Annotated in this window: 42 protein-coding genes, 2 tRNA genes, 1 pseudogene and 1 CRISPR repeat array (1 of these 46 running past the window's edge); of the genes and pseudogenes, 29 read left to right on the forward strand and 16 right to left on the reverse strand. The window is 52.8% G+C overall.

Annotation, left to right across the window (positions count from 1 at the left end; all coding sequences use genetic code 11):
• On the reverse strand, positions 1-2,551 hold the 5' portion of the coding sequence (gene rgy / locus E3E51_RS11435; protein ID WP_167913226.1) for a reverse gyrase. The gene continues 1,130 nt to the left of window position 1, outside the view; only the first 2,551 of its 3,681 coding nucleotides appear in the window; its start codon is at positions 2,549-2,551; the stop codon falls past the left edge of the window.
• A gap of 51 nt (positions 2,552-2,602) precedes the next feature.
• Complete coding sequence (locus E3E51_RS11440) at positions 2,603-3,133, reverse strand: SWIM zinc finger family protein (protein ID WP_167913281.1); 531 nt, start codon at positions 3,131-3,133, stop codon at positions 2,603-2,605.
• 93 nt (positions 3,134-3,226) lie between these two features.
• Between E3E51_RS11440 and E3E51_RS11445 the strand changes: the two genes are divergently transcribed.
• Positions 3,227-3,460 (forward strand): hypothetical protein, encoded by a 234-nt coding sequence (locus E3E51_RS11445; RefSeq protein ID WP_167913282.1) that lies wholly within the window; start codon positions 3,227-3,229, stop codon positions 3,458-3,460.
• On the opposite strand, the gene E3E51_RS11450 is transcribed toward E3E51_RS11445, so the two are convergent.
• Positions 3,457-4,761: a DUF4139 domain-containing protein gene (locus E3E51_RS11450; RefSeq protein ID WP_167913227.1), complete on the reverse strand. Its 1,305-nt coding sequence runs from the start codon at positions 4,759-4,761 to the stop codon at positions 3,457-3,459. The two genes, E3E51_RS11445 and E3E51_RS11450, sit on opposite strands and share 4 nt — an antisense overlap.
• 154 nt (positions 4,762-4,915) lie before the next feature.
• Here E3E51_RS11450 and E3E51_RS11455 point away from each other — a divergent pair, with 154 nt between their 5' ends.
• From E3E51_RS11455 to E3E51_RS11505, 10 genes are all read left to right on the forward strand, one after another.
• The gene (locus E3E51_RS11455) at positions 4,916-5,614 is read left to right on the forward strand and encodes an acetate--CoA ligase family protein (protein WP_167913228.1); all 699 of its coding nucleotides are present in this window, start codon (positions 4,916-4,918) and stop codon (positions 5,612-5,614) included.
• A 277-nt stretch (positions 5,615-5,891) separates the two neighbouring features.
• Entirely contained in the window at positions 5,892-6,650 is a 759-nt protein-coding gene (gene cas6, locus E3E51_RS11460; RefSeq protein ID WP_167913229.1) for a CRISPR-associated endoribonuclease Cas6, read from the forward strand.
• On the forward strand, positions 6,610-8,895 hold the full coding sequence (gene cas3 / locus E3E51_RS11465) for a CRISPR-associated helicase Cas3' (protein WP_167913230.1): 2,286 nt from the start codon (positions 6,610-6,612) through the stop codon (positions 8,893-8,895). Before cas6 ends, cas3 begins: the two co-directional genes overlap by 41 nt.
• The gene (locus tag E3E51_RS11470; RefSeq protein ID WP_167913231.1) at positions 8,864-9,961 is read left to right on the forward strand and encodes a hypothetical protein; all 1,098 of its coding nucleotides are present in this window, start codon (positions 8,864-8,866) and stop codon (positions 9,959-9,961) included. The genes cas3 and E3E51_RS11470 overlap by 32 nt, the downstream gene beginning before the upstream one ends.
• Positions 9,945-10,274 (forward strand): hypothetical protein, encoded by a 330-nt coding sequence (locus E3E51_RS11475; protein ID WP_167913232.1) that lies wholly within the window; start codon positions 9,945-9,947, stop codon positions 10,272-10,274. Before E3E51_RS11470 ends, E3E51_RS11475 begins: the two co-directional genes overlap by 17 nt.
• The gene (locus tag E3E51_RS11480) at positions 10,267-11,352 is read left to right on the forward strand and encodes a DevR family CRISPR-associated autoregulator (RefSeq protein ID WP_167913233.1); all 1,086 of its coding nucleotides are present in this window, start codon (positions 10,267-10,269) and stop codon (positions 11,350-11,352) included. Before E3E51_RS11475 ends, E3E51_RS11480 begins: the two co-directional genes overlap by 8 nt.
• A 21-nt stretch (positions 11,353-11,373) precedes the next feature.
• Positions 11,374-12,567, forward strand: a complete 1,194-nt coding sequence (gene cas5 / locus E3E51_RS13185; protein ID WP_346765968.1) for a CRISPR-associated protein Cas5 — start codon at positions 11,374-11,376, stop codon at positions 12,565-12,567.
• A gap of 118 nt (positions 12,568-12,685) precedes the next feature.
• Positions 12,686-13,195: a CRISPR-associated protein Cas4 gene (cas4, locus tag E3E51_RS11495; protein WP_167913234.1), complete on the forward strand. Its 510-nt coding sequence runs from the start codon at positions 12,686-12,688 to the stop codon at positions 13,193-13,195.
• 9 nt (positions 13,196-13,204) lie between these two features.
• A complete protein-coding gene (gene cas1b, locus E3E51_RS11500; RefSeq protein ID WP_167913235.1) occupies positions 13,205-14,185 on the forward strand; it encodes a type I-B CRISPR-associated endonuclease Cas1b in 981 nt (326 codons plus the stop codon).
• Between the two features lie 4 nt (positions 14,186-14,189).
• Positions 14,190-14,921: a PD-(D/E)XK nuclease family protein gene (locus tag E3E51_RS11505; RefSeq protein WP_240924332.1), complete on the forward strand. Its 732-nt coding sequence runs from the start codon at positions 14,190-14,192 to the stop codon at positions 14,919-14,921.
• Here the strand turns inward: E3E51_RS11505 and cas2 are convergent.
• The 3 genes and pseudogenes from cas2 to E3E51_RS11515 all read right to left on the reverse strand — a co-directional run bounded on the left by cas2 (position 14,914) and on the right by E3E51_RS11515 (position 23,292).
• Positions 14,914-15,171 carry a CRISPR-associated endonuclease Cas2 gene (gene cas2, locus E3E51_RS11510; RefSeq protein WP_167913236.1) on the reverse strand — a complete coding sequence of 86 codons (258 nt, stop codon included), beginning with the start codon at positions 15,169-15,171 and terminating at the stop codon, positions 14,914-14,916. The genes E3E51_RS11505 and cas2 overlap by 8 nt on opposite strands.
• A 519-nt stretch (positions 15,172-15,690) precedes the next feature.
• Positions 15,691-21,620: a CRISPR direct-repeat array (repeat unit 30 nt; unit sequence GTTGCAATAAGACTCTAGGAGAATTGAAAG).
• A 56-nt stretch (positions 21,621-21,676) separates the two neighbouring features.
• Positions 21,677-22,483: pseudogene (locus E3E51_RS13190) on the reverse strand (hypothetical protein); the annotation flags it as partial.
• A gap of 128 nt (positions 22,484-22,611) precedes the next feature.
• On the reverse strand, positions 22,612-23,292 hold the full coding sequence (locus E3E51_RS11515) for a thioredoxin family protein (protein ID WP_167913237.1): 681 nt from the start codon (positions 23,290-23,292) through the stop codon (positions 22,612-22,614).
• A 131-nt stretch (positions 23,293-23,423) separates the two neighbouring features.
• Between E3E51_RS11515 and E3E51_RS11520 the strand changes: the two genes are divergently transcribed.
• From E3E51_RS11520 to E3E51_RS11530, 3 genes are read left to right on the forward strand one after another with little or no spacing between them, the layout of a single operon-like run.
• On the forward strand, positions 23,424-24,146 hold the full coding sequence (locus E3E51_RS11520; protein WP_167913238.1) for a transcriptional regulator: 723 nt from the start codon (positions 23,424-23,426) through the stop codon (positions 24,144-24,146).
• Positions 24,118-24,321: a 4Fe-4S binding protein gene (locus tag E3E51_RS11525; protein WP_167913239.1), complete on the forward strand. Its 204-nt coding sequence runs from the start codon at positions 24,118-24,120 to the stop codon at positions 24,319-24,321. The genes E3E51_RS11520 and E3E51_RS11525 overlap by 29 nt, the downstream gene beginning before the upstream one ends.
• 5 nt (positions 24,322-24,326) lie before the next feature.
• Positions 24,327-25,508, forward strand: a complete 1,182-nt coding sequence (locus E3E51_RS11530) for an NAD(P)/FAD-dependent oxidoreductase (protein ID WP_167913284.1) — start codon at positions 24,327-24,329, stop codon at positions 25,506-25,508.
• Here E3E51_RS11530 and E3E51_RS11535 read toward each other — a convergent pair.
• Together E3E51_RS11535 and topA are read right to left on the reverse strand one after the other, a co-directional pair.
• The gene (locus E3E51_RS11535; RefSeq protein ID WP_167913240.1) at positions 25,492-26,292 is read right to left on the reverse strand and encodes a hypothetical protein; all 801 of its coding nucleotides are present in this window, start codon (positions 26,290-26,292) and stop codon (positions 25,492-25,494) included. The two genes, E3E51_RS11530 and E3E51_RS11535, sit on opposite strands and share 17 nt — an antisense overlap.
• A gap of 30 nt (positions 26,293-26,322) precedes the next feature.
• Positions 26,323-30,006 (reverse strand): DNA topoisomerase I, encoded by a 3,684-nt coding sequence (gene topA, locus E3E51_RS11540; protein WP_167913241.1) that lies wholly within the window; start codon positions 30,004-30,006, stop codon positions 26,323-26,325.
• Between the two features lie 151 nt (positions 30,007-30,157).
• On the opposite strand from topA, the gene E3E51_RS11545 reads away from it, so the two are divergent.
• Positions 30,158-30,235, forward strand: a tRNA-Pro gene (locus E3E51_RS11545).
• A gap of 345 nt (positions 30,236-30,580) precedes the next feature.
• Here E3E51_RS11545 and E3E51_RS11550 read toward each other — a convergent pair.
• A tRNA-Arg gene (locus tag E3E51_RS11550) sits at positions 30,581-30,656 on the reverse strand.
• A 45-nt stretch (positions 30,657-30,701) separates the two neighbouring features.
• On the opposite strand from E3E51_RS11550, the gene dcd reads away from it, so the two are divergent.
• The 7 genes from dcd to E3E51_RS11585 all read left to right on the forward strand — a co-directional run bounded on the left by dcd (position 30,702) and on the right by E3E51_RS11585 (position 36,928).
• Positions 30,702-31,172, forward strand: coding sequence for a dCTP deaminase (gene dcd, locus E3E51_RS11555; protein WP_167913242.1), 471 nt, complete (start codon positions 30,702-30,704; stop codon positions 31,170-31,172).
• A 339-nt stretch (positions 31,173-31,511) separates the two neighbouring features.
• Positions 31,512-31,715, forward strand: coding sequence for an archaeal histone HpkA (gene hpkA / locus E3E51_RS11560; RefSeq protein WP_167913243.1), 204 nt, complete (start codon positions 31,512-31,514; stop codon positions 31,713-31,715).
• Between the two features lie 69 nt (positions 31,716-31,784).
• A complete protein-coding gene (locus E3E51_RS11565) occupies positions 31,785-33,059 on the forward strand; it encodes a TIGR04013 family B12-binding domain/radical SAM domain-containing protein (RefSeq protein ID WP_167913244.1) in 1,275 nt (424 codons plus the stop codon).
• Positions 33,060-33,133: 74 nt separating this feature from the next.
• Positions 33,134-33,535 (forward strand): toprim domain-containing protein, encoded by a 402-nt coding sequence (locus E3E51_RS11570; RefSeq protein ID WP_167913245.1) that lies wholly within the window; start codon positions 33,134-33,136, stop codon positions 33,533-33,535.
• A complete protein-coding gene (dnaG, locus tag E3E51_RS11575) occupies positions 33,532-34,926 on the forward strand; it encodes a DNA primase DnaG (protein ID WP_167913246.1) in 1,395 nt (464 codons plus the stop codon). Before E3E51_RS11570 ends, dnaG begins: the two co-directional genes overlap by 4 nt.
• 62 nt (positions 34,927-34,988) lie before the next feature.
• Complete coding sequence (locus E3E51_RS11580) at positions 34,989-35,168, forward strand: hypothetical protein (protein ID WP_167913247.1); 180 nt, start codon at positions 34,989-34,991, stop codon at positions 35,166-35,168.
• A gap of 41 nt (positions 35,169-35,209) precedes the next feature.
• The gene (locus E3E51_RS11585; RefSeq protein ID WP_167913285.1) at positions 35,210-36,928 is read left to right on the forward strand and encodes a glutamate--tRNA ligase; all 1,719 of its coding nucleotides are present in this window, start codon (positions 35,210-35,212) and stop codon (positions 36,926-36,928) included.
• Between the two features lie 57 nt (positions 36,929-36,985).
• On the opposite strand, the gene E3E51_RS11590 is transcribed toward E3E51_RS11585, so the two are convergent.
• The 3 genes from E3E51_RS11590 to E3E51_RS11600 all read right to left on the reverse strand — a co-directional run bounded on the left by E3E51_RS11590 (position 36,986) and on the right by E3E51_RS11600 (position 42,848).
• The gene (locus E3E51_RS11590) at positions 36,986-38,278 is read right to left on the reverse strand and encodes a sodium-dependent transporter (RefSeq protein WP_167913248.1); all 1,293 of its coding nucleotides are present in this window, start codon (positions 38,276-38,278) and stop codon (positions 36,986-36,988) included.
• Between the two features lie 75 nt (positions 38,279-38,353).
• The gene (malP, locus tag E3E51_RS11595) at positions 38,354-40,855 is read right to left on the reverse strand and encodes a maltodextrin phosphorylase (RefSeq protein WP_167913249.1); all 2,502 of its coding nucleotides are present in this window, start codon (positions 40,853-40,855) and stop codon (positions 38,354-38,356) included.
• A gap of 112 nt (positions 40,856-40,967) precedes the next feature.
• Positions 40,968-42,848 (reverse strand): phosphoenolpyruvate carboxykinase (GTP), encoded by a 1,881-nt coding sequence (locus E3E51_RS11600; RefSeq protein ID WP_346765969.1) that lies wholly within the window; start codon positions 42,846-42,848, stop codon positions 40,968-40,970.
• A gap of 223 nt (positions 42,849-43,071) precedes the next feature.
• On the opposite strand from E3E51_RS11600, the gene E3E51_RS11605 reads away from it, so the two are divergent.
• The 6 genes from E3E51_RS11605 (at position 43,072) to E3E51_RS11630 (ending at position 48,765) form a co-directional block, all read left to right on the forward strand.
• Positions 43,072-44,157 carry an NDP-sugar synthase gene (locus tag E3E51_RS11605; RefSeq protein WP_167913286.1) on the forward strand — a complete coding sequence of 362 codons (1,086 nt, stop codon included), beginning with the start codon at positions 43,072-43,074 and terminating at the stop codon, positions 44,155-44,157.
• A 10-nt stretch (positions 44,158-44,167) separates the two neighbouring features.
• Positions 44,168-44,875, forward strand: coding sequence for a phospho-sugar mutase (locus E3E51_RS11610; RefSeq protein WP_167913287.1), 708 nt, complete (start codon positions 44,168-44,170; stop codon positions 44,873-44,875).
• 101 nt (positions 44,876-44,976) lie between these two features.
• The gene (gene tmk / locus E3E51_RS11615; protein ID WP_167913251.1) at positions 44,977-45,600 is read left to right on the forward strand and encodes a dTMP kinase; all 624 of its coding nucleotides are present in this window, start codon (positions 44,977-44,979) and stop codon (positions 45,598-45,600) included.
• A 215-nt stretch (positions 45,601-45,815) separates the two neighbouring features.
• The gene (locus E3E51_RS11620; RefSeq protein WP_167913252.1) at positions 45,816-46,607 is read left to right on the forward strand and encodes a class I SAM-dependent methyltransferase; all 792 of its coding nucleotides are present in this window, start codon (positions 45,816-45,818) and stop codon (positions 46,605-46,607) included.
• A 41-nt stretch (positions 46,608-46,648) separates the two neighbouring features.
• Complete coding sequence (locus E3E51_RS11625; RefSeq protein ID WP_167913253.1) at positions 46,649-47,539, forward strand: ABC transporter ATP-binding protein; 891 nt, start codon at positions 46,649-46,651, stop codon at positions 47,537-47,539.
• On the forward strand, positions 47,536-48,765 hold the full coding sequence (locus E3E51_RS11630) for an ABC transporter permease (RefSeq protein WP_167913254.1): 1,230 nt from the start codon (positions 47,536-47,538) through the stop codon (positions 48,763-48,765). The genes E3E51_RS11625 and E3E51_RS11630 overlap by 4 nt, the downstream gene beginning before the upstream one ends.
• Positions 48,766-48,779: 14 nt before the next feature.
• On the opposite strand, the gene E3E51_RS11635 is transcribed toward E3E51_RS11630, so the two are convergent.
• The 3 genes from E3E51_RS11635 to E3E51_RS11645 all read right to left on the reverse strand — a co-directional run bounded on the left by E3E51_RS11635 (position 48,780) and on the right by E3E51_RS11645 (position 52,413).
• Positions 48,780-49,649, reverse strand: coding sequence for an alpha/beta hydrolase (locus E3E51_RS11635; RefSeq protein WP_167913255.1), 870 nt, complete (start codon positions 49,647-49,649; stop codon positions 48,780-48,782).
• A 3-nt stretch (positions 49,650-49,652) separates the two neighbouring features.
• Positions 49,653-50,957, reverse strand: coding sequence for an MFS transporter (locus tag E3E51_RS11640; protein WP_167913256.1), 1,305 nt, complete (start codon positions 50,955-50,957; stop codon positions 49,653-49,655).
• Between the two features lie 130 nt (positions 50,958-51,087).
• A complete protein-coding gene (locus E3E51_RS11645) occupies positions 51,088-52,413 on the reverse strand; it encodes an SLC45 family MFS transporter (protein WP_167913288.1) in 1,326 nt (441 codons plus the stop codon).
• Positions 52,414-52,500: 87 nt separating this feature from the next.
• Between E3E51_RS11645 and E3E51_RS11650 the strand changes: the two genes are divergently transcribed.
• Positions 52,501-52,734 (forward strand): glycerophosphodiester phosphodiesterase family protein, encoded by a 234-nt coding sequence (locus tag E3E51_RS11650; protein WP_167913257.1) that lies wholly within the window; start codon positions 52,501-52,503, stop codon positions 52,732-52,734.
• Here E3E51_RS11650 and E3E51_RS11655 read toward each other — a convergent pair.
• Positions 52,731-53,825 (reverse strand): RNA-guided endonuclease TnpB family protein (locus E3E51_RS11655; protein ID WP_167913258.1); only part of this gene is annotated, 1,095 nt, incomplete at its 5' end. The two genes, E3E51_RS11650 and E3E51_RS11655, sit on opposite strands and share 4 nt — an antisense overlap.

Consider the following 53,825-nt stretch of genomic DNA (forward strand, 5'->3'; position numbering starts at 1 on the left):
CAAAGACGCGCTGGAGTTCCTGGCTCAACTCAAAGCCGATCCATCTGTCCTCTATGCGTCTGACGAGCTGGGCGTTAACGCGGCCCTCGTTGACGTCCCTGGCTTCCTCAATGGCGCGCATTATAGCCGGTCTCGTGACCTCGTGGAACTCTATGCGCTTGATGTTCGGCGTGTACGGACTCAGGACGTTCATGATGTCCCAGGCTATCTTCTCACCCTCCGTATCGGGGTCCGTCGCTATGAGTATCTCATCGACCTCCTGGGCGAGCTCGCGCATCGCCTTGACGTTCTGAAGGGCGTCGCGGACGTTGGTCGAGCCGCAGCGCGGACAAATTCCTTTCTCCTCCCAGTCCACGAACTGATGGCCGCAGTCGCGGCAGCGCTTGATGGTGTCGTAGACGGGGATGAACTTCAGCATGCCGTCTTTTTCATCAACAAGAACGCCGTGGTAGCCCTCGTTCGTCACGAGGTCGAACATGTGCCCTCCGCTTGCCAGAATGGTCAGCATCATGTTTCCTATGCTCACCTCGTAGGCGACCAGGTCACCTATCCTCGTCTTGCTCGGCTGGCCGAAGAAGTTGGCTATCGTCCTGGCCTTGTTCGGGCTCTCCACTATCATGAGGGCGGATTTGACGAGGTCCTTGACCTTGGCGCTTATCTTACCCTCCATAACGAGGCGGACCTTCTCCCTGTCCTCGTCTATCTGCCTCAGAACCTCGTCGAGGTCCAGCTCCTCGAAGGGCACCATCTTGAACTCGGTGAAGCGCCAGCGCATCTGCCTGAGGAGGCCGTTGAAGACCTTCTCGTTGTCAACTATGAGCACGCTCAGTCCCTTGGTGATTCCACCGGCAAACAGCCTGCTCGTCCTTCCGGTGGCCTGGATGTACGTTCTAACGTCGGGAATCTCGATATACCACTTGCCACCTTCCTCCTTCAGGCTGATGAATGGGTCTTCGGCAAGCTTTTTGAGAACCTCCTCGTCCTTGAGAACCTTCCTCAGGAACTCAACCAGCTCGCGGAAAACACCGAGGACGTGGTTGTGGAACTCGTTCTCTATCGGCAGTCCCTCGGCCAAAGCTTCCTCTATCTTAAGGAGCTCGAACTGGGGGATGTTCCTTATCAGCCTCCTGAGCCTCGCGTGCATCTTTTCGGCCTGCTTCCTGTCTTCGTCGCTCAGGAAGTCCATGACCTCGCTGAGGAGGCCGAGGGCGCGGTAGATGGTCGGTCTTTCGAGGTCTATTGAAAAGCGGAACTTGGGAACGCCGGTGAATATCGCGTAGCGGATGAGGTGGGGCATGTCGAGACCGCGGACGAGGGAGCCGTAGTAGGTTGCCGAGCCTATGAGGTAGTCGGCCTCGCCGTTCTCGAAGCGTTCGATGGCCTTCCTGTTCTTGGAGCTGACGAGTTCGATTCTGAAGCCGCGTTCGCGGAGATAATGCGCCAGCTCCTCGGCGTAGGCAAGCCCCTGGTCGATAGGCGTGAATATTATCCCGCCCGCTCCGAGCCGGTTGAGGAGCTCCTCCACGTGCTCCTTGATGTCCCTGCTCGGTTTTATATAGCTGTCAACGACGTTTCTGAGGGCACTCCTTCCGCTTCCAACCTCGAAGCCGAGCAGCTCACGGTAGAGCTTTATCCTGTCGCCCCTCGCAGAACCTGTGGCGGAGGCGATTATCATTATCCCTACGCCGTTTTTGGCCTTGAATTCTTCGATTTCACGCTGGAGCTCTGAGATTTGGGCGTTCAGCTCCTTGAGCCTCTCCTCCCTGTCCTTGGCGCGTCCGTTCAGGTATTTGGACATCTGCTTCTTCAGACGGATTATCTCCCAGGCCTTTTCGATTACCTCGTCGTTGAAGCCGAGGAGTAGAAGGGAGCGGTCTATGTTCTTGCTGGCCTTTAGGAACGCATCGACATCGTCGACGAAGATGAAGTCAAAGCGCCTGCCCTTCAGAACATCATCAAACTTTCTGGCGAGCCACTGGGCGCTGGTGACGAGGATGTCGTAGTCCCCATTCTGAATCTTGGCCAGCATCTCCTCCCTTTCCTTCTTCCGGAGGTTGCCGTGGTAGTATGCGAGGTTTATCTCGGCGCCGGCCCTCTCAGCTATCGCCTGGAGCTTTTTGGCGGTTTGAATCACCAGCGGGGTGGTGGGCACGACTATGTAGCTCTTCTTTCCCCTCGTGGCATGCCAGATCGCCATGAACGCACCGAAGGTGCTTTTTCCCATCCCCGTGGGGGCTATGATTGAGAAGCTCCTGCCCTTCAGGAGTCTCTTAACCCAGGTTCTCTGCGCGCTCCAGAAGGTGAAGCCGGTGGCTTTTTCAAAGAAGGCCTCGATTTCCCTAAGGCCCTTTTCGAGGCCGTAAATCCTCTCCCACTCTTTGAGGGTTCCCCTTAGCTGGAGTGCGTTTCTAACTGCGGTTACGAGATCAAAATAAGAGTCAGCCCGGGCGGTTTCATCGAGGCACTCATCGCAGGGATTCTTGAGGTACAGCCTTTCATCGGAGATTTTACCGAGGCAGTTCGGGCACATCTCGCGATAGATCGCCTTCATTTTCTCACCCTCTAAGTTCCTATTTGGTGCTAGGGGGATTTATAAGGGTTTTTAGATGGCCGCCTCAAGCTCCCTCAGTTCATCCTCAAGCTTCGCCGAAAGCTCGTAGTCGCTGAAGACGTGCTTGTACTCCGCGAGGATTTCCTCAAGGACGTGGAGTGCCTCCATCTTGCGGGTCATCCTGACGAGCTTTAACGCTCTCCTGAAGAGTTTGGCAACCTCGCTCCCGCTCTCGTCCGTGCTGAGTGAAAACCTCAGCTCCTTGAGGGTAACGTCGAGCGCCAGCTCCGGAACCTCAGCCAGGAACTCCATAGCTACCGCCTCAGGAAAGAGCTCGGTATGTTTATCGAAGCTCTCGAAGTAGAAGCCGGCATCGTAGGCTTTCACGACCGCCGCCACGTGCTTGCAGTCCCCTCCAAGGGGACACGTGCAGCGGTTCTCGCCCGTTGAGATGTCAAGCTCGACGTAGTATGGATACGTACCCAGAACCTTGGAGAAGAGTCTGTTTCCACGTTTGACTACCCAGAGAACCTTTCCGGCCTTGTAATAGCGCTCCCCCTTCTTGAGGGTTTTCTCGTCCATGGCACTCACTTTAGGGGCTTTGGTTGGGTTCGCTTTAAGCCTTTCGACCGCAACCGTTTTATTTCCCCACGAGTACTATATCCGGTGGTGACCATGGATGTTTTTGAGCTCGCGAGGCGCTATCACGATGAGCTCGGCATAAAGGAGCCGAGCATGGCCACTATGGCGGCGGAATTCTTCGACGACCTCGGCCTTAAAATGGCGGAGTTCCTTCAAAGCGAGGGCTACGCGGTGCTGAGCACAAAGTTCATAGACTACGACAAGAGCCTCGTTCTCGACGTATCAAAAGGAGAAAAGAGGTTTGAGGTAACGCTCCGCAAGAGCTAATAGCGGTTCTCGTAGTCAAAGACTATCTCCTTCTTTTCTCCAGGGTTAACCGTAACCCTGAACTCGACGTAGTTCCCGGTCTCGTCAATGGGCTCCATGCTTGAGCTCAGAACCTTGCCCCACTTGTAGTGCCTGACTATGACGGTCTTGGCGTCCTTTCCAAAGTTCTCAAGGGTGATCTTGACCTTGTAGTATGCGTAGTGGTCGTCGTGCTTCTCCTCAAGAACTACCGTGCTGCCCTTGAGGTCGTAATCCTTCCCGATGCCTATCCTGAGTGTATCCCCTTCGGGCGTGTGCTCTATGGCCCTCTCACCGATGAGGAGGGCCCCGTCGTCGGTTTCCCGGTATATCTCAGCTATCCCCGCCGGAAGAACCTTCTCGGTCTTGAATGATATCGACTCGTAGACCGCCCCCTCCCTGCTGTACGGCCAGCTCTCGTAGAGGTACTCCCTCTCGAAGGGGACTTCGAAGTTGATGTATGGGTACATCATCGTGCTGGCAGGGTTGATGTCGGCCACACCGAGCTTGTAGAGGTAGAACGCCTCTATCTTCTCCGGCTGGCCCACGTTGACCTGATCGGTTCCCTTCTCAGCCAGGGCATAGAGAACCCTCGGCTGGGGGACGTTCTGATACAGCTGAACGTCGCCCGCAACCAGGAGAACCTTCGCGTCCTTGAACTCCTGGGCGGTCGGGTTGTTGAGGACGATGTAGCCGTAGAGCTTCGCGTTATCGCCGATGTAGAGCTTGTACCTGCTCTCCCAGCTCATGTTGGAGACGCGGTAGACGATGCTCACGTTGTACTTTCCGGCTTCTTCCGCCCGAAGAACCGCGTAGGCGGTCGCCTTCCCCTCAAGGTTCTTGGCCTTGAAGTAGGCCACCTCGTTCGGGTTTATGAGGTAGTAGCCGTCGCCCTCGATGGCTATCTTTCCGTTCTTGAAGCCGAGGAACTTGCCAGTAACGGTGTCGCCGCTCCTCAGCTTGACCTCGACCTCGCTTCCGACGTTGGCGCTGTAAACGTCCCCGCTCTGGCCCCTGCTGAATACTCCGAGAACCTGAACGCCCTCGTCGAGCGGCCTAATCGTTACCTCGGCTATGTTCAGGCCTGCCAGCTCCTCAAGGGGAACCTCGTTCATGCCCTCTTTGAGCTCAAGCTCCAGCGTTTTCTCAACAACGCCTATCCTGGCAGAGTTGTACAGCACGACGGTCGTTTCGGCGGCCGAAGCCTTGCCGCCCTGGAAGGAAAAAACCGCCAGAACCATCACCAAAATTCCTCCGATACCCGCAATAATCTTCCGATTCATTCCAATCACCACTAATACCTTGAACTCTGGGGTATTTATAACCCGGACATCGCTTCAAACCGAGCCGAAACGAAAGAAACGATAGGTTGACGAATGGAAACCCTTTTAACTGCCCGGTCGGATTGAGAACTGTCAAGCTGATGAGGTGATTGGTATGGACAGGATTGAGAAGGCTAGGGCAATCATCGAGAAGGCCAAGGCCGAAAACAGGCCGCTCGTCGAGCCTGAGGCGAAGGAGATACTCAAGCTCTACGGCGTCCCCGTTCCGGACTTCAAGGTCGCCACCAACGAGGAGGAGGCCGTTCAGTTCGCCAGGGAGATCGGCTACCCGGTCGTCATGAAGATCGTTTCTCCGCAGATCATCCACAAGAGCGACGCCGGCGGTGTTAAGGTCAACATCAAGAGCGACGAGGAGGCCAGGCGGGCCTTTAAGACCATCATGGAGAACGCCAAGAACTACAAGCCGGACGCCGACCTCTGGGGCGTCATCGTTTACAGGATGCTCCCGCTTGGCAAGGAGGTCATCGTCGGTATGATCCGCGACCCGCAGTTCGGTCCGGCCATCATGTTTGGCCTCGGTGGAATCTTCGTCGAGATCCTCAAGGACGTCAGCTTCCGCGTCGCCCCGATAACCAAGGACGAGGCCCTCGACATGATCAAGGAGATCAAGGCCTACCCGATCCTCGCCGGAGCCCGCGGTGAGAAGCCGGTGGACATCGAGGCCCTCGCCGAGATAATCACCAAGGTCGGCGAGCTCGCCCTTGAGCTTCCGGAGATCAAGGAGCTCGACATCAACCCGATCTTCGCCTACGAGGACTCAGCCGTTGCCGTCGACGCCAGGATGCTTCTCTGAGGGCTTTTGGCCCTTTTCTCTCCTATTCTGAGTTTGCGGGTATCTCAAGATATAGTGTGGTTATCGCAGTTGGGTTTGTACATTTTGACATGCTATAGGTGCATGGAGGGCTGAGTTGTGTAGTCCTCGTAGTAATAAGTTACTACCGCATCGTCATTGAGTAGAACATAATGCTCATTTCATTTCATACTTTGGTGCATAGAAAGCCTTATAAGGTCTGAGAACGTACTCTTTTTGCCATGTTGTGCCATACACCATCCCGCATGGAGGCATGGGTATGAGGTTTGCAATAAGACTCCAGCCGGAGAATGAACCGTTCCAGGTTCCCTTCAATCACCAGCACAAGCTGCAGGGTTTGATTTATCGAAGGATTCAGCGCGTCAACCCCCACCTGAGCCTCCGCCTTCATTCGCCGAAGATGCCCAAGCTCTTCACGTTTTCCCTGTTCATGGCCGAGAGGAGGGAATTGGAAAAGGGAAAGCCCTACTTCTTCGGCCATGGTAGGGCGTACTTCTACTTCTCAACTGCCTCTCCGGAGATAGCCGAGGCCTTCATCGGCGGCCTGCTCCAAAAGCCCGAGGTCGAGCTCTGGGGCGAGAGGTTCGTGGTGGAGGAGGTCAAGGCTCTGGCGGAGCCCGAGAAACTGAGCGGAAGGAAGTTCGTGACGCTTTCGCCGATAGCCGTGACGACGAAGAGGGTTCAGTTCGGCAGGCCGAGGAGCTACGACCTGAGTCCGACCGAACCGGAGTTCTACGAGCTGATACTGGAGAACCTTCGGGAGAAGTACCTCGCGATATACGCCGAGAGGCCGCCGGAAGATTTCGATATGAAGGTGCTCAACGCCAAGCCCAAGCGCTTCGAGGTAAAGCCCGGCATTTTCCAGGTGGCGTGGCACCTTGTCTTCCGGGCAAAGGGCGACGAGGGGCTCCTGAGGGCGGGCTACATGGCCGGCTTCGGGGAGAAGAACTCGATCGGGTTTGGGATGGTGAAGGTTGATGGGAGCAAGAGAGGACTTTCGAAAGGCAACAGGATTTAATCCCTACACCTTTCAACGGGAGGCAATGGAGAGTTTAATTGAAGGGAGCTCCCTCATAGTTCGTGCTCCAACCGGCTCGGGAAAAAGTGAAATGGTTCTTATTCCATTTATCTTTAAGATTAATGAAAATTTACCCTCCCAAATGATTTATTCACTCCCCAACAGAACGCTCGTGGAGAGTATAGGGGGAAGAGCGAGGCGATACGCTTCCTATAAGAAGCTTCGGGTGGCAGTTCATCATGGCAAAAGGCCTGAGAGTTCACTCTTCGAGGAAGACTTGATTGTAGCAACCATTGATCAAACAGCTGGAGCTTACCTAAGCGTTCCCCTGAGCATGCCGAAAAGATGGGGAAACATATTTCTAGGGACAGCAGGTTCTGCGATGCTTGTTTTTGATGAGGTTCATACCCTTCACCCTGAGAAGGGACTTCTAACTTCAGTCGCCATGAGCATTGAGAGTGCGAAGTTAGGTATTCCATTTGTTATGATGTCAGCAACCCTACCCAGAAACTTTATGGAGCGAGTGAAAGCTTTAGCCAAGAAAAAGGGTGGGAAAGTTGAGATAATAGATGTAGAAGATGAAAAGGAAATAAAAGCAAGGGCAAGAAGAAAAGTTGAACTCAATACGGAGCCTCTGTTTAATGAAACCTGCCTCACAGCAAAGGAAATAGAAAGACAAGCGGAAGACGTTGATAATCTCATTGTCGTCGTCAATACGGTCGGGAAAGCCCAGCAACTTTATCGGGAATTGAAGGCCAACGCTGACAGGCCGGTAATTTTAATCCACTCTCGCTTCCTAGAGGAAGATAGATCCCAGAAAGAGGCAAAAGTCAGGGAAATCTTTGGGAAGGGAAGCTCTGCTAATGAAGCTATACTGATATCAACACAGGTTATTGAAGTAGGAATGGATATATCTTCAGAGAAACTCCTAACTGAGGTCTCTCCTATTGATTCTCTCATCCAGAGAGCTGGAAGAGTTGCTAGATGGGGAGATAAAGGCGAGATTATAGTATATAACGTCGAGAAAAAAGCGGGAAATCCCTATGCCCCTTACTCTAAGGAACTCGTTGAATCCACTATCGATGCTCTAAAGGGTGTTGAACTACTTGATTGGCAGACAGAGATAGAACTTGTTGAGAGAGTTCTCTCAAAACCGTTTGAGGGCTATCTGGATCCATACAAATTTTATGAGCGACTGGGAGGCCTTGCAAGGGCAGTTTATGACGGTAAAAGATCCTATGTTGAAGAGAATGTTAGAGAGGCGTATTCAGTTGATGTTGCAATCTACGACGACGTAAGTAATCTGAATCCTGACGATGCCTGGAAGCTCAAGCGCCTTCGGGTTGATTTCAGAGTTCTTAAAGGTAAATTCGACCAAATTATGGAAGTTGGAGAGGGAATCTACAGGGTGGAAGAGAGCTTTATCATTGATGAATACGAAAGTAGATACACCTTTGTTCCTGTCTCAGATAAGAACGAGATAATGCCGTTTGAGTTCTATATAATAACGGGCATTAGCTATTCATCGGAGCTGGGACTGCTCTTTGATTGTGACGGGGACATCAAGAGGTTTGAGTTTGAGGAAAGAGACAAAGTAATCAATGTGGTTGGAGAAGGCAGAATGAGAAAGGAAAGCTGGGTAGAACATTCGAGAAAAGCTCTCGATGTCCTGAGAGTGTATATGCTTCCACGCTACGACTATCCAATTAGAGCATTTGCCAAATATTTTGGTGTTTCTAAGAAAGAGCTGATTAGTTGGGTAGAACTGAGCGTCGCTTTGCACGACCTTGGAAAGTTGAACATCTACTGGCAGAAAAAAGCGGGCTGGAGACTCGGGGAAGAGCCAATAGCCCACGGATTTGAGAAGAAAGGCAAGTTGCCACCGCATGCAACCGTCTCGGCTAAGGCGCTTGAAAGATACTTGGGAGAACACTTTGAAGATCGTGGACTTGCTAAGGTTTTCTACCTTGCTATAGCCCATCACCACTCTCCTTGGTCTTCAAAGTTCCAGAAGTTCAAATTAATTCCCAATGTGGTGGATTACATTTTGCAAGTTTATCCCCTGGACGATATTGAGACCTCTCTTATTAACGGCCATCCAGCTGGCTCTTTAGGATTCAACTACCTGAATGTTGCTGATGAGAATGAGTATTACCGGCTTTATGGGTTAGTTTCAAAGCTCCTTCGCATTTCTGATAGACTGGCTACAGGTGGTGAATCGTATGAATCGATATTTAGTCCCTAAAACTGGATGGCAATTCCTTGACTTAGCGAAAGCCTATGGACTTGGCATAGTAGTTCGTACCCTGTCCAAAGAAGCCGTTATTGCTGATACAGGAAGCTATTACGAAATACGAAGTAGGAATGAACTAGATTTTTCAAAGCTTTCAAAAATTGAGGGCTACTTAGGTAAAGACATTGAGGAATGGGCCAATGTTCTGGGTACTCTGAAAAGTAAAGATCGAGAGGGCATCAGAAAGGATATGGAAGAATTTCTCACAGATGAAGATAGAATAAAGCGGATTTTTGAGCATAAACTTGACGGAGGAACAGTTTTGATTGATAATCTCACAGGGAAATCCGTTACACTACCCCAATCTCTCGAACTTGGGGCGAGTAAAGGCATTAGGGTGGAAATTCCAAAAGCTATCAGAGAAAAAAGAGGGGAAATAGTTCCGGCTTCATTACGCGAGAGTCAAGTAAAGATACCTGCTGAGGAGCTCTATCTCGCTGTGTTGGGGGCAATAAATATCTCTGTCTGGAAAGGCTCAAAGGAGTATGTGGTGGCTGTTTATCCCCTTCCACTGGACACCAGAGTTGAGGACATTTATGCAATAAAACACAGGCTGAAGGAATCTGTCAAAGGCTTCCATAGAGCAGGCTATTTCTCTACAGTTGCGAGAATTGCAGTTAGGCTCGTAAAAGAAGAAAAAGAGCTAATGCGTGGCGGTTCTTTTCTACCCAAAATCGGAGGAATCCTCTATGGTGTCATGATGAGGACCGGGAATCAACCTAAGCCCTTTACCTCTGGTCTATTTCCGTTGGATTTTCTCCACTCCCTTGTTGAGACGCTCGAAGGTGAGGAGGCCATTGACAAGTGGACTGAGATTCTTGATAGAACTTCCTACATCAAGGGCTACGAAGACATTGCCATGGCGTTATCTAAGTTCATAGCTGAACCAACTTTGGAGAACTACTACTCCTACATCCGGCTTCACTTAAGAAACGAGTTGAGGTCAAACTCAATAAAATTCGGTTCTTATGACGCGGATTCCCTTTTGGAGGTGTTGAAGAATGTCGAAGTTAGCTGAGCTGTTTGAGAACGAAGCAGTCAAGGACTTTGGAGTAGCACTTAGAAAAGCCCTGAGAATCGGGGAAGACTACTCCTCTCTAGTCGAACTAGAATATGCCGAAACCAAAGAGCAGTTCGCAGAAGTGATAAAGCGCTTCCTCAGGAGGTATGAAACTCTGGCAAAGAAAGGTTACAAAGGCAAGCAACTGAAAAGACCGAAGGAAGAGAGCCTTGTTGAACTAATAAGGCTGGTGGATGAACACGGCGTCAAGCTTGTTCGTTCTGCACTCATAAGCTATGCCCTTGTTAAAGGAGGTGAGGAGAATGAGTGAAGAAAAGACAAAGGTTTTTGAGATTGCCATACTCGGTAGGGCCCTTTGGGAGCTCCACAGCCTCAATAACGAAGGGAACGTTGGAAACGTCGTTGAGCCAAGAAGCGTCAAGATAATAGACCCAAACACTAGGAAGGCAGTAACTACCGACGGCATCTCAGGAGAAATGCTCAAGCACATACACGCCGAGATGATGTGGATACTAGATACCAAAAATAATCTGTGTGACGCTTGCAAAATACAACACCCGGAGAGGTTTAACTATGTCATAAAAACTAACTCGACGGTTAAGAGTAGCATCAATAGACCAGAAGATGCAATATCACAGGCCCTAAACACCTGTGATATATGTGATATCCACGGATTCATGATTACTGAGAAAGTTACAGTATCTAGGAAGTCTACCGTTGAATTTGGCTGGGCCTTGGGAATTCCTGAAGTATACAGAGATATACATCTTCATGCTAGGCACTCTACACAGACGCAAGCAATAGAAGAAGTTCTGGAGCCAGGACAATGGGGCGAACACAAATGTTCGGTTAAAGGATGTGACACTGACCCAGATGAGGGTAGACTACTTAAGATAAACGGAAAATGGTACTGTGAAGCCCATGCTCCTACTGCTCAGATGATATATCACCGACCAACAAGAACTGGAGAATATGCAATAGTTACAGTGTTCCAGCCATGGAGAATATGTCTTAATGAGGCAAAACAGGATGTCTACAGTTATGAATGTGAGGATAGCAAAAGGATAAAAAGATACGAACTTGCCTTGAGAGCATACCAGCTTATGTTCTTAAGACCCCAAGGAGCTATGACAACAACACGGTTACCTCACACGGTTGATTTTAAGGGCGTAATAGTGTACTCCACCGAGCCTATTCCTGTGCCAGTGATTTCCCCACTTAAAAAGAACTACAAGGAGGAGATTACATCAATAGCACAGAGTTTCAAAAGCGGTGATAATGAACCGATTAAGGTCGTTGAATTTAATAGCCTTTCAGAGTTCGTTAAAAAGCTCAGTAGCCTACTAAGTAAGTCAGAGCCCTATACAATGAACTTCAACACTAAATGAAAGAATGGGAGGGATGTCTCCGTGACTAAGTGGCTCAAGCTGGTCGTTCATTTCCCTTCTTTTTATTCGTATAGGATACCGGAATATTCCTCACAGTATGCATTAGCGCTACCTATAATAGCCCCCTCTACAATAAAGCTGGCAATAGTCTCAACGGCAATAAGGATAAGCGGGAAAGTTGAAACTGGCAAACGGATTTTTGACTACATTAAAAATGCCAAGGTTGGTGTTAAACCGCCCGAAAAAATTGTAATCAATAGCGTTTTTATTAAAAGACTGAAGAAGAAGGATGGAATAGCCATTGGTGCCGAGGGAATTGGAAAAACGATTATTTTAGAGTCGAAAGCGAATAAAAGACTTATTATTAAGACAGATTCAGAGGTTCCTGTGTTTAAAATTGGAGGGAAATCAACAATAGGATATTACATCCCTGGAGAATTGGAAGTTAACATTAAAGACCAGACCATTAAAGTTTCTGAGTTAATCATTTGGGACAAGGACCTAAAGATCGTAAAAGCCGGTTCCGATGGATTTAGACCATTAAAGCTAACAAAAAACGAAGCAGAGGGATTGTCAAAAGATGAAAAAGAGAGAAAGAAAAGAGAACTTAAGGGACTAAAGACGAAACTTGAAGGTATGTATAAAGAAAAGCTGCAAACGTTCCTCTTTATGAATAAAGAAAAGTTCAAAGGGCGAGTACTATACCGTTCAGAAGAATTTACCCTCTATACCCTTTCTGGGAACTCACAAAGGTTCACAATAATAGAACCGAAGGACAAGAGAGAATTTATCTTTCAAAGTGCATCTACGTTGGCTTCCGGATTCCAAGAGAGCTTTGGCGTCAGAGAATACATACACTTCTCCGGAGACGTAGAGGTTTACATGGAACTGTCAGATGATGCTCCGAGAGACGTAACGCACTACGCAAAGCACATAAGATACCTTGGCACGAGTGATTCATTGGCATACGTGAAAAGCGTTGAACTCGTTGAGGAGCCCCCTCAAGAGGTGATATTCCCAGTTGCAATTTCTGAGATACTACCAGGTTCATACATCTACCCTGTGAAGGACTTTTCACCCAAAGCTACCTTTGAGCAGATCAACCCATATTCCTCAAAAAATCCTGGAAAGCCATATGAGACCAAATACTATCCCATAAGACTCTCCAGAAGGCCAGTAGAGGGTAGTAATTGGAAAGTCATTTTCATTTCTTAAATAATTTTACATGTCTGTTGGGGTGTTAAGGCAACTAAAAATGAGATTGTAATCAGTGTTACAGGTTTGTTTGTTACAAATAGATCTGTAATAAGCCGATCGCTCTGGAGGTTCGGGCATGAGTGAGTATCCCCTCGACGACCTCCTCATCACCGGCACGGAAATCAACTACCTCTTCATCTGCCCGACAAAGCTGTGGTACTTTACCAAAGGTATAACCATGGAGCAGGAGAGCGAGTGGGTTGACCTCGGCAGGTTCCTCCACGAGCAGCGCTATGCCAGCGAGGAGAAGGAAGTTCAAGTCGGGAGCATAAAGATTGACTTCATTCGGCGGGGCGATACCATAGAGGTCCACGAGGTCAAGCTCGGGAAAAGCATGGAGAAGGCCCACGAGATGCAGGCGCTCTACTACATCTACTACCTCAAAAAGCTCGGCATAAAGGCGAAGGCAATCCTGCATTATCCGAAGCTCAACGAGACGAAAGAAATAGCGCTCGACGGCAGGGAAGGTGAAATCGAGACGGCGATAAAGGAAGTCGAACGGATAAAATCACTACCCTTGCCACCAAGACCGGTCAAATCAAAGAAGTGCAAGAAGTGTGCCTACTACGAACTCTGCTGGGTTTGAGGTGGTGGTATGAGAAAGCGCTCCATAACCCTGCTCTCCGATGGAACGCTCTTCCGGAGGGAAAACACCCTCTACTTCGAGAACGAGAAAGGCAAAAAGCCCCTCGCCGTTGAGGGTGTCTACGACATCTACATCTACGGCCACGTGAACATAACCTCCCAGGCCCTCCATTTCTTGGCTCAGAGAGGAATAGCCGTGCACTTCTTCAACCACTACGGCTACTACGACGGGAGCTTTTACCCCAAGGAGAAGCTCCACTCCGGGGACCTCGTCATCAGGCAGGCCGAGCACTATCTCGACCGGGAGAAGCGCCTTGAGCTGGCGAGGCTCTTCGTTAAGGGAAGCGCCCTCAACATGGAGAAGAACCTGAGGCGCTGGAAGGTCGCCGATGGCTTCTCCAGTATGCTGGGGGAGCTGTTTGAGGAGCTTGAGGATGCCCGCAAAATAACAGAGGTCATGAACGTCGAGGCCCGGATAAGGCAGGAATACTACGCCCGCTGGGATGAACATCTTCCTGAGGGCTTCAAGATAGTCAAGCGCACTCGCAGACCGCCGGAGAACGAGATGAACGCCCTGATAAGCTTTCTGAATTCGAGACTCTACGCGACGATCGTGAGCGAGCTGTACAACACCCAGCTCGTCCCCACCGTCAGCTACCTCCACGAGCCGGGCGAAAGGCGCTTTTCACTAGCCCTCGACCTGAGCGAGATATTCAAACCGATTATAGCCGACAGGATAGCCAACAGGCTCGTGAAACAGGGGATTATCAAGAAGGAACACTTCAGGGAGGAGCTCAACGGGATTCTGCTCACGAAAGAAGGCATGAGAAAAGTGACGGAGACATACAACGCTGAGCTGCGGAAGAGCGTGAGGCATCCGGGCCTAAAAAAGAACGTCACAAAGCAGAGGCTGATAAGGCTTGAGGCATACAAACTCATGCGCCATTTCGTTGGAGTCGCCAGGTATGAGCCGCTGGTGGCGTGGTTCTGAGGTGATGTCCATGGGTGAGGTGGAGGAGTTCGCGAAGAGGCTTGAAAACTACCTGAGGTACGGCAACCCGAGGGGACCAAAGAGGAGCATGCCTATAACGCAGCTATCCTTTTGCCCGCTTAAACTTGCCCTGAGCCTGCGCTTTGACGTCCGCTATTTTGGAACCAAGAACGACGGCCAGATTTTGGGGACGGTGCTACACGCCGGACTGATGGACACGATAGTCAATTCCTGGGACTACCTGAAGGGCAATCTACAGGAGAAACCGCTCGTCGAGGTCCCGGTTCAGTACGAACTTGAGGACGGGTGGGTTCTGAGCGGGCGGGCCGACCTGGTCGTCGGAAAGCACGTCTTCGAGTTCAAGTTCCTTCACGAATACCCCTACGAGGGAATCCCCGAGGGCATCGAGGGGCCAGATGAAATACCCGATGACAGCGTGGTGATAGCGTACGTCGAACAGCTGAACGCGTACCTCCACATGCTTCCCAACGTTGAAGTCGGGCACCTATGGGTGTTCAACCGGAATAGCCTCGTGCCGTGGAAAAAGATACCTGTGAAGAAGGACGAAGAAATGTTCAAAGAGTTATTACAGCGCGCCAGAGACGTCATAAATCTCGTTGAGGACCTTGAGAATGGAGAAGTCCCAGAAAGGCCCGAGCCGAGGTTCGGCTGGGAGTGCAAGAACTGCATCTTCAGGCCGATATGTTCTGCAATCACAGAGAGGGCGCCTAGATGATGTCCTCCATCGGATTCTTCTCCGTTCCAAAGACGTCGCGGAGGGGCTGTGAGCGGAGGCGGTAGATTACAACGGAGTCCTCGTCCTCGTCTATTATTTCCTTCAGCCCTGCTTTAATGCGCTCGTACTCTGCCCTGGTAACCTCGCCCTCAAAGACGCTGTTCTGAACCCAGTGAAGGTGCTGGCGGAGGAACTTCTTGACCCTGTTCACTCTCTTTACGGCCACGTCGTAGACTATAACTACGTACATCCTCTCACCGGAGGAAATACTAAAAAGGGCTTTTAGGAGTTGCGATTGTGCAGTATCATATTCAAATGTCCAAAATACATCAAAACTCGGGATCTGAGGAGTATAATCAAAAATACATGCCGGTTAAGCCTCAGAAAGCCTTGAATAACATCAGGTTAGTATGTAACGTTTTGTTATTATCTCTTGTGGGGATATGACGAAATTTTTTCGGGATTCATGGAAAAGCCGCGAGTGCTCTCTAATACGTCCACATATTGATGAAATAAGATATCTGGCTAATTAACGCAGAAACACTTATACTCTAAGCTAATAGGCCTTCAAAAAAGCGCAGGAACTCATAAGAACATAGAAGGTCCAGCTCAAACAGGCCCGTGTTTTTCCATAATGGGGAAATGGAACCCCAACTAAACCTTGGATTAAAGACTTCGGAAGGCCGTCCAAAGCCCCCTCTAAAGAAAGGCTTATAAAAATAAACGCACCTTATTCTTTTATAGGGCAAAAGAAAGCAAAAACCGCCCTGTTGCAATAAGACTCTAGGAGAATTGAAAGGAAAAGTGATAATTGACAACGACTACAACGGGAAAACGTTGCAATAAGACTCTAGGAGAATTGAAAGGACAATTAGATCGACATAGTCATTAACCTCAATAGAAGTTGCAATAAGACTCTAGGAGAATTGAAAGTCAAACTCGAACGCATTCAGAATCTTCCCTGAAACCAGTTGCAATAAGACTCTAGGAGAATTGAAAGTAACGGTCCGTGTCAAGAATGATTCAGATAGTCCCTTCGTTGCAATAAGACTCTAGGAGAATTGAAAGTGGCAAGGGTGTAGAGGCTCTTGTGGTATGATAAGTGTTGCAATAAGACTCTAGGAGAATTGAAAGCCGGGTCCCTGGTTAGCTTGCGAGCCATCCTCAGGGTTGCAATAAGACTCTAGGAGAATTGAAAGACGAAGCCTCTGGAGGAGGTGAGGGATGACCCCTCAGCGTTGCAATAAGACTCTAGGAGAATTGAAAGAGGGCCGGCTCGTTAGGGTCGGCATCTATACTTTCCGCGTTGCAATAAGACTCTAGGAGAATTGAAAGAAGCATAGGAAGATAATCGTGAAGATGATAGAGGCCGTTGCAATAAGACTCTAGGAGAATTGAAAGGGAGAACAAACCGGGCTTGTATGACAGAGTTTCAACGTTGCAATAAGACTCTAGGAGAATTGAAAGGGGAGCGAGCTCGGCGACATAACGGAGCTGATAAAGGTTGCAATAAGACTCTAGGAGAATTGAAAGGAAGAGGTCGAGGTTCCTGTCCCGGTCGCACACCTGCCGTTGCAATAAGACTCTAGGAGAATTGAAAGATGACTTCCACGTGTCGTAGTCCTTTACGCCGGCCTGTTGCAATAAGACTCTAGGAGAATTGAAAGACTCCCAAAATGTTATTTTCCGACCCTTTTGGGTTTTGTTGCAATAAGACTCTAGGAGAATTGAAAGTCAACCTATTCAGCACAGGCTTTGTTTCCGGGAGGGAGTTGCAATAAGACTCTAGGAGAATTGAAAGCCTCGCTAACGAAGACTTTGCCAGAGAGTTCGGCAGGGTTGCAATAAGACTCTAGGAGAATTGAAAGCTCGGAGATCTTATTGTGTATGCAATATTTCCTCAACGTTGCAATAAGACTCTAGGAGAATTGAAAGTTTTCCGTGTTACTGACTGAAGGATTTTTTTGTCTACAGTTGCAATAAGACTCTAGGAGAATTGAAAGGCCTTGACAGTGCCCGGCGCCTGAACGTTCCAGTCGGTTGCAATAAGACTCTAGGAGAATTGAAAGATAACCCGCCAAATTTTGCCAGCGGGTGGCTGAATGAGTTGCAATAAGACTCTAGGAGAATTGAAAGGGTAACTGAACGGCTGGACCCAGGGCTGCCCCTGCTTGAGTTGCAATAAGACTCTAGGAGAATTGAAAGCTTATCGGTGAGCGTACGTATATCTGGTTCGGTAAAGTTGCAATAAGACTCTAGGAGAATTGAAAGCCGCCCGTGGCGGTGATAGCCGACGTCAGGGTCATCAAGTTGCAATAAGACTCTAGGAGAATTGAAAGCGTTTCTATGTAGTACGGTAGCTTCGTCCGGGTTCCCGTTGCAATAAGACTCTAGGAGAATTGAAAGCCCAGAGGACGCGGAAGATGCCGTCGCGGACGCCTGGGTTGCAATAAGACTCTAGGAGAATTGAAAGCTTCGAGAGAACCCGCTCAATCTGCTCCTGAATCGAGGTTGCAATAAGACTCTAGGAGAATTGAAAGCTCTGACATCATAGAAGTCAGAAAAGACGGCTCTCTCGGTTGCAATAAGACTCTAGGAGAATTGAAAGCTGTCGAGACAAAGCCCGCGTTGGTGTACTCCAAGATGGTTGCAATAAGACTCTAGGAGAATTGAAAGAATGGACTTCCAAGGCTCATTGAGACTATGATTTTCTCGTTGCAATAAGACTCTAGGAGAATTGAAAGCGGAAATATCGCTTGCACGGCTTTGGCATTAAGTTCGGGTTGCAATAAGACTCTAGGAGAATTGAAAGGCCGGCCGATATAAACCAGAGCATCAGCGTTGCTCCAGTTGCAATAAGACTCTAGGAGAATTGAAAGGAAGACTCGTGGAGTGATAACCCGCGAGCAACACCTGTTGCAATAAGACTCTAGGAGAATTGAAAGTGCTCTCACCCTCCCATCACGAACTTTGGAATGAGCTGGTTGCAATAAGACTCTAGGAGAATTGAAAGCTCTTCTGCTTCCCCTTCAGCAGATTCTTCATTTTCAGTTGCAATAAGACTCTAGGAGAATTGAAAGCTCGGTGCGGAAGACGGAAAAGAGTATTCACTTCTCGGGTTGCAATAAGACTCTAGGAGAATTGAAAGTGTCTTTGTCAGTTAGTTCGACGAGTGGTCTAATTCTAGTTGCAATAAGACTCTAGGAGAATTGAAAGAAGGTGGGGGGCTTTCCATTGACTTTAATCAAAGGATGTTGCAATAAGACTCTAGGAGAATTGAAAGTTTTTCACCCTCCAACGCTGTAGTCCACGATGATGCCTGTTGCAATAAGACTCTAGGAGAATTGAAAGTATTTCCTTTATATAGAATCTATATGGAAAATCGAAGGTTGCAATAAGACTCTAGGAGAATTGAAAGGGTGTCGTCGACGCCATCCAGGTTGGTGTCGAGCTTGGTTGCAATAAGACTCTAGGAGAATTGAAAGAGGATTGCCGCGACGCTGAAGCTCACAACGCCCTTGAGTTGCAATAAGACTCTAGGAGAATTGAAAGATCAAAAGACTACGAGGTGATGGAACATGGGGGATATGGTTGCAATAAGACTCTAGGAGAATTGAAAGCCGGAGAGGCCGCTCGACCTCCAGTTTAAGGACTGGCAGAGTTGCAATAAGACTCTAGGAGAATTGAAAGTGAGCGGGACGCCGGCCCCACCCTCGACCTCAAGCGGGTTGCAATAAGACTCTAGGAGAATTGAAAGTGATTATCACCTGCCCAAGAACGAGTCGCCCATTTATAGTTGCAATAAGACTCTAGGAGAATTGAAAGTGAGCGGGACGCCGGCCCCACCCTCGACCTCAAGCGGGTTGCAATAAGACTCTAGGAGAATTGAAAGTGATTATCACCTGCCCAAGAACGAGTCGCCCATTTATAGTTGCAATAAGACTCTAGGAGAATTGAAAGGGAGCGAGCTCGGCGACATAACGGAGCTGATAAAGTGTTGCAATAAGACTCTAGGAGAATTGAAAGCCCCTCCAACCGACGGAGCCAACGGCGTCCACAAGGTTGCAATAAGACTCTAGGAGAATTGAAAGTCATGTAAATCCACGCCGCAAACTTCTCCAACTGCTGGTTGCAATAAGACTCTAGGAGAATTGAAAGTTCTTCTCGTAGATGCGCTTCTCGTCAATGAGGTTCTCGTTGCAATAAGACTCTAGGAGAATTGAAAGTGAGGATGAGCAAGGCCACCACGACGTTCAAGGAGATTGTTGCAATAAGACTCTAGGAGAATTGAAAGGAAAGGTGCAGGGTTCAGCAGGCCATAGGTGCCGTTCAGTTGCAATAAGACTCTAGGAGAATTGAAAGCTCGATAAACCGCTCGGCTGAGACCTCCCAGAAAGGTGTTGCAATAAGACTCTAGGAGAATTGAAAGAAAATTGATGGGGGGCGCTCAGCGCCTCCAGTCGATGGGTTGCAATAAGACTCTAGGAGAATTGAAAGGGGAGCATGAGGCCCTCCGGCAGGTCAATGAGGAAGTTGCAATAAGACTCTAGGAGAATTGAAAGAAATCTTGGTAGCTTGGTCGCCCATAACAACCACCCAGTTGCAATAAGACTCTAGGAGAATTGAAAGGCTGAGGATGCTCGCTTGGGTCATCGCATATCACCAGGTTGCAATAAGACTCTAGGAGAATTGAAAGAAGGTCGGGTTGCCGAGGGCGTACTTGACGGCCTCGGTTGCAATAAGACTCTAGGAGAATTGAAAGGACTTTTTGTCAGGCGTCGCCTTCTGCAGGGTGTTGTTGTTGCAATAAGACTCTAGGAGAATTGAAAGCCTGATAATCGACCCGGCCATCACAAAGGACAACAGTTGCAATAAGACTCTAGGAGAATTGAAAGTGAGTTGCGGGCGAAGGTACTCGCTCCAGTCCTCTATGTTGCAATAAGACTCTAGGAGAATTGAAAGGCTTATCACGTAGTTCCAGTACTCATCTGGGTCCTTGGTTGCAATAAGACTCTAGGAGAATTGAAAGGAGCTCGTGGGGGGAGACCTCAATGCTTTTTTAGAGTTGCAATAAGACTCTAGGAGAATTGAAAGAAACTGAACGTCTTTCACGACACTCGGCGCCTCTACAGTTGCAATAAGACTCTAGGAGAATTGAAAGAGTGGAGTCCGCGGGGCACGTGAGACGGGCCCATAATTGGAGTTGCAATAAGACTCTAGGAGAATTGAAAGTCTTTTCATCAGCTATCGCAGAACCTTCCCCCGCAGGTTGCAATAAGACTCTAGGAGAATTGAAAGGACGGGGGTTGTGGGGGGATGCTAGACGAAGGGTTTACGTTGCAATAAGACTCTAGGAGAATTGAAAGCTTCATATACTACGTCGTCGAAGTATACCGTTGTGCGTTGCAATAAGACTCTAGGAGAATTGAAAGAGCTATTTCGGTGAAAACGTTCGCTTTAAGCACTGCCGTTGCAATAAGACTCTAGGAGAATTGAAAGCCCAGAGCCTGGTAAAAAAGTCAAACTGAAGTGGGACGTTGCAATAAGACTCTAGGAGAATTGAAAGCAGTGATTACAAACCACGCCTCTGCTATCATTCTGCGTTGCAATAAGACTCTAGGAGAATTGAAAGAGAGGGTCCGCTCCTAACGCTCCGCGCAAGGATCTCCGTTGCAATAAGACTCTAGGAGAATTGAAAGTGAACTTCACTTCGACGTTCGTGAACTTCCACATCAGGTTGCAATAAGACTCTAGGAGAATTGAAAGGGAATCGACGTGGAGGAATTCCTTCAGTGGCTGGAGGGTTGCAATAAGACTCTAGGAGAATTGAAAGCCTTGGTGAATGGTGTGGCTTGTACTCTGATCTCGTCGAGTTGCAATAAGACTCTAGGAGAATTGAAAGTATGTCGTCGCGAATCTGATGTATCCGCGCTCGCACGGTTGCAATAAGACTCTAGGAGAATTGAAAGATACCTCATCGTCACCGTCGTGACGGCATGGGACGAGAGTTGCAATAAGACTCTAGGAGAATTGAAAGAAGACATAGGCTTCCTCCAGAATCCAGTAGAGAACCGCTGCAATAAGACTCTAGGAGAATTGAAAGCAATTATCCTCAAATACATGGAGATGGACATTATTGGCTGCAATAAGACTCTAGGAGAATTGAAAGAGCTCCTCGGCAAGGAGTCTGAGGGTATTGAGAAGGCTGCAATAAGACTCTAGGAGAATTGAAAGAAAAGCAGGGCTGGATTAGGAAGGGCGTCGCTGAGGGCTGCAATAAGACTCTAGGAGAATTGAAAGAGGAGCTACCGACTGCGGAAGGTTGAAAAAGCGGACGTTGCAATAAGACTCTAGGAGAATTGAAAGCTAAGAGTCGACGAGATCAGAGTACAAGCCACACCAGTTGCAATAAGACTCTAGGAGAATTGAAAGAAAAGATGACACGAGGAAGACATCACCCGGGACCTCAGTTGCAATAAGACTCTAGAGAATTGAAAGGGTCTCGACCTGGACCTGTCTCACGAGGTCGTCAGCGTTGCAATAAGACTCTAGGAGAATTGAAAGATGATCTACGAAGACAAGCTCGACCTGTCAAAGATGAGTTGCAATAAGACTCTAGGAGAATTGAAAGAAACCTATACAGCATACTATTACCTCGCTGATTACATAGTTGCAATAAGACTCTAGGAGAATTGAAAGACAATCCCACCCAGAGTCAGGAGTCCTCTCATACCCGGTTGCAATAAGACTCTACTGCTTATTTCGTCGTTCATCGGGACGTGAAGTGGCATCGGATCGTAGTAGTCGAGTCCCTTCATGAGGGCGGTTGAGAAGTACCAGAGCGTCTTCCTGACTTTCCTGCCCTTTATCCTGGAGAAGCTCGCCTCCATGCAGTTGAAGGCCGCGTGAAGGAGAACTATCATGTCTATCTCCACGCCCCGCCGGAGGAGCCTCTCCCTCTCCGGGTCCCTCCTGAGGTCCTTTATCCTGTAGCCGCTTCTCGTCTGCTCATCGTAGGGAACCTCGATGTCGTAGATGCCCTCCACCCGGGGGTCGTAGACGAGGACGTCCGTTCCCCCGACTATGGTGAGCCTCCCGTCCCTGACTTCAACGACCGTGTTCTCCGTGCTCAGAACGGGCATCCCGGCAGCCATCGCAAGGACTGACATGGTGCTCTTCCCGGTGTGGGGATAACCTACGAAGAGAATAGCCTTCCCGTTGGGGGCCACCACTCCAACGGAGTCCGTTATGAAGACCCTGCCCAGCTTTGCGCCGGCCCTTGCCGCCGCCTGCAGGATGAAGAATATCGGTGCCTCGTTGCCGTACGCCGAGGGAACCCCTGACTCTATCTTGTACTCGTCCCTGCCCATGTAGTCGTAGGCGGCGCTGAACACCCTGAACCTCTCGCCATTGAACCGCTCCACAATGACCTGCGCGTCGCCCGCGCCCTCCCCCACGTCCGGAAGATAGCGCCTCGCGAAAAGTCCGGTGAAAGCGTTCTCAAAACCGTCGTCGAGTTCTCCGGTGAATTTAACGTTCACACCGCCGATTCTCGTCCCCATTTGCCCACCCGGTATGGGCTGGGCTGAGGGATTTATAACTTTTCCGTGGAAGGTCTGATGGACTGGGCACATTGACCGGACCGTCACGGAACCTCACGTATAACGAAAGGAAATAGAAAACTGGGGCCTCACTCAAGGGCCGCGAGGAGCTTCTCCATGAACATCTTCTCCGGGTAGGCACCCTCGAACTGGACCTTGTCCTCGCCGTCGACGATGATGACTATCTTCGGAACGGCCATGACGCTGTACTGGTCGGCCCACTCCGGATACTCGATGGCCTCGACCATGTCACCTAGTATCCTGCCCTTGCCGGCGTTGGTGTTCTCGATGGCGAACTTGTGGGCCATCCTGACGGCGAGCGGGCAGTACGGGCAGGTCGGGGTGACGAAGACGAGTATTCTGACGTCCCTGTCAACGTTGGCGAGGGCCTCCTTGCTCTCCGGCATCAGGTCAGTGGACGCGTTGCTGACATCGACGATGCTCTCAAGGAATGCGCCGAACTCGTGGCCGGCCGGAAGGCCGAAGAACCTGACGCCCATGTCCTTACCGTCCCGGGTGAGCGTGATGGCAGGGGCGCGGTCGATCCTGTACTGCTCGGCTATCTTCCTGCCCTCCTCGCTGTCGAAGTCGTGGAACTCGTAGGTGAGCTTGTCGCTGAGCTCGCTGAGTTCCTGAATCAGCCCTTTAAGCTGGTCGCAGTACTGGCAGTGCTCCTTACCTATGAACCCGATAATCTTAACGGGGTTCGTCATCTTAGAGAAGAATTCCTCCTTGATGACCTTTTTGTCCGCATCGCTAATCAATCCCATTCCAAACACCTCCACATAAGGTTTATAACGATTGGATTATAATCTCTTCATGGAATTCAACTCCGGTTTGCAACCTAAGGTTAAATGTTCACTATATAAGCTTTACGTCACAGATTTGGGTGGTGTAGGTCATGGGTGAACCCGACATCTTTTACATACTGGGGAACAAAGTGAGGCGCGATCTGCTCAGCCACCTCACATGTACGGAATGCTACTTCAGCTTCCTCAGCAGCAAGGTTAGCGTGTCATCAACGGCAGTAGCCAAGCACCTTAAAATCATGGAGCGCGAAGGCATCTTGAAGTCCTACGAGCGGGAGGGGCCCTTCATCGGCCCCGCAAGGAAGTACTACAACATAGCCCTTTCAAGGACTTACGTCACGACGGTGACGCCGAACCTCTTCTGGTACCGCGGTCTGGATCTCAATGAGTCACCCGTTGAGAAGGTCAGCATTGATCTGACGCAGATACCCACGGATCACGAGAGCCTCCTTGGCATGGTGAGTTCGTTCCTGGAGCTAACTTCGGAGCTTGAGAAGATACTCCTAGCACTGCAGGCCATTGAGAGCAGGCGCGACAGACTCATGAAGGAGCTGAAGGAGAGGTATCTCAAAGAGATAGGCGACATGACCCAGCTGGCAATACTGCACTACCTCCTCCTCACGGGTGAGGCCACCGTCGAGGAGCTGAGCGACAGGCTCAACCTCAAGGAGAGGGAAGTTCTTGTAAAGGCACAGGAGCTGGACAGGTTCGTACCGTTAATAATAAAAGACGGAACTATCAAAATCGACAAGGACAAGCTAAACCAAAAGCTTGGCGGTGTCGAATATGCCGGAGAAAATAAAGGTCGTGGTTAACGAGGACAAGTGCTACCTCTGCGGTGGCTGTGCTGGAGTCTGCCCAACGCTTGCAATAAACGTAAGCCCATCAAAATGGGAGTTCTTCCAGGACAAGTGCATCTACTGCAGGATATGCATTGCCGCCTGTCCAGTGGGCGCACTGAGCGCTGAACCCCTGGGGGTGGGAGAGTGAACGAAATGAAATACGACGTTGTTGTGGTGGGAGCTGGAATCGCCGGCCCCCTAGTCGCGAGAAACGTTGCTAAAGCCGGGTTTTCTGTTCTTCTCATCGATAAAAAACCAGCCATCGGCACGCCCAAGCAGTGTGCCGAAGGCATAAGCATCAAGGTCTTTGAGAAGTACGACATACCCTACGACGGGCGCTTTATCAACCGCGAAATCTACGGTGCCAAGCTCTACTCCCCCAGCGGGTACGAGCTTGAGCTCCGCTACAAAGAGGCCAGCGGCGTTATCCTGGAAAGAAAGGTCTTCGACAAGATGCTGGCCTACTATGCAGCAAAAGCTGGAGCCGACGTCCTTGCCAGAACCGAGGCACTGGACGTCATCAGAAAGGACGGAAAAATAGTCGGAATCAAGGCAAAGCACGAAAACGAGCCGATTGAGATTCACGCCGACATTATAGTCGCGGCCGACGGCGTGGAGAGTACGATAGCGAGAAAGGCCGGCATAAACACCTACGCTCCCCCGCACGAGTTCGATTCCAGCTACGAGTACGAGATGCTCATCGAGGGCTACGACCCGGACCTGATACACCTCTGGTTCGGCAACGAGGTTGCCCCGAGGGGCTACGTCTGGGTCTTCCCGAAGGACGAGGACAGGGCCAACGTTGGAATAGGCATCAACTCCGACAACCCGCAGACGGCCAAGTACTACCTCGACAAGTGGCTGAGGGAGAACAAGATCCCGGCCAAGAAGCTCCTGGAAATAAACGTTGGTATCGTTCCGGTGGGCGGCTTCGTCAAGGAACTCGCCAGGGATAACGTTCTCGTCGTCGGCGACGCCGCCAGGCAGGTAAACCCGATGCACGGCGGTGGAATGGCCGAGGCCATGGAGGCTGGAACGATAGCAAGCAGGTGGATAGTCAAGGCCCTCGAAGAGGAGAATCTCTCGCTCCTCCAGAACTACACCAGGGAATGGTGGGAAAAGGATGGAAAGAGGCTTGAAAAGGTCCTGAAGGTTAGAAAAGTAACGGAGAAGCTCACGGACGAGGACCTGGACCTCTTCATCCAGATACTCAGCGGCGCCGACGCTGAGAAAATAGCGGGAGGAGACTACGGAGAGGTTATCAGGGCGCTCCTCAAGCACCCGAAGGTCATCCTCAGCCCGAGGAGAATAAAGCTCCTCAGGGAGCTTCTCTGAGCCTGAACCCTTTTCCATTCTTCCTTGAAAACACCACTATCTCCCTTGCCCTCCCGACGCTCAGGCTTCCCCAGGGGGAGTGTAGGTCTTTGGAGTTCTCGATGAGGTAGTAAAGCTCCACGTCGCCGGAAACCGTTTTTCTAAAGGCTGAAACGTCGGGGAGCTCGGCTATCCCCTCGCAGGTTCCGTCGGAGCATTCCAGTGGTTCTTCGTCGAGTCCCTCGCCGAGCTCAAGGGCGAGAAGCCGGGCAGTTTCATCGATCGAAGCTGGATACAGCCTGTAAAGCCTCCTGACGGCCTTCAAGAGAACGGGAAAGCGCCTGTCTCCCTTGTCTATCCCGTAGCCGATGCTCCTCAGCGGATCCCTGACCGGCTTTCCATGGAGGGCGTTCCTGAGCTGGACGATGCGGTTGGCCCATACCATCGTCGGTTTCGGCTCGCCGAGGAGGGAGAAGCGCCTGTCAAGGGAAAAACCCCTTTCAGGATTCAGATCCCTGAGAGGAGAAAGCCAGAGGTCAAGTTCCGGCTCGCTGACCAAGAGGTGGCCGGCTTTGAGGACGTCGAGCCCCTCAAGGAACAGCCGGTAGGAGCCCTCGATGACATCATCCCGTCCGATGGGAAAAGCGTAGAGGCTTGCGTCGGCCAAACCGAGGACGAACGTCGACTGAACCTCAAGAAGGCTCGCCAGGGTTACTTCATTCAGCCTAACCTCATCTCTCAGCCTTTCGAGGAACTCGCGGGCATTGTCGAGCAGAACCTTGGCGGCCCTTTCCCACTCGTCCATGACAAGAACTCCGCAAAAGGGAAGATAAGGCTATCGCTTCCAATCCCTGCAGTTCATGTCAACGCATATCTCGTACTCGCGGCCCTTCTCGCGTATCTTAACCACCGGTGCGCCGCCGCAGCAGGTTTTGTTGGTCGGGATTATCTCGCCGCGCTGGAGGAGCGGGTAGGTGACGTTGCACTTGGGCCAGTTGGAGCAGCCGACGAACCTCTTCCCGGTCTTTCTGTTATAGCGCACCACGAGGTCGCCGCCGCACTTGGGGCACTTGCCTATCACGAGGGGCTCCTTCCTCCGCTCTCCCCCGTCAACGGCCTTTTTAACCGCCTTCTCCTCTTCCTCGCTGAGCTCCTTTACTGCACCGGCTTTTCTGGCGGCCGTTTTTGAGGTGGTCGCCCCGGTTCCAGTAGTCTCCATGAGCATCTTTCCGATGTCGAGCTCCTTCTCCTTGAAAACCTGGAGGATTTTGATGAGCTGGTTCTTGCTCTTCTCGATGACGCCCTCCCTGTCGGCCTTCCCGGCCATAATCTCCTCCATCTTCTCCTCGAAGGCCTTCGTCAGCTCGACGCTCACTATGTCGGGCACGTTCTTCTCCAGGGCCTCAACGACGCGCATGCCGAGGGGAGTGACCTTTATCTTCCGCTTGCCCTCGATGTAGCCGCGGCTGTAGAGGGTCTCCAGAATCTGCGCGCGGGTGGCCTTGGTCCCTATGCCTAGGTCCTCCATCCTCTTGATAACCGCCGCGGGCGAATAGCGCGCGGGGGGCTTCGTCTTCTTCTTCTCACGCTTTATCTGAATGACCTTGACCGGCTCGCCCTCCTTAAACGCGGGAAGGATCACCTCGTCGAACTTGACGTACTTGCCGTAGACCTTCAGCCAGCCCTCCTTCATTGTCCTCGCCCCACCCAGGATGAAGCGGTGGGAGTTGGAGTTTATTACGACCTTCATTATCTCCCTCACCGCTGGCTCCATGAAGAGGGCCAGGAAGCGCCTGACCACGAGGTCATAGACCTTCTGCTCATCCTTCGTGAGGTCACCGGGCTTCGGAAGCTCCCCAGTTGGGTAGATTGCTGGGTGGGCGGGGTCGTCCTTCTTGCCCTCGACGGGCTTGAGCCGCTCCTTACCAAGAAGCTCGTGGGCGAAGGGCTTGTACTCAGGCAGCTTGGCGAGGTTCTGGAGAATGGAGCGGAAGTTGAGGTTCTTGGGGAGCTTCTGTGATGAGGTGCGGGGGTAGGAACAGTTGTGAACGACGACACCGTTGGCAATGAAGTTGTGGTAGTTATCAACAACAAGGTCGTAGACCTTGCCTCTGTAGTGGAACTTTTCAATGGATTTTATTTCGAGAACGTAGACGTCGCCTGTGGCAATCCTGCGAAGGTCCTCATCGGTCAGGTAATCCCTGATTCTTTCGAGCTTGTCGAGGCTTATTCCATGTCCGTGGGCTGTCTGGTTGGACATATCAAACTCTTTCCAAAGGGTGTTGTCGGTTCTTAGCTTCCCGCTCCAGTCCCTAACTCTGAGAACGCTGTAATGATGGGAATACACCTTTCTCCTCCTAATCGCAACCTTCCGAACCTTCTCAAGGTCCCGACTCTTCACTCTCAGGTAATCCTTCATGACCTCGTAGAACCTGAGTGCATCGCGGGAGTAAACCTTAAGTTCGTACGCCACTAAATTGCCCTGACTGCCCTTTTTCTCCCATAGGTACGTGCCAACGCCGAGGAGTTGCCACATGAGCTTGACGGTGTATATTGCCCCCCTGTTCTTGGACGTTAGGACGATTTGCGGGGACATGGATTTCCCGCCACCGGTTGGTTTCGTCCCAATGTGGCTGTCCGCATCGTAGTAGCCAGCCAGGAAAGAGGCCATCCATTTGGGCTTTGCCATTATCTCACCGGGAATCTCGAATACCTCGGTTTTGTTCCCATAGGGACAGCCAAGGAGCTCAAACAGCCTCGTCAGGGACTTGCTACGCAGGATTATCAGCTTGTATTTTCCATCGTACGCAAAGGGAACACCGAGGGACTCCGCAACTTCCCGGAGTGCTTTTACTGTCTCCTCCGTCCTCTCCTTGGCCGAAATCGTTATTTGGCCCTTCCTATCTAGATGGCCGTCCCCAACGACAAAGCCGAACAGATACCAGAAGTCCTCATTGAACTCAAAAGAAATTGGCGTTGTTGAGGTTCCGTAAGAGAACCCCTTGAAAACATTTCTTGCTTCCCCCTTTGATATTACACCTCTCTCCATAAGGAACCTGAAAATCTTCACCGGCATTTTGCCTCTGAGATACTTGTAGTAGGTAGGCTCCTTGATTTTGAACCTCCATAGAATCTCCACTTTCAGGCCCGCTCTCTTTATCCTTTCCCGTATAATTCTTCCGAAGGCAGGCTCGTAGAGAATATAATCCTTCATCGAGGAGGCATTTTTGAGAATAAAGCCCAAGAGAGTGGGAGCTGAACTCACTCCTTTGAATTGTCCCCGGTTTAAAAGAAAAACAATCTGGTCGTCTTCCTTGAGCTCCCCTGCGGGTACGAAAATAAGCTTGTCGTCCCGGTAAACCAGAACGGGATGGTCTCCAGTAAGATAAAGCTCCGTTCTGTCGCTGAGGGTAACTTTGTACATGGGCTCATCCGCATCCCTTTCAAGGAGCCTGTACCTGGCCCTTGATAACTTCAAATCAAAGTCAAGGGCAAACACCTCCCCCTCCTTGGGCAACTCTTTGATTTTCTTCACTCCACCTGGGGTTGGAATGAGGGAGTCCGGATGCAGGCAGTAGCCTTTCTCGTACAGCTTCTGTGCAATCTCCAGAGTCTTCTTCGGGGAGTAACCGAAGGCGGAATAAGCTTCCCTCTGCAGGGTTCCGAGGTCGAAGGGCACCGGCGGATTCCTTTTCTGCTGCTTGACCTCGACCTTCTCGACGAAGGCCGGGCCCTTCTTAGCCTCCTCGACGATGCGCTTCGCCTCGTTTTCATCGAGTATGCGCTCCTTCTCATAGACCGCCGTGTACTGCTCCCCGTTCTTCTCAAGGAGCATCTTGATTACCCAGTATGGGGTCGGCTTGAAGTTCTGAATCTCCTTCTCCCTGTCAACCAGAAACTTAAGCGTCGGACCCTGAACGCGGCCTGTGGAGAGAACCTGCCATTTGCCGCTTGCGCGTTTTATTGCCGAGGTTAGGGCCCTCGACAGGTTCACACCCCAGTACCAGTCGAGGACGTGGCGTGCTATTCCGGCATCGGCCATTCCGAAGTTTATCGTCGGTTCGAGGTTGTACCATGCCTTGAGGATGTCCTTTTTGGTGAGGGCGGAGAACTTCATTCTCTTCGCCTTGGCGGGGTCAACGCCGCAGGCGTACTTGAGGGCTGTATAGCCGATAACCTCACCCTCCGTGTCGTAGTCGCAGGCCACCACGAACTCGTCCGCCCTCCTAGCGAGCGTTGCCAATGCCTTGATGTAGTCCTTGGCGTAGCTTTTCCCCTTCTCGGCGACATAGACGGGCACCCACTCGATGTCAAAGATGGGGTAGCCGTAGGTCTTCACCTTTGGGGCGAGGGAGAAGAGGTGGCCCACGGCGGGGGCGACTATTATCTTCTTTCCGTCGCGGGTGAACTCGTAGTAACCTACCTTCCCTATCGTTTTTCTAACGGGTTTGCCTTCCGCCAGTGCATAGGCGATTTTTCTCGCGACGTTGGGCTTCTCGGCTATGATGAGCGTGACCATAACGACACCTTGAGGCGATAGGCGGGTGGATTATAAAAATCCTGCGGAGCAAGCTTTTGGAAAAAGATTGCTACGAACGTTTGGTGAAGCTTTTCCAAAAGCTTCCAGCGAAAAGCTTAATAAGGAACCCCCCCATGCACCTACCGCGGGCGGGGCCGTAGGGTAGCTTGGTCCATCCTGCGGGCTTTGGGAGCCCGTGACCCGGGTTCGAATCCCGGCGGCCCCACCACAACGAAAGACAAGGGGGCCCGGCCCTTATCTCTCGGTACTCTCAAACCCCTGTAGTTTTCATCGAAGTTTGTGATTCCTCTCTGGATTGCTGTGCTGTTTGGATAGGATTTTCACTTAAGTTGGCAGTTGATTGGATTCTTTTGGGAGGTGTACTTCAATGGTTCGGTCTTTTTAGCGCTCCGGAGGAGCGCGGTGTGAGTTGAACCCGTTAAAAAGCGCCTTTTGGCGATGAATCCATTGTAAAGTCAACCATTAAAACAGGAAAATCTGCTAAAAATCTGACCCCTCAAGAAGGAATCACGACCTTTTGATCAAACTTTTGCGGGGCAAAAGTTTGTGTTACTGGCGGGCCCGGCGGGATTCGAACCCGCGACTACCGGCTCCGAAGGCCGGCGCCATGTCCCCTAGGCCACGGGCCCTCGGAAGTGTTTTAAGGGACGGCAAAATAAAGCTTGCGGTGACTGATGATGCTCCCGGACTGGAAAATCAGGAAGGAAATTCTAATCGAGCCCTTCAATGAAAAGTCCCTCCAGCCGGCAGGCTATGACCTGCGCGTTGGTAGGGAGGCGTACATAAATGGGGAACTAATCGACGTTAGAGGAGCCGGAAAAGTGGTGATTCCCCCCAGGACCTACGCCCTCATCCTGACCCTGGAGCGTGTGAAGCTCCCCGACGACGTCATGGGGGACATGAAGCTCAGGAGCAGCCTCGCCAGGGAAGGTCTGCTCGGCTCGTTCGCGTGGGTTGATCCTGGCTGGGACGGCAACCTAACCCTTGGAGTCTACAATGCCTCGGATAAGCCGGTTGAACTTGCCTACGGGGAGCGCTTTGTCCAGATAGCATTCATCAGGCTGGAAGGGCCAGCGAAAAATCCGTACAGGGGAAACTATCAGGGAAGCCAACATCTCGTGCTTTCGAGGAGGAAATCGAAATAACCCGACTACCCGCTAACCCCTGTTCTATTTCTTGGGGTATTCCTGGGCAGATAAAAACCAGCTCACATTCCCCCGTGACCTGTCGGCCGATAAACGCTGGCATCATCCGGTTACGGGTCTACGGAGGCATCATCCAGGTGGGGCCTTCTATGGCATGTTGTGCTTTTGCCAGGTTATCTATTGCTGGGAATGCCCATGAAAATATTCGACTAGTTCAGTCGATTGTATTCAAAGGCCCATTGGACATCTGGCCGACGTAGGTGGCCCCTTTTACCGAAAGGTTTATATATCTCCAATTTCCAAGAGGATACCGAAAAACCCTTCATGGAGGTGTTGTGAATGGCTGAGTTGCCGATTGCTCCAATTGACAGGCTTATAAGGAAGGCCGGTGCCGAGAGGGTCAGTGAGGAGGCTGCTAAGATTCTTGCCGAGTACCTTGAGGAGTACGCTATCGAGCTCAGCAAGAAGTCCGTCCAGTTCGCCAGGCACGCTGGCAGAAAGACCGTTAAGGCCGAGGACGTTAAGCTCGCTCTCAAGGCCTGATGGCCTTTTTGGCTTTTCTATCCTTTCCCCAACCGTTAGCGTTTTAAGTCCCTTCTCAAGGCTTCAAACATGCCCGAGATAGCGGTGAGAATGACAAAGCGCAACCACAACGCCTTCGTCCATCTCCTCGGCGCCCTGGAGAGCCAGGGCTTTGACCTGGACGGGCTTTTGATAACCAAGGATTTTAAAGAGATACTTCGGGCGAGGCCAAGGGTGGTTCTGTACTCCTTTTTTACGGAGGAGATATGGGGGGCCCTGCCCGATGAGGTACGCATCCTGAAGGAGAAAGGGGCCCTCCTCGTTGCCGGAGGCTACCACGCGATAGCCATGCCGAGGCACACCCTGAGCCGGCTCGGCTTTGACATCGCGGTTATAGGCGAGGGGGAGGAGGTTCTCTACCGGCTCCTCACCGTGCTGAAAAAGACCGGGTACCGAATCACAAAGGATCTCCTGAACGTTCGGGGGCTGGCCTTCTACCTCAACGGCGAGTTCGTTTTCACGGGCTTTGCCAAGGTCGAGGACTTCTGGCGTTTCCCGCCGTATCCCGAGAGCGTCCGTCTCATATCGCCGATAGAGATAACACGCGGCTGTCCCTTCGGCTGCTACTACTGTCAAACACCCTACATCAAGGGGCTGAGGATGAGGCACCGGCCGATAGACCAAATCGTAAAGTACTCCCGCAGGATGAGGGACATGCGCTACATAACGCCGAACGCCTTCGCCTACGGCTCCCCTGGGGCGATTTTAAATCTCAACAAGCTTGAGGCTCTCCTTAGGGCCCTTCAGCCCCTCAGGGAAGAGGGCAGAAGGCTCTACTACGGCACGTTCCCGAGTGAGGTTCGTCCGGAGTTCGTCCTTCCGGAGACGCTGGAACTCCTCATAGACTATGCAGACAACAGAAGGCTGGCCATCGGGGCGCAGAGCGGCGATGATGCAATGCTCAAGGCCATGCACAGGCTCCACCGGGTCGAGCACGTTCAGCGGGCAGTCGAATACATGCTTGAGTACGGCTTTGAACCGGTCGTTGACTTCATCGTCGGCCTTCCGAATGAAACTGGGGAGAGCCAGAGGAAGAGTATCGAGCTGATGAAGTGGATAATGACCAAGGGAGGGAAGGTAAGGGCTCACTACTTCATGCCCCTCCCCGGGACTCCATGGGCGCGCTGCAAGCCGAGCCCGCTGAGCGAGGAGATGAAGAAGTTTCTGGGCAGGATGGCGGCTAAGGGGAGGATAGAGGGCTCGTGGGGCAAGCAGGTTGAACTTTCCAGGAAGCTCCAGAAACTCATGGACGAGTTCTATGAGGAGCCGATGAGCCACACCGTGCCCGTGCGCAGCGTCTGCTGATGTAAACAAAAAAGCGTCAAAAATCATCCAATAGACTTATAACCCCCTTCTTTAGTTACCTAACCGACGGCAACATGTACGCCGAAAACTATAAAAGATTCCTAGAGCTTATAGATAAACTGCGAGAGTTTGAGGGAGTCCTCATCGTGGAGGGCCCGCGAGACGAGGTGGCTCTGAGGAATCTGGGGGTCAGGGCGGAGATAATAAGGCTCTCCCGCCTGCCTTTAACGGAAATTGCGCTCATCGCGTCATCACATAAAGAGGTCATGATACTTACGGACTTCGACAGAAAGGGCGAAGAACTCGCAAGGAAGCTCCTCCGGTATCTGGAGGGCTATCCCTGCAGGGTTGATGCAGAGACGCGCAGGGAGCTCAGGAGAATAGCAAAGAAGGACATCAAGGGGATTGAAGACCTCTACGGCCTTTACCTTAAGGTCGTCTCCGTTTCTGACCCCCCTCTGGAGGGGATTCGATGAAGAGGAAGAAGACAGTGCTTCACCACATTTTGGCTGAAAAGCAGAAGTTTGAAAAACGGAAAGAAGGTGGTGGTATGTCAGCCAAAGATGAGTTTGGAACCACAAAGTACGTAATATACGCGGAGTTTGAGGCGAACGGAATTGTTGAAAGGCCGGACGTTGTTGGTGCTATTTTTGGTCAAACTGAAGGCCTCCTGGGTGACGATCTCGATTTAAGGGAACTTCAGAAGACCGGAAGGATTGGAAGGATAAGGGTTGAGGTTCACACCAAAGCCGGAAAGACCTACGGAACGATAACCGTTCCGTCGAGCCTCGACAGGGTCGAGACGGCAATCCTTGCTGCCGCCCTCGAAACCATCGACCGCGTTGGTCCTGCCGAGGCCAAGATAAAGGTTCTCCGCATCGAGGACGTCAGGGCGACCAAGAGGAAGTACATAATAGAGAGGGCCAAGGAGATACTGGAGAGCCTGATGGAGCAGGAGATACCGGAAACGCAGGAGCTGACGGAGGAGGTCAAGAAGGCAGTCCGCGCCAAGGAGCTCATCGAATACGGGCCGGAGAAGCTTCCTGCAGGGCCCCACGTACCGTTCTCGGACTCAATCATAGTCGTCGAGGGCAGGGCCGATGTTCTCAACCTGCTCAAGCACGGCATAAAGAACGCCATAGCCGTTGAGGGCACCTCCGTTCCCGAGACCATCATAAAGCTCAGCAAGGAGAGAATTGTTACCGCCTTCACCGACGGCGACCGCGGCGGCGAGCTCATCCTCAAGGAGCTCCTGCAGGTGGCGGATGTTGACTACGTGGCAAGGGCACCGGAGGGCAAAGAAGTTGAGGAGCTTACCAAGAAGGAGATAGTCAAGTCCCTCAGGAGCAAGGTTCCGGCCGAGCAGGTCATAACCGAGATATTCTACAAGGGCAGGAACTTCTACGACGTCATCAAGGAAAAGGAGAAGGCAAAGGCCAGGGAGGAGAAGAGGGAATCCAAACCGCCCGTCCAGGCTGTGACTCCGCCGCAGCCGCAGAAGGTTGAGGAGAGGAGGCACCAGCCGGAGCCCAGGAGGGAGGAGCGCATAATAAAGCCCATCCAGCAGCCGAAGCCGAGCGAACTCGATGAGTTCGGGGAGTTCATAGAGAAGGTTAAAGCCTCCAAAGAGTCGATGGCACTCCTCCTCAATAAGGACAAGAACACCGTTGCGGAGATACCGGTCAGGGAGCTCACGAACCAGCTCAGGGAGCGTAAGGACGTCTATGCGGTGGTATTCAACGGCGTCATCACCCAGAGGCTCATCGACACGGTGAGCGAGAGCGGCGTCAAGTACCTCGTCGGCGCGAGGAAGTACAACGTCGTCAGGCGTCCGATAAACCTCAAGATAGTCACCTTCGCGGAGTAAATTTTCCTTTTCTCTCTTCTTTGGGCATAACCTTTTTAATCACATGGAGTAATACTTCCCAGGTGCTCTCCATGAGGGTCGGGATGCTGCTCTTTGGAATGGGTCTTATACTGTTTGGCATTTTGGTGCTCCTGGCAGGTTATACTAGCATAGGCCTGTTCTCCGGCATCGTTGGCCTAACTATCATGTTCCTTGAAGCAATTGTAGGGGAGGGAGAGAACGGCGAAACTCCCGAAGACTAAACTTTATAACCACTCCCGCCTTTCTTCCCCCGGTGAGGAGAATGAACGTGGAGGAGCTTATACTGAAGTACGCGCTCATCAACGCTTACACCCACAAGGGGAAGGCGAATCCCAAGGCGGTTATAGGAAAGGTTCTCGGCGAGAACCCTGAGCTGAGGCCGAAGGCCAAGGAAGTGATTCCTCTGGTGAACGAAATCGTGGAGAAGGTCAACGGAATGAGCATCGAGGAGCAGGGAGCCAAGCTCAGGGAGATTTATCCCGAGTTCTTTGAGGCAAAGAAAGCCAAGAAGGAGGAAAAGAAAGGCCTCCCGCCCCTGCCGAAGGCCGAGAAGGGGAAGGTCGTTACCCGCTTCGCCCCCAATCCGGATGGAGCCTTCCACCTGGGCAACGCGAGGGCCGCTATTCTGAGCCACGAGTACGCGAGGCTCTACGGCGGCAGGTTCATCCTTCGCTTCGACGACACCGACCCAAAGGTTAAGAGGCCCGAACCCAAATTCTATGACTGGATACTGGAAGACCTCGAATGGCTCGGCTTCAAGATAGATGAGATACACATCGCCAGCGACAGGCTGGAGATATACTATGACTACGCTGAGAGGCTCATAAAGGGCGGAAAAGCCTACGTCTGTACCTGTCCGCCTGAGAAGTTCCGCGAGCTTAGGGACAAGGGCATCGCCTGCCCGCACAGGGAGGAGCCGGTCGAGGTTCAGCTGGAGCGCTGGAGGAAGATGCTGAACGGCGAATACAAGGAAGGAGAAGCCGTCGTCAGGATTAAGACCGACCTCAAGCACCCCAATCCTGCGGTGAGGGACTGGCCGGCGCTGAGAATAATCGACAACGCGGACCACCCGCGCGTCGGTGACAAGTACCGCGTCTGGCCCCTCTACAACTTCGCCTCGGCCATAGACGACTATGAACTCGGCGTTACCCACATCTTCCGCGGCCAGGAGCACGCGGAGAACGAGACGAGACAGCGCTACATCTACGACTATTTCGGCTGGGAGTACCCGGTCACCGTCCACCACGGAAGGCTGAGCATAGAGGGCGTGATTCTCAGCAAGTCCAAGACGAGGAAGGGAATCCAGGAGGGCAAGTACCTCGGCTGGGACGACCCAAGGCTCGGAACCATAAGGGCCCTCAAGAGGCGCGGCATAAGGCCGGAGGCAATAAGGCAACTCATCATCGAGGTCGGCCTCAAGCGGAGCGACACGACCATAAGCTGGGACAACCTCGCGGCGATAAACAGGCACATCATCGAGCCGATAGCCAACAGGTACTTCTTCGTGGCCGATCCGATACCCATGTACATAGAGGGCTATGACGAGGAATTCATTGCCGAGATTCCGCTCCATCCGGACCATCCGGAGCGCGGTGTCAGGAGGCTCAAGTTCGTGCCTGGAAAGCCGGTTTACGTCTCAAGGGACGACATGGAGCTCTTCAAGCCGGGCAGCTTCGTCCGCCTTAAGGACCTCTTCAACGTCGAGATAATCGAGGCGAGCGAAGACGGGATTATGGCGAAGTTCCACAGCGTTGACTACGAAGTTGCCAGGGAGCACCGCTGGAGGATGGTTCACTGGGTCACCGAAGGAAAGCCCTGCGAGGTTCTCGTGCCTGAGGGAGACGAGCTGGTGGTCAGAAAGGGTCTCCTGGAGAGCGATGCCGGGGTCAGCGTGGACGACGTTGTCCAGTTCGAGCGCTTCGGATTCGTCAGAATCGATGAGGTTGGGGAGAAGGTCGTGGCGATATTCGCCCACAGGTAACGCGCTGCCACCTTTTCTTATCCTTTTCACAGGGATTAAAGAAAAATAGAAGGGGCATCATACGGCCGTTTTCTGGGCGACCAGCCTGTCGCCAAAGAGGCCGAAGAGCAACACGATGGCCGCCAAGACACCCGAGACCACGTAGAGTCCTCCTGTCCTGAACACGCCGAAGAAGGCATAGAGGCCCCCAACCACGAACGCGAGAGAGCCTACTGCAACCACCGCCATAGCGGGCACAGAAAGCTTCTTTCCGGATGAGACCACTGGGTATAGCTCGTATGTTGCCGTGAAGAACGTGGCAAGAACAACCGCCTTGAGTACCATATCGGCTACCGACGGTGGAGAGTCAAAGATACCGATCAGGAGGGAGGTTCCTATTAGGTATGTCGCGGCCCTGTTTCTTCCTGTACCCATCATCGATCCGATGATCTGAATGCCAATCTCTGCGGTTGGGAGCAGGCTGGTCACACCGGCGAAGAACGTGGAAAGACCTATCAACGCCAGGAGCATGGGGTAATCCGCGAGTATGGTGGGAAGGTCGGCCATCATCTGAATGGCGCCCTCTTCCCCGCCGTAGACGTACTGAATGAGTCTTTCCGGCGTTGTGGGGGCAATGGCGTAAACCACGGTTATGGTTGACAGAACGCCTATGAGGAGCTGGATGAGTATACCCGTTCCGATGATGACCTTGGCGTTGAAGCGCTCGTTTATGAAGCTGCCCAGCATGAGGTAGAAAGCCATTCCCAGGCCGACACCGTAGAGGGCCCTTTCCGCGGCAGTTTTTATCAGGGCAAGGCTCAGTTCGTGTCTGGCAAGTATCATATGCTTGGCCAGCCCCAGAAACGCCGCGTTCTCCGGTATCTGAACCTTAAAGGCAACGGCGGTCACCGTCACAGCGATGACGAAGACTATCGAACCAAAGGCCATTATGGAGAACGTCTTCTCCTTGACCCTAGTGAGTATCAGAAAGACTATGATGAACATCAGTACCTTTGCTATCAGCCTGGCAATGGTTCCAGTGCCTAGGAGGGGAGAGAGCACCGTCAGCATGGTGTTGGCCGTGTAGTACGAAAGGAACATCGCCACGACGATAAAGATGGACAGTACCATTGCAGGCCGCCTAGAAACCTTGTTATAAAGCTCGACGAAGTAGTAGCCAGACTTCATAACCGTCTCTGCTTCGAGTATGGCTATGTACGTAAACACGGCGAGGAAGACCATGTACACTGCTATTCCTGTAATGCCGTATTGGAGCCAGAACTGGGGAAACAGACCTATGCTACCGATGCTCGTGGCGAATCCTGCAACCAGGAACGTAAGATACAGGGTCCACTTCTTCACTTCATCCATAGTTCCACTCCCCGTGAGTTGTGCAGCTTTTACAACGGACGCTTTAGGTTAAAAAAGATGAAATACAATGAAAGTTCAAGCGTCGAAGCCCCTCCACTTAACCAGTCCAAGCAGGAACCTGTGGGGCAGCTTCTCGTGGTGCGGGTAAACACGGAGCGCGTAGTGCCAGCAGGGGTCGCCGAGGTGCCTCAGGGCGGTTCCCTCGTAGGTGTAGAGCCACCTGTTCCCGCCGAGATCCTTCGGGTGCCTAAGCTCGATGATGTAGGGCTTCTCAACGTGGTAGCCCTCAGCCTTGACGCCGTAGTAGAGTTCGACCCTCACGTCCTCCGGCGCGAGTCCGTCGAGGTACACGGTGACATCAAAGCCGCTTCTGTCTTCCCTGACCCGAAGGTCCTCTATCCGCACGCTGTCCCACGACGCCGTGACGCGGTCCTTCCAAGCGGCTATCTCCTTGGTCCCCCTGTAATTCTCGCGGGTGAGCCAGATGTGGTTGCTCATGGCCTTCGCGTAGAACCTGCCGACGTACTCCTTGACCATCCTGTGGGTGCTGAAGCGCGGCGCTATGCTCTTGATGCTCTCCTTCATCATGTATATCCATCTCTCCCTGTTGCCGTAGTAGGTCGGGATTATCTCCCTCTCCAGGAGGTCGTAGAGCGCCCCGGCGTCCTTGGCGTCGTCGGCCTCGGTCTCCGGCTCCGTGCTCTCCTCGCCAACGACCCAGCCGTTCTTACCGTTGTAGCCCTCGACCCACCAGCCGTCGTAGATGCTCGCGTTGAGGACGCCGTTTAGTCCTGCCTTCATGCCGCTGGTTCCGCTCGCCTCCATCGGCCTGCGCGGCGTGTTGAGCCAGACGTCAACCCCCGCCACCATGAGCCTGGCGCTGCCCATGTCGTAGTTCTCCATCACGAATATCTTGCCCCTGAACTCGGGCATCTGGCTGACTTCGTAAACGCGTTTGAGGAACTCCTTGCCGGCCTCGTCCATCGGGTGGGCCTTTCCGCCGAAGACCAGGTAAACCGGTCTTTCGGGGTCGTTGAGGATTCTCTTCAGCCGCTCAAGGTCAGTGAACAGAAGGGTTGCGCGCTTGTAGGTTGCGAAGCGCCTGGCAAAGCCGATTATGAGCGCGTTCTCGTCCATGTCCGGTAAGGGATCGTCCGTTCCAAGGCGCTCGTTCCGCCTCATGACCTTCCTCCTGAGGAACTCTATGAACTGCCTCTTGGCTTCGAGGTGCGCCTCCCAAAGCTCCTCGTCGGGAATCATCTCGACGGCGTACCAGAGGCCTTCGAGGTTGGTGTGCTCGCGCCAGATCTTGCCGAGATAGCGGTCGAAGAGCTTCCTCATCTCGTTGTGAACCCACGTCATGGTGTGGATTCCGTTTGTGATGCCCTCGATGGGTATCTCGTCTATCGGGACGTCGGGCCAGAGGTCTTTCCACATGCGCTTGCTGACCTCCGCGTGGAGCTGGCTTACGCCGTTGACGTAGCTCGAAGTTCTTATGGCCAGGAGGGTCATGTTCAGCTGGTCGTCCTCCCTTCCGAGCTCCAAAAGCTCTTCCCTGCCCTCAAGGAACTTTGCCAGTCTCTTCCTAACCTCATCTATCGGGAACCTGTCGTGCCCCGCCGGAACCGGGGTGTGTGTGGTGAAAACAGTCGTGCCCCGAACTATGCTGAGCGCCTCGGTGAAGGTGAGGCCCTCATCCATGTACCAAGCGATCCTCTGGAGGTTCGCAAATGCCGGGTGTCCTTCGTTGAGGTGAACCACGCCGGGTTCTATTCCAAGGGCTTTCAAAAGTCTCATGCCGCCGATTCCCAGGAGTATCTCCTGCTTTATCCTCTTGTCTACCTCCGCGTTGTAAAGGTAGTCGCATATCGTCCTGTCGTCGGCGTCGTTCTCCGGTACGTCAGTGTCGAGGAGGTATATCTTCACCCTGCCGACCGTGACCTCAAAGGCCCTCGCGTATATGATTCTGTCCTCTATTGGAACCTCCACCAGCAGGGGCTTTCCGTCCTTGCCGAGAACTGGTTTAATCGGCATCTCACCCGGCCTGTACTCCGGAAAGACCTCCCTCTGCCTGCCGTCCCTCTCGATTTCCTGCCGGAAATAACCGTGCTTGTAGAGAAGGCCAATCGCGATGAACGGCAAACCGAGGTCGCTGGCGGTTTTGACGTGGTCTCCTGCCAGGATGCCTAGTCCCCCGGAGTAGATGGGCAGGCTTCTGCTTATCCCGTACTCCATGCACAAGTACACTATCGGCCTGTCCCACTTGGGGTAGTTGGTGGAGAACCATGTGGACTGAGGGTTCATGTAGCTCTCAAACTGCTCGGTGACCAGGTCGTAGAGGTTCATGAAATCGTCATCCTTGAGAAGCTCGCGGAGGCGGCTCTGGGGAACGTCGAGAAGGAGCTTAACCGGGTTCTTGTGCTCCATCCACAGCTCTGGGTCTATGTACTCCCAAAGCTTTGTGGCGCGCCGGTTCCAGCTCCACCAGTAGTTGTACGCCAGCTCCGCCAGATCCTTCAGGGGATGTGGAAGCTTCTCCCTGATTACATCTTGGGTACAGGTGTCGAGTTCAACCATGGCAACCACCCGTGTATCATCTTGGGTGATACGTAATCGGAATGAACCTTAAAAAGTCTTGCCGCTCGGCGTTTGACGAAGACTCCCAAAATGAGAAAATCGAGAGAAAAGCTCACCCCGCCTCAAGGGCGAAGGGGCTGATGTAGTCCCCGTACTTCGCTCTGGCCTCAAGAAGGCGCTTTCTCTCTTCCTCAAGAACCTGGAAGAGCTCCTCGGGGACTTCCTTGACCTTCTCGCGGTATATCCTTTCGATGCGCTCAATCTTCGCCAGCAACTCGGGAATCCTTATCGTGAACTGCTTCTCGTAGGCTTCCCTGGTGTACTCCTTGTTCAGAACCTCCCTGAAGAGCCTCGCCAAATCCTCGTACTTCGGAATGTAACCTATCGGCGTCTCAATGGCATCGACGTCGCCGTGAACTCTTAACTCCATCCACTTGAGCCAGACTGCTTTATCGAGCTTGTGGTTGAGCCAGTTGCCGTTCTCGTCGCGGAGGAAGTAGTTGACGGCGAATATCCTTGGGGCCTTCCTCAGCTTCTTCTCGAACTCAAGGTAGTTCCTGATGTAGTCCCCCAGCGGAACGCTCATGAAGTCGAGTATGGCCATCGGGTTAAAGGCACGGACGCCCTCCTTACCGAGGGTCGCAGCGGTCGTCTCGCTCTCAAGGGCGGCGCCCATCGTAACGACGCCGTGCTTCCAGTTGAAGGCCTCTCTCACAGGAGGCCAGGTGTCCTTGTCGCGGCCGCCGAATATCATTCCGCCGACCTCAACGCCGCACGGGGCTTCGAGGGCCTCCAAGTCAACGTTCGGGAAGTGCTCAAGGCTGACTGTAAAGCGCGCGTTCTTGTGGCTCGGAGGTATCTCATTTCCTTCGGCGTCCTTCTTTCCGCGCCACCACTTTCCGCTGTGGTTCTCGCCCTCCTCCGGAATCTCAACACCCATCTCGTTCCAGTAGGGCTTTCCTTCCTTGACGAGAACGTTCGAGAAGATTATCTCGACCGGTGAGTGGAGAACCCGCCAGATAATCGGGTCGTCCTCCGGGTTGACGCCCTGGATGATGCCGAAGACGCCCTTCTCGACGTTGGCTCCCCGGGCAACGCCGTTGAATGGCATTATAAAGGCCAAATCGTCGCCGACGATGTTCTCCCAGCTTATCATGGCGGTGGATGTCTTTCCGCACATGCTCGGGTAGGCGCCGGTGAAGTAGGTCTTCCTTCCGTTGGGGCCGTTGACGCGCATCAGGAACATGTGCTCACTGAGCCACCCTTCCCTGATGGCGCGCTGGATGGTAAGCCTGAAGGCGAGCTTCTTGAGGCCTATGGTGTTCCCTCCGTACTGGGTGTTGACGGAGTAAACAGTCTCCCCGATGAGGTCTATGTAGATGCGCCTCCTGTCGAGGTTCTTGCTGGTCTTCCTCTCGTCGAGTTCGCCGGCGGAGTGGACGAAGCGGAAGAACCTAGCCTGCCTCCCAAGGCGCCTGAATTCCTCGTAGCCCTTCCGATAGAGGATGAACTCTGAGTGGGCTACGTAGGCTGAATCGGTGAGCTGGACGGCTGGAATCGTGAAAACCGAGTTCTTCGGCCCAAGGACGAAGAAGCATACGAAGAGCTCCTTGCCGCGCATAACACCCTTCATAAGCTCCCGTATCTCCCTCAAGCCTTCGTCCCTGTCCTTGGTGTTGAGGAAGGGAATCTCCTTACCTCCGGGAACGAGGAGCTTGGTGTTGGCCTTGTCCCTAGCCTGGTCGTAGTAGTTGTCGTAGTGGACGGTGTGGTTGGGGGTCTCAAGGATTCTTTCCTCCCCATAATAGAGGGCCTTCCAGCGGACGTAGTGCTCGTCCTCTTCGCTATCGGTGCAAACGAAAACCTTATCGGGCTCAAGCCATTCGATCCATTCCGCCAAAAACTCGTGGAGTTCGGGATTGTTTATCGCCCTGATTTTTTCAAACTGCTCTTTGTCGAGGAGCCTTTCAAGCCTCTCCAAGGCGTTCATAATATCGCCTCCGATGGGAGTTGGATTTGAACTTAAAAATTCTTCGTCGTTGTGACCAGCGAAAAGCTCAATCCGGACATTTTCTTGCCTGGATCCTGCAGAAACAGCGGCACTGGTTGTCACAACGACAGGTATGTGGTGCACAAGTTTAGTGACCTATGTCCATCTGCCTACTCCCGGCGCAAAGTATATTAACTAGCGGTGATATACCCCAGTGGTGCGCGTAATGAAGGCAGTGATTTTGGCCGGGGGTAGGGGAACACGGTTGCTACCGCTGACCGTTTACAGGCCGAAGCCCATGATACCCTTCTTCAACAGGCCGCTGATGGAGTACACCGTCCAGAGTCTCGCGAAGGCTGGAGTGGATGAGGTCTACGTTCTGGTTGGGTACCTCAAGGAGCGCATAATGGAGTACTTCGGCGATGGAAGCCAGTGGGGAATCCAGATACACTACTCCAACAAGGACAACGTGAAGCTAGGAACGGCTGGTGCCACCAAAAAGGTGGTTAAAGAGATGGACGATGCGTTCTTTGTCGTTTCGAGCGATGTGCTTACGAATCTGGACCTAAAGGCACTCTACGAGTACCACTCGCGGAAAAAGGCCCTCGCCACGATAGCACTCTCCCGAGTCGAGGATCCGAGCCAGTACGGCATAGCGATAATAAACGAAGATGGGCGGATACTCCGCTTCAAGGAGAAACCAAAGCCGGAGGAAGCCTTCAGCAACCTCGTCAACGCCGGCATCTACGTCTTCGAGCCCGAAGCGTTTGACCTCGTACCCAAGGGCAAGAGCTTCGATTTTTCCAGGGATCTGTTTCCCAGGATGCTTGAGAACGACCTGGCCCTCTACGGATTCCCGTTCAACGAGTACTGGAACGACGTTGGCAGGCCGTCGAGCTACCTTCAGGCCACAGAGGACGTTTTTCTGGGTAGGCTTGTTCTGCCCGGCCTGAGAACAGAGGGCCTCAAGGGAAACCTTGAGTACGGGGGGGCTCTGATAACAGGCAGACGCTGCGTCCTGAGGCGGCCGGAGGTCAGGGGCTTCGCGGTGCTCGGAGACGACGTTGAAATAGGCAGAAACGTTAAAATAGAGCGTTCGGTGATATTTTCAGGAGCGGTGATAGATGAGGGTGCCGAGATTAGGGAGGCGATAATAGGGGAGAACGTCCACGTGGGCAGGGGCGTTGTTATACAGCCCGGTAGCGTTATCGGTGACAACACGCTCATAGAGGACTTCAGCAAGATAGGCTCCAACGTTAAGATTTGGGTGGAGTCTAGGATCGGTAAGGAGAGTATAATACTCCCGGATTGAGGTGGTGGAAGTGGAAGTGTACTACTCCCAGAGGTTCAACCCTGAGGAGCTCGCCCTTCTCGGAAGGGCCATAGGAACGATATCCCACGGCACGATAATAGTCGGAAGGGACGGCAGGGCAATATCCAGATACGGGAAGCGAGCGATGGTGGTCGGAATCGTCAGCACTGGCTCCACGATAATGGACGTCCGTCTGATTCCCCTGATAGCCCTGAAGGACTTCGCCCACAGAAAGGGGCTTCCGCTGGCGTACGTCTACTACTACGGCGGTGTTCGCGTCTACGTGAGCGGCATTGACAGCGACGAGATAGGGGCGATAACGGAGAGCAAGAGCTTCATCGAGGCACAGCCCAACGACATCGGGGCGACCGTGTACTATCCAAACGCCCTGGATGACTTCCTCCACGAGGTCTTCAAGTACTACAACTTCCGCGTTGAGGCCAAGGCCCTCGTTGACGCCATGAACACTCCAGCGGTGCTGTTCTTCCCGCGCATGAGCGACCACTTCGGCTTCGAGGTTGAGCTGATAAACGACATGATGACGAGCTACCTGCCGCCGAAGCCCAAGGAGGTCTTTATGCACAAACTCCAGAAGGGGGACTACGACTTTGGACTGCGTTTTAGGCCCGAGGGCGTCGTTGAGTTCTACAAGGACGGGGAGGAGTTCGAGTTCGGAAGCATGTGGAAGCTCCTGGATCACATGAAGAAGAACCTTTGAATTTTTGCTCCCCTTTTTAAACCCTCAAAAAATCTTTAAGAGAAAAGCGTTAAAAGGGTAGGCCCCGTTATAATCCTCCGTTCATTTTGGAGGTGGCATCTGTGGGAGCATTCATAGTCATTGAGGGCATCGATGGCGCAGGTAAATCAACTCAGGCAAGGCTTCTGGCGGAGTGGTTTGAGGAAAAAGGCTACGACGTGATTCTAACCAAGGAGCCGACAGATACGGCCTTTGGAAAGCTGATACGGAAGCTGGTTCTCACGGGAGGACGTGAGGGTATAATCGATGGCGCCAGGATAAGCCACGAGGCCGAGGCGCTTCTCTTCGCCGCCGACAGGGCAGAGCACGTCAGCAAGCTGATAAAACCCTCAATAGAAGCGGGTAAAATCGTCATATCCGACCGCTACTTCTACTCCTCCCTCGCGTACCAGTGGGCGAGGGGGCTCGACCTTGAGTGGTTAATCGACCTGAACCGCTTCGCGATACGGCCGGACCTTGTGATTCTCCTCGATCTGCCCGTCAAGGAGAGCATGAAGCGCATAAACGGGCGGAGCATAAAGACAGAGTTCGACAAGATAGCGGAGCTCCAGAAGAAGGTGCGCGAGAACTACCTCAAGTTAGCCGAGCGCTTCCCCGAGATGAAGATAGTCAACGCCCTGGCCAGCGTGGATGACATCCACAACGATATAGTCGCGCTGGTTGAGCACGAACTCTTCAAGAGATGAGGGGTCGGCCAGTGCCAGTCTCTTCATCCGGTAGCGATCCGACCGGTAAACGCTCTTCATCCCCCTTCCTTCCTCGACGGATTCTTTTTAAAACCTTGGCATCAACTTCCTCAGGCCGATGACGAGCGTTAGCCACGCTGAGCGGTGAGGAGAAGAGGGTTAGCCGAGGCCTTAAGAGTTTTAAAACCCTCGCCGGAGAACCTCATGGTGGTTCGATGTCGCTTGAGGAATTCTACCGCCACTTCAGATGGTGGATGGATCCGGATGACGGGAGGGCCCTGAGGAGGTTCAACGCCATAGTCAGCTTTTTTGAAGGGCGGGATGTTGAGGCATCGAGGGTTCTTGACCTCTGCGCAGGGACGGGTATTGCAGGCGTGGCGGCGGCAAAGGCCCTTTCAGCATCGGGGCTGACACTGGTAGAAGCAAGAGCTGAGGACATGGAAAAAGCCATGAAATGGCTTGAACTCGCCGGTATAAGGCCCGAGCTCAGAACGGTCGCCGGCGACGTGCTCGACCTTCCATCACTGGTGGGCGAACACGACCTCGCCCTTCTATGGGGGCACACCATGCCGCACTTTGACCCCTTCGAGGCCGTAAGACTGTTTTCGGGTGTCGCATCAGTCCTGAGCGATGACGGAGCATTCTTCATTGAAGAAACCGACAGGATAAAGCGCTTCCTTTACGGCTCCGCCTACAAGGACTTCCTGGTCGAGAGGAGGACTCAGGACTACACACTCGTCTCCCTCCACGAGGGCTACGACGTCCGCAGGGGAGTCGAGAGACGGGGATACTACAGACTGCCGGGCTTTGAGAGGGTGGCCGGGATGAAGCTGAGGCTCTGGGATTTGGCCTCGCAGCTTGCCCTTGGGAGAATTTTCTTCAGGGAGGCTGAACTGGTAACGCCCAGTGAGCACGGCCTTTCGGAAGTCTCGGAGGTTCTCGTCTTCAAGCGGCCGAACAAGAGAATCGCCCGCGAGGTTTATTCTGAGTTTCAGAATTCCTTATAGCTTTATATCGAATGGGTCCTTTTTCATTATTGGGTGAGCCGATGAAGGCCCTTGAGATTAGGGGACTGAAGAAGAGTTACGGGGATTTTTTGGCACTGAAGGGAATAGACCTCACGGTCGAGGAGGGTGAGGTTTTCGCGCTCCTTGGGCCGAACGGGGCCGGAAAGACGACGCTAATAAGGATTCTGGCCGAGGGTCTGGGCTACGACTCCGGGGAGGTATCGGTCTTCGGTGAGCCTCTCTCAAAGAAGACCGCCAGACTGATTGGCTACGCACCCCAGGAGAGCGTGGCCTACGACCTCCTAACGGTCGAGGAGAACCTGCGCTTCTACGCCGACCTCTACGATGCACCGGGAGAACGGGTGGGAAAGCTCATTTCGGAGTTCTCCCTGCCCGCGAAGAAGAGAGCCAGAGAACTGAGCGGCGGTTTTAAGAGGCGCCTCAATCTGGCAATAGCTCTCCTCTACGGGCCGAAGCTCCTCATCCTGGACGAACCTTCCGCTGGCTTGGATGTGCCGTCAAGGAGGGAGCTCTGGAGCCTTATAAAAAGACTCCGCGAGGAAGGGCGGACGATACTACTTGCGACCCACTACATGGAGGAGGCGGAAGCCCTCGCCGATAGGGTGGCCATAATGAACGAGGGGAAGGTGATAGCCGTTGGAACCCCGGACGATTTGAAGTCACTCGCGGGGGAGGGAAGCGTGATACACGTCGAGGGCATCCTGAGGGGCACCGAACTCGTGAGAAAGGAGTTTCCGAGAACGATAGAACGAGAGGGGACGCTCAGAATTGGCGTGGAGGAGGCAAAGACCGCCCTGCCGAGGGTCGTTGAACTCCTTGTCGAGTCCGGGAGCGAGATACGGACGATAAGGGTTGAAGAGCCGACCCTTGAGGACGTTTTCCTGAAGCTCACGGGGAGGGGACTGGAATGAAGGCCAGAGCCATCAAGGCCATAATCGGCAAGGACTTGAGGGAAACTAGAAGGGAGAAGATGGCCCTCTTCTGGATATTCGTCTTTCCGCTCATGTGGATTACCCTGCTCGGCGGAATCTGGGGAGGCCACAACCCGCCGATAACCCTCGACGTCGGCGTCGTCTACTTCAATGAGAGCGCCCCCTTCACCGCGGGGGACATCGTTAACGTAATGGAAAACGTGACGATGGATAATGTCCACGTTTTCAAGGTCAGGAGGTACCCCAACGAGAGCGCAGGGATAGATGCCGTCAGAGCAGGAAGAATCGATGTTCTCCTAATCTTTCCAAAAGGCTTTGGGGAGAACGTTTCGAGCGGTTTTCAGGCGAAAATCTACGCCTACTTCGACAGGAGCGACCCTCAGAACTACCAGATAGTGAGCGGCGTCATCAAGGGCTTCTTCTCCGAGTTCGAAAAGGAGATGGCCGAGAGGAGGCTGAACACCACCCTGGGATACATAGAAAAGTACGTCCCCGAGGGGGCGGTGGAAAACTTCACGGTGGCTGACCTCGAAAGGTACATGCTGGGGCTCACGAATCCGCTTGAGCTTGAGGAGATGGAAGTGAGGGGGGAAGCGCCCTCGGCCATCCAGTTCTACGTCACGAGCTTCATCGGGATTCAGTTCCTCTTTGCCACGATGCTCATGATAGGCTCCGGGACTCTTGAGGAGATAGAACACGGGACGCTGAGGCGCATAGCGGCCTCGCCGGCGACGGCGTGGGACTTTCTGACCGGAAAGATGCTCTCTACCTTCATCGTGATAACCGTGAGCATAGTCATCGGGATAGCCTACGCGAAGCTGGTCTTTGGGGAGACCGTCTTTCCAAGCGCCCTCGGATGGCTCATAATATTCCTCGCGGCGGTCTTCTCAATGAGCCTTGGACTGGCGATAGCCATGGGCACGAGGAGCATAAAGGCCACGAACGCGATAGTCAACCTCATCTCGATGCCCCTGCTTTTCTTAGCCGGCATCGTCATTCCGGCGAGCATACTCCCGGAGTGGGCGAGGCCCATAGCGAACTACTTCCCGCTCGGAACTGCGCTGAAGAGCCTCCGCCTGCTGGAGCTCTACCACAGGCCGGCAAGCGAAGTCCTGCCCGACGTTGCCTGGGTCGCCGTGAGCGCCTTTGGAATGCTCTTGATAGCGATATTCCTCTACAACTGGGCGGTGAAGAGGCTTGAATGAGGAATAAAGAAAAGCTAGCCCATCCACTTCCTGAGGAACTCCCCGACTTTCCCTTTCCATTCCTCGGGGTGGAGCTTTATCGTCCTCACGTGGGGGGCATCGGTAACCCAGAGCTCAACGTTGGGGTTTGTTTCCCTGTTTTTCTCGTAGAACTCCCTGACCTCATCGACCATCACCAGCGGGTCTTTCTCCCCCGCTATGATGAGGAGGGGTTTTCTGACTCTCTCGGCGTACTCTATGGGATGAACCTCCTTCCCTCCGCTGAAGAGCCTCGTGAGCGGCCTGACGGAGATGTGGAGCCACTCGGGGAGCTTTGCAAAGTACCTGAGTCCCCTGGCCCCGCTCCTGTCGAGGTACATGGGGGGACTGTCGGCAACGCCGCAGCAGATTCCCTCGATCTCGGCGAGGGAGCGTATCGTGACTATGGCGCCCATGGAGAAACCCACGAGCCCCACCCTCTGCGCGCGTTCGGGATGGTTCGCCCTCAGCCACGCTATGGCGGCCCTAACATCGAGCAGTTCCCTATCGCCAACCGTCGTGTACTTTCCTTCGCTCTTTCCGTGGGCTCGGAAGTCAAAGGCGAGAACGTTGTAGCCCTCCCTCAGGAGGAACTCTATCGTAGGCCTCATGTAACGCTTCTCCCACCTGCTCGCGGTGTATCCGTGGAGCGGGAGAACGGTCTTATTGCTTCCGTTGTCTATCCACCAGCCGCTGAGTTTCAGGCCGTCCTCGGTGGTAAACTCAACGTTCTCATACTCGAAGCCGAGGTCCTTTGGAGTCCAATCCCCCACGAGGCGAGGCGGCGTTATCATCCTGTAGGCAACGAAAGCCGAAAAGGCAAGAAATGCAAGGAGGGCAAGGATTAAGACACCAACCCAGGTCATGCTTCAACCCTCCGCGGTCGCGTCCAAGTTCCGCATGTGCCATATCATGGGCATCGCGAGGAGAACCAGCGCGGCCCCAATTGGGAAGAGAACCCTGTAGTTCTCACCCGTCAGGTCAACTATTGCACCGCCGAGGACTCCCGCCAGGAGAACCGGCAGGGCGCGGGTGGCCTCAAAGAAGCCGTAGTACCTGCCGGTGAAGGCCTCCTTTTCGAAGCGGGTCAGCAGGTCGCCGATTACCGGGTAAGATGCCGCCATCAGAACTCCCCATCCAACGCCCGCCAGCCCGAGGGCTATCACTATGCCGGTCCTGCTCGTCACGAACCATCCCCATAGCTGGGGCAGGGCGAAGATAACGCCGCCGAGGACTATACTGAGGCGCCTCCCGAGCCTGTCGTAGATTATTCCCCCGGGCAGTGCCCCGAGGAGAACCGTAACGTTGAAGAGGGCCATCAGGTAGAGGCCCAGGGAGGTCACCGCCTTTATGTTCTCCTCGCTCGCCGAGCCGTGCAGGATGTAGGCGAGTATGCCGTAGAGAAAGATGGCTATGAACTCAAAGCTCATCCACCACAGGGTCTGGGCAGTGTAGAACCTGAGAAAATCGCGGTTCTCGACGATGCTTTTGAGGTATTCAACGAGTCCCTCGTTCTCTTCCATCTCAGGTGCTTCTGGCTCTTTGATGGCGAAATAGACGAAGAGTGCCGCGCCTATCAGGAACGCCGCCGTTATGAGGAACGGAACCTTAAGGTATTGGGTCTGTGCAAGCGCCTTTATCCCCTCGCTCTCCCCGGTCTCGGCTGCGGCCTTTGAGATGAGGAATCCCGCGAGGCCGAAGAGAAAGAGGTTTGCCGCCCATTCAAAGAGGGTTATCACGCCGCTGGCCTTTCCGCGGTGACCGCTCTCAACCGTGTCGGGCATCAGGGCGCGGTACTGGGCGGTGTATAGATGCATCGAGAGGTAGAAGAATCCCAGAACCAGCGCGAAGCCCCACAGCGGCACTCCCATGACGTAGGAGCCGTATATCATGAGTGCGGCGATGCCGGCGAGAACTCCGCCGACCATTATGAAGGGCCTTCTCCGGCCGTGTCTTGATTTAAGTGTATCGCTGTAATAACCGAGAAGAACGGGTACAAACAGACCGATGAAGCCCTCAACGGCCAAGATCGTCCCCTTGACAAATGCCGAACCGGTGTAGCCGGAGAGCAGAGGGAAAGACAGGCCCTTGTTGAGCGCCCAGCCGGTGCTTCTGCTGAACCCTAGCAGGGCAAGGCCCAGAACAACACCCCAGCGGAATCCTTTACCCTTCACGGTTTCACCACCTTATTTGACATCGTTATATCAAAAGGGTTTTTACCTTTTTCTTTTGAAAGTCTCGCCCTTCAGGCGGGGAGAAGTCGGTTTTTGGTCCAAGGGCTAAAACGGAAAAATGAACCGGACATCAGTCCATGTCCGGAACGTAATCCAGTGCCTCTCCCCCACGCCTCACGATGTCTCCGCGCCTCACGAACTGCATCGCTACGGCCGCCAGGATGAAAAAGGCTATCGAAAACGGTATCAGCGTTCTGTATCCGATGAGGTCAAGGAAGGCTCCAGCCAGCGGGGGCGCAACGAGGTTCGCCGCCTGGCTGAAGAAGTAGTAGAGTCCGGTGTAGCCGCCGAGCTTCTCCTCGGTCGTCATGTCAACGACCATCGGCAGGGAGTTCACGTTGACCATCGCCCAGCCCATGCCGCCCACGAAGAACAGTCCCATGAACGTCATGACCACGGGGTCCGAGAGGGAGCTGGATTCCGGTTTCTGGCCTTCGCCGACGAGGTACGCTCCCACCAGTATTCCTATGACTATTATGAGGCCGAGGGTTATGGTTCTCCGCCTGCCCAGCCTGGCACCTACGAAGCCCGCGGGAATCGCGAATACCATGAAGCTCAGGGAGAACAGGCCGAGCATGAATGCCCCCGTGCTCTCCTCGATGCCGAGGTAGTATTTAGCGTAGCTGGTGAAGAACGTTTCCAGGGAGTTGAAGGCTATGAACCAGAGAAATATCGCAAGGAGAATCGCGAGCAGGCTCCTCTCGTGGCTGGCGAAGACGTCCTTGAGGTTATCCTTGAGTTCGCCGAAGCTCTTGTGGGAGGTCTCGGCGAGAAGCTTCCGTATATTGAGCCTCTTCCCTGGAACGCGGTATTCCTCCGGCTCGGGGACGAAGAGGACGACGAGGATGTTGGCGAGGAGCATTATGGCGGCGCCGAGGTAGAACGGGTAGGCGTAGTTCATGTCGTAAAGGGCCTTGCCGCCGAAATAGGCCAGCAGGGCACCAAGGCCGCCCATGAAGTTGATTATTCCGTTGGCCTGGGAGCGCTTCTCACTTGGGGTTATGTCGGGCATAAATGCAACGACCGGGGAGCGGAACAGCGCCATGAAGAAGTTCATGAAGATTATCGTTCCCATGAAAAGGGCGAGGCTCCCATACATCCTTGAAATCGGTATGAGCGCAAACATTATCGCGGCAGATGGGGCACCCAGGAGTATGTAGGGCTTTCTACGCCCCAGCTTCGTCCGCGTCATGTCGCTCAGCGCGCCCAGGAACGGGAGCAGCAGGACCGCGAACAGGTTGTCGATTGTCATTATGAAACCGGTCACCGTCTTGCTGAGGTGGAAGGTGTCCTGCAGGAATATCGGCACGTAGGCGTTGTACAGCGCCCAGATTATGCTTATCCCAAAAAAGCCAAAACCCAGGATGAATATCCTGCTGTACCTGAACTCTACCATGTTCATCACCATACTATTTTAGTCCTCAATGAACTAAACCGCTGAGTTTATAAGGATTTTCGGTTTTCAGACGAGTAGGGACAGGAGATGGAGCAACCAAGTATCTTGGGGCACAGGGGGTTCAGGGGAAGGCTCGAAAACACTCTCCCGGCATTCAGGAGGGCGCTCAAATACGCCGATGGAATAGAGTTCGACATCAGGCTAACCGGCGATGGAAAGCTGGTGATACACCACGACGGCTCCTTCTACGCGGACGGCTCGCGGTACCGGCTACGGACGCTGAGCCTGAGGGAGCTGTGGAAGCTGCACCGTTCTGGTTAGCCGTAACTTGTGTAAAGTTTGTAAGCCTCGTTACGGCTAACCTTCCCTCCTCCCATCTTCATTGGAGGGCTTTCGGGGGGAACGGTGACTCCCCACATCTTCAAGGCTTTCAAACGAACATTCCAAGAGCCGACCACATCACGGTCGGCTTCAAACCCACAATTCGAACACTTCAAAACCCTGTGCCCATTCGGGCTTAACTTACTCCCACACACCGGGCACAGGGAGGAAGTATGAGCAGGATTCACGAAAACAACCCTAACACTCTTCAACTTCGCCTTGTATTCGATAATGCTTTGAAGCTTCCGAAAACTCCACCTGTGAAGGCGACCATTCATCTCAGCCGAATACCTGATTGAGTCCCTGATTTTCGTTAAATCTTCAAGGGCGATTCCACCATATTTTTCCGCCAACTCAACGATTTTATTAGCCAGTTTATGGTACAAGTCGTTCAGCCTGTTCTTCTCCCTCCGCCCGTATTTTTCGAGGAGTTCCTTCCTCTTCTTCCCGCTCCTAATCTTCCGCTGTATTCTCCTCCTTTTCACGAAGTAGCCCGTCCTGACTTCCCGCTCGTGAGTGATGATTTGGAGGAACTCTCCATTTGGGAGTGAAAGCGTAACGTTGTTCTCATTCAAATCCACTCCAACAAAAGCTTTCGGCTCTTTAACTTCAACTTCCCTTGAGAAGGCAACATTGAGAAAAGTTCCTTTTGGAGTTCTAACCAACCACGCTTGGCCAATCTTCCAGTCCTTGAACCGCTCATGGTATTTGGCCGGGTAAAACTCTAACTGGATTCGTCCCCTGGGAGTGGAGAGTTTTACGGTTTTATCCTCCAAGTCAAGTTTGAACAAGTGGTCGTCCAGCATAATAACTTCTTTCTTGAAAACGGGCTTTCCCTTGGCTTTTCCCTTCTTTCTCCGCTTCCTAAAGCTTTTGAATATTGCCGTCGCCATCTGGCAGGCCGTGTAAAGGTAATGACTTGGCAGTTCCGGATACTCCTTTCGAAGTTTTTTGTAAGTTTCCTTTTTCAGCCGGTAAAAGCTGGTTACATTGTTCTCAAAAGCGTGAGTGATGAGAAAGTTCACGATTTC

This window comes from Thermococcus sp. 21S7, assembly GCF_012027615.1.
Taxonomy (GTDB): Archaea; Methanobacteriota_B; Thermococci; order Thermococcales; family Thermococcaceae; genus Thermococcus.

Bases quoted from the DNA above. Each gene is read 5' to 3' on its own strand.
- E3E51_RS11565 (WP_167913244.1), top strand. From the start codon at position 31,785: ATGCCCGAGATAGCGGTGAGAATGACAAAGCGCAACCACAACGCCTTC.
- dcd (WP_167913242.1), top strand. From the start codon at position 30,702: ATGATGCTCCCGGACTGGAAAATCAGGAAGGAAATTCTAATCGAGCCC.
- E3E51_RS11440 (WP_167913281.1), bottom strand. From the start codon at position 3,133: ATGGACGAGAAAACCCTCAAGAAGGGGGAGCGCTATTACAAGGCCGGA.
- E3E51_RS11445 (WP_167913282.1), top strand. From the start codon at position 3,227: ATGGATGTTTTTGAGCTCGCGAGGCGCTATCACGATGAGCTCGGCATA.
- cas1b (WP_167913235.1), top strand. From the start codon at position 13,205: ATGAGAAAGCGCTCCATAACCCTGCTCTCCGATGGAACGCTCTTCCGG.
- cas2 (WP_167913236.1), bottom strand. From the start codon at position 15,171: ATGTACGTAGTTATAGTCTACGACGTGGCCGTAAAGAGAGTGAACAGG.
- E3E51_RS11475 (WP_167913232.1), top strand. From the start codon at position 9,945: ATGTCGAAGTTAGCTGAGCTGTTTGAGAACGAAGCAGTCAAGGACTTT.
- E3E51_RS11520 (WP_167913238.1), top strand. From the start codon at position 23,424: ATGGGTGAACCCGACATCTTTTACATACTGGGGAACAAAGTGAGGCGC.
- E3E51_RS11515 (WP_167913237.1), bottom strand. From the start codon at position 23,292: ATGGGATTGATTAGCGATGCGGACAAAAAGGTCATCAAGGAGGAATTC.
- topA (WP_167913241.1), bottom strand. From the start codon at position 30,006: ATGGTCACGCTCATCATAGCCGAGAAGCCCAACGTCGCGAGAAAAATC.
- E3E51_RS11635 (WP_167913255.1), bottom strand. From the start codon at position 49,649: ATGACCTGGGTTGGTGTCTTAATCCTTGCCCTCCTTGCATTTCTTGCC.
- E3E51_RS11525 (WP_167913239.1), top strand. From the start codon at position 24,118: ATGCCGGAGAAAATAAAGGTCGTGGTTAACGAGGACAAGTGCTACCTC.
- E3E51_RS11505 (WP_240924332.1), top strand. From the start codon at position 14,190: ATGTCCATGGGTGAGGTGGAGGAGTTCGCGAAGAGGCTTGAAAACTAC.
- E3E51_RS11585 (WP_167913285.1), top strand. From the start codon at position 35,210: ATGAACGTGGAGGAGCTTATACTGAAGTACGCGCTCATCAACGCTTAC.
- E3E51_RS11620 (WP_167913252.1), top strand. From the start codon at position 45,816: ATGTCGCTTGAGGAATTCTACCGCCACTTCAGATGGTGGATGGATCCG.
- hpkA (WP_167913243.1), top strand. From the start codon at position 31,512: ATGGCTGAGTTGCCGATTGCTCCAATTGACAGGCTTATAAGGAAGGCC.
- E3E51_RS11530 (WP_167913284.1), top strand. From the start codon at position 24,327: ATGAAATACGACGTTGTTGTGGTGGGAGCTGGAATCGCCGGCCCCCTA.
- E3E51_RS11650 (WP_167913257.1), top strand. From the start codon at position 52,501: ATGGAGCAACCAAGTATCTTGGGGCACAGGGGGTTCAGGGGAAGGCTC.
- E3E51_RS11450 (WP_167913227.1), bottom strand. From the start codon at position 4,761: ATGAATCGGAAGATTATTGCGGGTATCGGAGGAATTTTGGTGATGGTT.
- dnaG (WP_167913246.1), top strand. From the start codon at position 33,532: ATGAAGAGGAAGAAGACAGTGCTTCACCACATTTTGGCTGAAAAGCAG.
- cas4 (WP_167913234.1), top strand. From the start codon at position 12,686: ATGAGTGAGTATCCCCTCGACGACCTCCTCATCACCGGCACGGAAATC.
- malP (WP_167913249.1), bottom strand. From the start codon at position 40,855: ATGGTTGAACTCGACACCTGTACCCAAGATGTAATCAGGGAGAAGCTT.
- E3E51_RS11570 (WP_167913245.1), top strand. From the start codon at position 33,134: ATGTACGCCGAAAACTATAAAAGATTCCTAGAGCTTATAGATAAACTG.
- E3E51_RS11630 (WP_167913254.1), top strand. From the start codon at position 47,536: ATGAAGGCCAGAGCCATCAAGGCCATAATCGGCAAGGACTTGAGGGAA.
- E3E51_RS11605 (WP_167913286.1), top strand. From the start codon at position 43,072: ATGAAGGCAGTGATTTTGGCCGGGGGTAGGGGAACACGGTTGCTACCG.
- E3E51_RS11535 (WP_167913240.1), bottom strand. From the start codon at position 26,292: ATGGACGAGTGGGAAAGGGCCGCCAAGGTTCTGCTCGACAATGCCCGC.
- E3E51_RS11590 (WP_167913248.1), bottom strand. From the start codon at position 38,278: ATGGATGAAGTGAAGAAGTGGACCCTGTATCTTACGTTCCTGGTTGCA.
- cas6 (WP_167913229.1), top strand. From the start codon at position 5,892: ATGAGGTTTGCAATAAGACTCCAGCCGGAGAATGAACCGTTCCAGGTT.
- E3E51_RS11455 (WP_167913228.1), top strand. From the start codon at position 4,916: ATGGACAGGATTGAGAAGGCTAGGGCAATCATCGAGAAGGCCAAGGCC.
- E3E51_RS11645 (WP_167913288.1), bottom strand. From the start codon at position 52,413: ATGGTAGAGTTCAGGTACAGCAGGATATTCATCCTGGGTTTTGGCTTT.
- E3E51_RS11480 (WP_167913233.1), top strand. From the start codon at position 10,267: ATGAGTGAAGAAAAGACAAAGGTTTTTGAGATTGCCATACTCGGTAGG.
- cas3 (WP_167913230.1), top strand. From the start codon at position 6,610: ATGGGAGCAAGAGAGGACTTTCGAAAGGCAACAGGATTTAATCCCTAC.
- E3E51_RS11625 (WP_167913253.1), top strand. From the start codon at position 46,649: ATGAAGGCCCTTGAGATTAGGGGACTGAAGAAGAGTTACGGGGATTTT.